This is a genomic window from Rhodococcus gordoniae (assembly GCF_001646655.1).
In the GTDB taxonomy this organism is placed as follows: domain Bacteria; phylum Actinomycetota; class Actinomycetes; order Mycobacteriales; family Mycobacteriaceae; genus Rhodococcus; species Rhodococcus gordoniae.
Genome location: NZ_LPZN01000013.1, coordinates 1 through 57,671, shown reverse-complemented (window position 1 = coordinate 57,671; position 57,671 = coordinate 1). Strand labels below are relative to the sequence as shown.

General features: G+C 68.3%; 46 protein-coding genes and 4 tRNA genes (1 of these 50 running past the window's edge). 20 read left to right on the top strand and 30 right to left on the bottom strand.

Annotated elements, in window-relative coordinates; translation table 11 throughout:
- From A8G18_RS07170 to A8G18_RS07160, 3 genes are all read right to left on the bottom strand, one after another.
- Positions 1-346 carry the 5' portion of an ATP-dependent Clp protease proteolytic subunit gene (locus A8G18_RS07170; RefSeq protein WP_016933881.1) on the bottom strand. Its footprint begins 281 nt before the window's first position, so only the first 346 of its 627 coding nucleotides appear in the window; the start codon lies at positions 344-346; the stop codon falls past the left edge of the window.
- Positions 347-488: 142 nt separating this feature from the next.
- Positions 489-1,871 (bottom strand): trigger factor, encoded by a 1,383-nt coding sequence (tig, locus tag A8G18_RS07165; RefSeq protein WP_347400867.1) that lies wholly within the window; start codon positions 1,869-1,871, stop codon positions 489-491.
- 72 nt (positions 1,872-1,943) lie between these two features.
- Positions 1,944-2,020, bottom strand: a tRNA-Pro gene (locus tag A8G18_RS07160).
- A 141-nt stretch (positions 2,021-2,161) separates the two neighbouring features.
- Between A8G18_RS07160 and A8G18_RS07155 the strand changes: the two genes are divergently transcribed.
- The 6 genes from A8G18_RS07155 to A8G18_RS07125 all read left to right on the top strand — a co-directional run bounded on the left by A8G18_RS07155 (position 2,162) and on the right by A8G18_RS07125 (position 8,044).
- Positions 2,162-2,235 (top strand) — tRNA-Gly (locus tag A8G18_RS07155).
- 653 nt (positions 2,236-2,888) lie between these two features.
- Entirely contained in the window at positions 2,889-4,115 is a 1,227-nt protein-coding gene (locus tag A8G18_RS07145) for a carboxylate-amine ligase (RefSeq protein ID WP_084421569.1), read from the top strand.
- 94 nt (positions 4,116-4,209) lie between these two features.
- Complete coding sequence (locus A8G18_RS07140) at positions 4,210-5,358, top strand: zinc-dependent alcohol dehydrogenase (RefSeq protein ID WP_026003493.1); 1,149 nt, start codon at positions 4,210-4,212, stop codon at positions 5,356-5,358.
- Between the two features lie 12 nt (positions 5,359-5,370).
- On the top strand, positions 5,371-5,946 hold the full coding sequence (locus A8G18_RS07135; protein ID WP_016935058.1) for a hypothetical protein: 576 nt from the start codon (positions 5,371-5,373) through the stop codon (positions 5,944-5,946).
- Between the two features lie 119 nt (positions 5,947-6,065).
- Entirely contained in the window at positions 6,066-7,205 is a 1,140-nt protein-coding gene (locus A8G18_RS07130; protein WP_064063319.1) for a wax ester/triacylglycerol synthase domain-containing protein, read from the top strand.
- A 56-nt stretch (positions 7,206-7,261) separates the two neighbouring features.
- Positions 7,262-8,044: a hypothetical protein gene (locus A8G18_RS07125; protein WP_064063318.1), complete on the top strand. Its 783-nt coding sequence runs from the start codon at positions 7,262-7,264 to the stop codon at positions 8,042-8,044.
- A gap of 40 nt (positions 8,045-8,084) precedes the next feature.
- On the opposite strand, the gene A8G18_RS07120 is transcribed toward A8G18_RS07125, so the two are convergent.
- The 4 genes from A8G18_RS07120 to A8G18_RS07105 form a co-directional block, all read right to left on the bottom strand.
- Entirely contained in the window at positions 8,085-8,882 is a 798-nt protein-coding gene (locus tag A8G18_RS07120; protein ID WP_064063317.1) for an Fpg/Nei family DNA glycosylase, read from the bottom strand.
- Between the two features lie 3 nt (positions 8,883-8,885).
- Positions 8,886-9,365: a ribose-5-phosphate isomerase gene (locus A8G18_RS07115; RefSeq protein WP_064063316.1), complete on the bottom strand. Its 480-nt coding sequence runs from the start codon at positions 9,363-9,365 to the stop codon at positions 8,886-8,888.
- A 203-nt stretch (positions 9,366-9,568) separates the two neighbouring features.
- The gene (locus A8G18_RS07110; RefSeq protein WP_064063315.1) at positions 9,569-10,156 is read right to left on the bottom strand and encodes a GNAT family N-acetyltransferase; all 588 of its coding nucleotides are present in this window, start codon (positions 10,154-10,156) and stop codon (positions 9,569-9,571) included.
- Between the two features lie 37 nt (positions 10,157-10,193).
- On the bottom strand, positions 10,194-10,826 hold the full coding sequence (locus A8G18_RS07105; RefSeq protein ID WP_016933429.1) for a mycothiol-dependent nitroreductase Rv2466c family protein: 633 nt from the start codon (positions 10,824-10,826) through the stop codon (positions 10,194-10,196).
- Positions 10,827-10,988: 162 nt separating this feature from the next.
- Here A8G18_RS07105 and A8G18_RS07100 point away from each other — a divergent pair, with 162 nt between their 5' ends.
- Together A8G18_RS07100 and pepN are read left to right on the top strand one after the other, a co-directional pair.
- A complete protein-coding gene (locus A8G18_RS07100) occupies positions 10,989-12,230 on the top strand; it encodes an NAD(P)/FAD-dependent oxidoreductase (protein WP_064063314.1) in 1,242 nt (413 codons plus the stop codon).
- Between the two features lie 63 nt (positions 12,231-12,293).
- Positions 12,294-14,876, top strand: coding sequence for an aminopeptidase N (gene pepN, locus A8G18_RS07095; protein ID WP_064063313.1), 2,583 nt, complete (start codon positions 12,294-12,296; stop codon positions 14,874-14,876).
- 84 nt (positions 14,877-14,960) lie between these two features.
- Here the strand turns inward: pepN and A8G18_RS07090 are convergent, their stop codons facing one another.
- The 3 genes from A8G18_RS07090 to A8G18_RS07080 are packed head-to-tail and all read right to left on the bottom strand — an operon-like array spanning position 14,961 to position 16,383.
- Positions 14,961-15,434, bottom strand: a complete 474-nt coding sequence (locus tag A8G18_RS07090; RefSeq protein ID WP_064063312.1) for a DUF5130 domain-containing protein — start codon at positions 15,432-15,434, stop codon at positions 14,961-14,963.
- Positions 15,421-15,693, bottom strand: coding sequence for an aa3-type cytochrome oxidase subunit CtaJ (gene ctaJ, locus A8G18_RS07085; RefSeq protein WP_064063311.1), 273 nt, complete (start codon positions 15,691-15,693; stop codon positions 15,421-15,423). The genes A8G18_RS07090 and ctaJ overlap by 14 nt, the downstream gene beginning before the upstream one ends.
- A 60-nt stretch (positions 15,694-15,753) precedes the next feature.
- Positions 15,754-16,383 (bottom strand): HNH endonuclease, encoded by a 630-nt coding sequence (locus tag A8G18_RS07080; protein ID WP_084421582.1) that lies wholly within the window; start codon positions 16,381-16,383, stop codon positions 15,754-15,756.
- Between the two features lie 186 nt (positions 16,384-16,569).
- Here A8G18_RS07080 and A8G18_RS07075 point away from each other — a divergent pair, with 186 nt between their 5' ends.
- Entirely contained in the window at positions 16,570-16,962 is a 393-nt protein-coding gene (locus A8G18_RS07075; RefSeq protein ID WP_064063309.1) for a globin, read from the top strand.
- A gap of 3 nt (positions 16,963-16,965) precedes the next feature.
- On the opposite strand, the gene A8G18_RS07070 is transcribed toward A8G18_RS07075, so the two are convergent.
- Complete coding sequence (locus A8G18_RS07070) at positions 16,966-17,385, bottom strand: cupin domain-containing protein (RefSeq protein WP_064063308.1); 420 nt, start codon at positions 17,383-17,385, stop codon at positions 16,966-16,968.
- Between the two features lie 85 nt (positions 17,386-17,470).
- Between A8G18_RS07070 and A8G18_RS07065 the strand changes: the two genes are divergently transcribed.
- Positions 17,471-19,084, top strand: a complete 1,614-nt coding sequence (locus tag A8G18_RS07065) for a glycoside hydrolase family 13 protein (protein ID WP_064063401.1) — start codon at positions 17,471-17,473, stop codon at positions 19,082-19,084.
- A 6-nt stretch (positions 19,085-19,090) separates the two neighbouring features.
- On the opposite strand, the gene A8G18_RS07060 is transcribed toward A8G18_RS07065, so the two are convergent.
- From A8G18_RS07060 to A8G18_RS07000, 13 genes are all read right to left on the bottom strand, one after another.
- A complete protein-coding gene (locus A8G18_RS07060; RefSeq protein WP_064063307.1) occupies positions 19,091-19,783 on the bottom strand; it encodes a DUF8185 domain-containing protein in 693 nt (230 codons plus the stop codon).
- Positions 19,776-20,210: an acyl-CoA thioesterase gene (locus A8G18_RS07055; protein ID WP_064063306.1), complete on the bottom strand. Its 435-nt coding sequence runs from the start codon at positions 20,208-20,210 to the stop codon at positions 19,776-19,778. Before A8G18_RS07055 ends, A8G18_RS07060 begins: the two co-directional genes overlap by 8 nt.
- 3 nt (positions 20,211-20,213) lie before the next feature.
- Positions 20,214-25,022, bottom strand: a complete 4,809-nt coding sequence (locus tag A8G18_RS07050; RefSeq protein ID WP_064063400.1) for an NAD-glutamate dehydrogenase — start codon at positions 25,020-25,022, stop codon at positions 20,214-20,216.
- A 128-nt stretch (positions 25,023-25,150) separates the two neighbouring features.
- Complete coding sequence (locus tag A8G18_RS07045; RefSeq protein WP_064063305.1) at positions 25,151-25,570, bottom strand: acyl-CoA thioesterase; 420 nt, start codon at positions 25,568-25,570, stop codon at positions 25,151-25,153.
- Positions 25,563-27,236, bottom strand: coding sequence for an energy-dependent translational throttle protein EttA (ettA, locus tag A8G18_RS07040; protein WP_026002935.1), 1,674 nt, complete (start codon positions 27,234-27,236; stop codon positions 25,563-25,565). The genes A8G18_RS07045 and ettA overlap by 8 nt, the downstream gene beginning before the upstream one ends.
- A gap of 72 nt (positions 27,237-27,308) precedes the next feature.
- Complete coding sequence (locus A8G18_RS07035; RefSeq protein WP_425337692.1) at positions 27,309-28,418, bottom strand: lipase family protein; 1,110 nt, start codon at positions 28,416-28,418, stop codon at positions 27,309-27,311.
- Between the two features lie 90 nt (positions 28,419-28,508).
- Positions 28,509-30,542 carry a bifunctional copper resistance protein CopD/cytochrome c oxidase assembly protein gene (locus A8G18_RS07030; protein ID WP_064063303.1) on the bottom strand — a complete coding sequence of 678 codons (2,034 nt, stop codon included), beginning with the start codon at positions 30,540-30,542 and terminating at the stop codon, positions 28,509-28,511.
- Between the two features lie 2 nt (positions 30,543-30,544).
- Entirely contained in the window at positions 30,545-31,795 is a 1,251-nt protein-coding gene (locus tag A8G18_RS07025; protein ID WP_064063302.1) for a vWA domain-containing protein, read from the bottom strand.
- Positions 31,795-32,691, bottom strand: a complete 897-nt coding sequence (locus A8G18_RS07020; RefSeq protein WP_064063301.1) for an AAA family ATPase — start codon at positions 32,689-32,691, stop codon at positions 31,795-31,797. Before A8G18_RS07020 ends, A8G18_RS07025 begins: the two co-directional genes overlap by 1 nt.
- Entirely contained in the window at positions 32,688-33,599 is a 912-nt protein-coding gene (locus tag A8G18_RS07015; protein ID WP_064063399.1) for an XdhC family protein, read from the bottom strand. The genes A8G18_RS07020 and A8G18_RS07015 overlap by 4 nt, the downstream gene beginning before the upstream one ends.
- Before the next feature lie 46 nt (positions 33,600-33,645).
- Positions 33,646-36,039: an aerobic carbon-monoxide dehydrogenase large subunit gene (locus tag A8G18_RS07010; RefSeq protein WP_064063300.1), complete on the bottom strand. Its 2,394-nt coding sequence runs from the start codon at positions 36,037-36,039 to the stop codon at positions 33,646-33,648.
- Positions 36,039-36,524 carry a (2Fe-2S)-binding protein gene (locus A8G18_RS07005; protein ID WP_064063299.1) on the bottom strand — a complete coding sequence of 162 codons (486 nt, stop codon included), beginning with the start codon at positions 36,522-36,524 and terminating at the stop codon, positions 36,039-36,041. Before A8G18_RS07005 ends, A8G18_RS07010 begins: the two co-directional genes overlap by 1 nt.
- 4 nt (positions 36,525-36,528) lie before the next feature.
- Positions 36,529-37,410 (bottom strand): FAD binding domain-containing protein, encoded by an 882-nt coding sequence (locus A8G18_RS07000; RefSeq protein ID WP_064063298.1) that lies wholly within the window; start codon positions 37,408-37,410, stop codon positions 36,529-36,531.
- Positions 37,411-37,660: 250 nt separating this feature from the next.
- Between A8G18_RS07000 and A8G18_RS06990 the strand changes: the two genes are divergently transcribed.
- The 3 genes from A8G18_RS06990 (at position 37,661) to gdhA (ending at position 39,998) form a co-directional block, all read left to right on the top strand.
- Positions 37,661-38,317 carry a DedA family protein gene (locus A8G18_RS06990; RefSeq protein WP_064063296.1) on the top strand — a complete coding sequence of 219 codons (657 nt, stop codon included), beginning with the start codon at positions 37,661-37,663 and terminating at the stop codon, positions 38,315-38,317.
- A 61-nt stretch (positions 38,318-38,378) separates the two neighbouring features.
- Positions 38,379-38,452, top strand: a tRNA-Arg gene (locus tag A8G18_RS06985).
- A gap of 202 nt (positions 38,453-38,654) precedes the next feature.
- Positions 38,655-39,998, top strand: a complete 1,344-nt coding sequence (gene gdhA / locus A8G18_RS06980; protein ID WP_024100550.1) for an NADP-specific glutamate dehydrogenase — start codon at positions 38,655-38,657, stop codon at positions 39,996-39,998.
- A 143-nt stretch (positions 39,999-40,141) separates the two neighbouring features.
- Here gdhA and A8G18_RS06975 read toward each other — a convergent pair whose 3' ends face one another.
- The 3 genes from A8G18_RS06975 to A8G18_RS06965 all read right to left on the bottom strand — a co-directional run bounded on the left by A8G18_RS06975 (position 40,142) and on the right by A8G18_RS06965 (position 43,316).
- Positions 40,142-41,884 carry a selenocysteine-specific translation elongation factor gene (locus A8G18_RS06975; RefSeq protein ID WP_064063295.1) on the bottom strand — a complete coding sequence of 581 codons (1,743 nt, stop codon included), beginning with the start codon at positions 41,882-41,884 and terminating at the stop codon, positions 40,142-40,144.
- Complete coding sequence (selA, locus tag A8G18_RS06970; RefSeq protein WP_064063294.1) at positions 41,884-43,188, bottom strand: L-seryl-tRNA(Sec) selenium transferase; 1,305 nt, start codon at positions 43,186-43,188, stop codon at positions 41,884-41,886. Before selA ends, A8G18_RS06975 begins: the two co-directional genes overlap by 1 nt.
- Before the next feature lie 33 nt (positions 43,189-43,221).
- Positions 43,222-43,316 (bottom strand) — tRNA-Sec (locus A8G18_RS06965).
- Between the two features lie 58 nt (positions 43,317-43,374).
- Between A8G18_RS06965 and selD the strand changes: the two genes are divergently transcribed.
- The 5 genes from selD (at position 43,375) to A8G18_RS06935 (ending at position 51,072) form a co-directional block, all read left to right on the top strand.
- Positions 43,375-44,397 (top strand): selenide, water dikinase SelD, encoded by a 1,023-nt coding sequence (selD, locus tag A8G18_RS06960; protein ID WP_064063398.1) that lies wholly within the window; start codon positions 43,375-43,377, stop codon positions 44,395-44,397.
- A gap of 110 nt (positions 44,398-44,507) precedes the next feature.
- On the top strand, positions 44,508-47,807 hold the full coding sequence (gene fdh, locus A8G18_RS06950) for a formate dehydrogenase (protein WP_245207794.1): 3,300 nt from the start codon (positions 44,508-44,510) through the stop codon (positions 47,805-47,807).
- A complete protein-coding gene (locus tag A8G18_RS06945; RefSeq protein WP_064063291.1) occupies positions 47,804-48,718 on the top strand; it encodes a 4Fe-4S dicluster domain-containing protein in 915 nt (304 codons plus the stop codon). The genes fdh and A8G18_RS06945 overlap by 4 nt, the downstream gene beginning before the upstream one ends.
- Positions 48,715-49,734, top strand: coding sequence for an NrfD/PsrC family molybdoenzyme membrane anchor subunit (gene nrfD / locus A8G18_RS06940; RefSeq protein WP_064063290.1), 1,020 nt, complete (start codon positions 48,715-48,717; stop codon positions 49,732-49,734). Before A8G18_RS06945 ends, nrfD begins: the two co-directional genes overlap by 4 nt.
- Before the next feature lie 33 nt (positions 49,735-49,767).
- Positions 49,768-51,072: an L-lactate MFS transporter gene (locus tag A8G18_RS06935; RefSeq protein WP_064063289.1), complete on the top strand. Its 1,305-nt coding sequence runs from the start codon at positions 49,768-49,770 to the stop codon at positions 51,070-51,072.
- A gap of 22 nt (positions 51,073-51,094) precedes the next feature.
- Here A8G18_RS06935 and A8G18_RS06930 read toward each other — a convergent pair whose 3' ends face one another.
- Entirely contained in the window at positions 51,095-53,395 is a 2,301-nt protein-coding gene (locus A8G18_RS06930) for a LuxR C-terminal-related transcriptional regulator (protein ID WP_064063288.1), read from the bottom strand.
- A 264-nt stretch (positions 53,396-53,659) separates the two neighbouring features.
- Between A8G18_RS06930 and A8G18_RS06925 the strand changes: the two genes are divergently transcribed.
- Together A8G18_RS06925 and A8G18_RS06920 are read left to right on the top strand one after the other, a co-directional pair.
- A complete protein-coding gene (locus tag A8G18_RS06925; RefSeq protein WP_064063397.1) occupies positions 53,660-55,303 on the top strand; it encodes a flavin-containing monooxygenase in 1,644 nt (547 codons plus the stop codon).
- 35 nt (positions 55,304-55,338) lie between these two features.
- A complete protein-coding gene (locus tag A8G18_RS06920) occupies positions 55,339-56,286 on the top strand; it encodes an alpha/beta hydrolase (RefSeq protein WP_064063287.1) in 948 nt (315 codons plus the stop codon).
- A gap of 13 nt (positions 56,287-56,299) precedes the next feature.
- Here the strand turns inward: A8G18_RS06920 and A8G18_RS06915 are convergent, their stop codons facing one another.
- Both A8G18_RS06915 and A8G18_RS06910 read right to left on the bottom strand, forming a co-directional pair.
- Entirely contained in the window at positions 56,300-56,545 is a 246-nt protein-coding gene (locus A8G18_RS06915) for a hypothetical protein (protein ID WP_026003588.1), read from the bottom strand.
- On the bottom strand, positions 56,523-57,671 hold a 1,149-nt coding region (locus A8G18_RS06910; RefSeq protein WP_064063286.1), incomplete at its 5' end, for a fatty acid desaturase family protein. The genes A8G18_RS06915 and A8G18_RS06910, both read right to left, overlap by 23 nt.

The following is a 57,671-nucleotide window of genomic DNA, read 5'->3' as shown; positions in this document are numbered from 1 at the left end:
TGGTGCCGGCGGAGAGCAGGAACTGCCCCATCGAGGCCGCCAGGCCCATCGCGAAGGTCGCGACATCGCACTCGACGAACTTCATCGTGTCGTAGATCGCCATGCCCGCGGTGACCGATCCGCCCGGCGAGTTGATGTACAGGGAGATGTCGCGGGTGGGATCCTCGGCCGACAGCAGAAGGATCTGCGCGCACAGCTTGTTCGCGATGTCGTCGTCGACCTGGGTGCCCAGGAAGATGATGCGCTCGCGGAGCAGGCGTTCGTACACCGAGTCGCTGAGGTTCAGCCCAGCGGTGGCCGAGGTCATCGTGGGACCGATGGATGTCGCCGGATTCTGAGGAGTCACGGGTACCTGCCTTCTCGTCGATCGTGGATTGCTGACACTGACACTAACGAAACGGGGCGGCACCGGATGCCCGGTGCCGCCCCTCTTCGCTCAAAGCGGAAATTCGTGTCCGTCGGATCTCGAATCTCCGCGGCTCGTCCGACTACTCGGAGGCCGAGTCCTCGGTGGTCTCCGCCTCGGCGTTCTCGTCCGCGGCGTCGTCGTTCTTCGTGCCGAACAGCTCACCGGTGTCGACGGTCGCACCCGTGGTGTCGGTCACGGTGGCGCGATCGACGACGGTACCGAGCGCCTTGCCGCGGCGGACGTCCGCGAAGACGGCACCGAGCTGGTTGGCCTGGCTGATCTGCTGGATGAACTGCTCCGGCGGGATGCCGTAGCGCTGCGCCTGGAAGAAGATGCGCTCGGTGAGCTCCTGCTGCTCGACCGTGGTGTTCTCCGCCTCGGCGATCGCGTCGAGGAGCAGCTGGGTCTTCACCGAACGCTCGGCGGACTCGCGTGCCTCCTTGTCGAACTCCTCACGGCTCGACCCCTGGCCCTCGAGCAGCTCGTTCAGCTTGGTCTCGTCGTGACCGAGCTCGTGGATCGCGTCGTGCAGCGCACTGTCGACCTCGGCCTGGACGGCGGCCTCGGGGACCGGGATCTCGACGGTCTCGAGGAGGGCCTCGAGGACCTTGTCGCGGATCTGTCCGGCCTGCTCGACCTGCTTGACGCGCTCGACGCGCTCGCGGAGGTCGGCCTCGAGTTCGCCGATGGTGTCGAACTCGCTCGCGAGCTGCGCGAACTCGTCGTCGGCCTCGGGCAGCTCGCGCTGCTTGACGGTGTTGACCTTGACGGTGACGACGGCTTCCTTACCGGCGTACTCGCCGGCGACCAGCGTGGAGGTGAACTCCTTCGACTCGCCTGCCGACAGGCCGATGATCGCCTCGTCGAGGCCGTCGATGAGCTGGCCGGAGCCGACCTCGTGCGACAGGCCCTCGGTGGCGGCCTCGGGAACCTCGTTGCCGTCGACCGTCGCGGACAGGTCGATGGAGACGAAGTCGCCGTCCTGCACCGGACGCTCCACACCCGTCAGGGTGCCGAAACGCTGACGCAGCGACAGCAGCTGCTCGGCGATGTCCTCGTCGGTGATCTCGACGGGATCGACGGTGACGGCGATCTCGGAGAAGTCGGGGAGGGTGATCTCGGGTCGGACGTCGACCTCGGCGGTGAACGCCAGCTCGACGTTGTCCTCGAGCTTGGTGACGTCGATCTCGGGCTGGCTGATGACCTTGACGTCGTTCGCGGTCACGGCCTCGCTGTAACGGCTCTGGATGGCCTCGTTGATGACCTGGTCCAGGACGGCGCCGCGGCCGACGCGGGCCTCGAGGATCTTGCGGGGAGCCTTACCGGGACGGAAACCCGGGATGCGAACCTGGCCTGCGAGGGCCTTGAAAGCGCGGTCGAAATCAGGCTGGAGCTCCTCGAAGGGCACCTCAACATTGATACGGACTCGCGTCGGGCTCAGCTGCTCGACGGTGCTCTTCACGGACATGCTCCTTCTGTCGTGCTCTCTTGTCGGTCGTTCGTTCACTACTGAGCGCGCTGACGCTGTTCGATCTGGTCGGGATGACAGGATTCGAACCTGCGACCCTCCGCTCCCAAAGCGGATGCGCTACCAAGCTGCGCCACATCCCGGTCGTGAAGGCACCCGCAATCGACCCGCGGGACCCATCGCAGAATCCTACGGCCCCCCGATTATGAAATCCAAAGCGAGGTCCGGTACAGTCTCATCTCGCAAGCCGCAGCACCGGTCGACCACCGGCGCCGCAGCCCTACGGGGATGTAGCTCAATGGTAGAGCCCCAGTCTTCCAAACTGGCTACGCGGGTTCGATTCCCGTCATCCCCTCCATGAGGGTCGTGGATCCTGTCCGGGACCACGACACCACGAACTCCCGCCGATTGCGCACCGCATCGGCGGGAGTTCGTCGTTTCCGGAGGTTCGGCCGATCGGCGGCCTCCGCACGTATCCCGTCGTTCCTGGACACAGTGCCGGATGAGTGTCATCATGCGGTCGAGGTTGAGAAGCAGCCCACCACGAGTCGTTCGAATGCGATCTCGGCTGCAGTCCGCTTCCGCTTCGACCCACGGCACCGTTGCCGCACCGACACCGTGCGAGTCGCCCCCTCGTGCACCCGCATTCCGACGACCTCGTGGGGCCACCGCGCCGCGATCCTGCGTCACCTCCACGAACGGACGTGACCACGAACGGGCGGGACGTCGTCGGGTGACACCGCAGGGGGGTGTCGACAGCCCGGCACCGTCCCGTCTCCGGCCGGCCGGAGTCGGGATCGGCTCCGGTCGGTCCCGACTCCGGAGGTTTCCACCGCGAACGTCCGGCATTTCGGTGATCGCGAAGGGGGAACACCGTTTCCGTGCAACCATGGTGCGAGATCCAGCAATTTCTCGTCTCACCCGTAGGCCGTGGTCGGTCGAGAAGGCGCCGGCGTCACCCCACGGCGCCCGCCCGCATCGAGGGCGCCTCGCGAAGTAAGGGAGGCGGCGATGACTCGGCGCCCGGCATCGACATCCTTCGACCTCGCGGCCGTCGCGAGCCCCGGGGCCGCGAGGACCGGGGCAACGGATCCCGGTCCGACCGTCGGGGTCGAGGAGGAGTTCTTCCTCGTCGACACGACCTCGGAGTGTCTCACCGAGAGCAACGAGGCTGTCGTGGCCGCCGGCCGGAGGCTCGGCGCCCGGATGGACTACGAACTCAAGCGGATCCAGATCGAGGTGAACACGCCGGTCTGCCGCAGCTCGACCGAGTTGCGGGCCCGCGTCCTCGAGGCCAGGGCCACGGCCGCCGCTGCGGCCGTGCAGTGCGGTGTGGGTCTGCTGGCGGCGGGGGCATCGCCGACGGTTCAGCCGCTCGCACCTGTGACGGACGTGCCCAGGTACCGGACGATGGCGGAGCGCTACGGACGGCTGGTCGAGGAGCAGGAGGTCTGCGGTTGCCACGTCCATGTCGGCGTGGCAGACCGGGAGATCGCGGTCCATGTGTGCAATCACGTCCGGTTGTGGTTGCCCGCCCTGCTGGCCTCGACGGCCAACTCACCGTTGTACCGGGGCCGGGACACCGGATACGCGAGCTGGCGCGCGATCGTCGCCGGCCGATGGCCGTGCTCGGGTCCCCCACCTCGTTTCACGTCGGTGGAACACTTCGATTCCGTCGTGGACATCATGATCGAGAGCGGCAACATCCTCGATCCGGGCATGGTCTATTGGGACGTGCGTCCGTCCGCGCATCTTCCCACCGTCGAGGTGCGGGTGAGCGATGTCCCGGCGACTGTCGACGAAACAGTGCTCATGGCGACCGTCGTGCGTGCGCTCGTCGCCACGGCCGAACGGGACGTACGGGCGGGCGTGGCCGCTCCCCCGGTCCCCGACGAAGTCCTCCGCGCCGCATATCTGTGCGCTGCGCGCGAGGGACCGGGAGGGCGCGCGATCGACGTGTCGACGGGACGGACGACGACCTCACGACAGTCGTTCGCCACTCTCCTCCGGCACATCCGGCCCCAACTGGAGGAGACGGGGGACTATCGCCGCACGGTGAAGATGTCGGAGAAGATCTTCTCGCGCGGCACCGGCGCGATGCTGCAGCGCCGCGCATTCGGACGCCGCCACGACCCCGCCGATGTCGTCGACGCCCTGACACGGCAGTTCGTGGCCGAACCGTGGGCGCACACCGTGTCCGGGGGCGCCCACCCGGCACCCGACGTGCCGGCGATGTGAGTCGCCCGGTCGCGGGCTGCCCGGCGCACACCGTCGTTTGACAGCTCCCGTGTCGGGTATCCGCGTCGACACGAACGACGACGAGGGAGCACAAGTGCGCGCGATGGTCTATCGCGGCCCGTACCGGGTTCGCGTCGAAGAGAAGGACATCCCCCGGATCGAACATCCGAACGACGCGATCGTCCGCGTCGAACTGGCGGCGATCTGCGGCTCCGACCTGCATCTCTATCACGGCATGATGCCCGATACCCGGGTCGGTACGACGTTCGGCCACGAGTTCGTCGGCGTCGTCCACGAGGTGGGCCCGTCGGTGCGGAATCTGAAACCCGGGGATCGGGTCATGGTCCCGTTCAACGTCTTCTGCGGGTCGTGCTTCTTCTGCGTGCGCGGGTTGTACTCGAACTGTCACAACGTCAACCCCAACGCGACCGCGGTCGGAGGCATCTACGGCTACTCGCACACCTGCGGGGGTTACGACGGCGGCCAGGCGGAGTTCGTGCGGGTGCCGTTCGCCGACGTCGGCCCCACCCTCGTCCCCGACTGGATGGACCGCGAGGACGCCCTGATGCTCACCGATGCTCTCGCGACCGGCTACTTCGGTGCCCAGCTCGGCGACATCGCCGAGGGCGACACGGTTGTGGTCTTCGGCGCCGGGCCGGTGGGCCTCTACGCCGCGAAGTCCGCCTGGTTCATGGGTGCCGGCCGGGTCATCGTGATCGACCACCTCGAATACCGGCTGGAGAAGGCCCGGACCTTCGCACACGCGGAGACCTACAACTTCGCGGAGTACGACGACATCGTCGTCCATCTGAAGAAGATCACCGGTCATCTCGGGGCGGACGTCGCCATCGACGCGGTCGGCGCGGAGGCCGACGGGAACTTCCTGCAGCACGTCACCGCTGCGAAGCTGAAGATGCAGGGCGGATCGCCGGTGGCGCTGAACTGGGCGATCGACGGTGTCCGCAAGGGCGGCACCGTCTCGGTGATGGGCGCCTACGGTCCGATCTTCAGTGCCGTGAAGTTCGGGGACGCGCTGAACAAGGGACTGACGCTGCGAATGAACCAGTGCCCCGTCAAACGTCAGTGGCCCCGCCTGTTCGAACACGTCCGCAACGGCTATCTGAAACCGAACGACATCGTCACGCACCGCGTTCCGCTCGAACACATCGCGGAGGCATATCACATGTTCTCGTCGAAACTCGACGGGTGTATCAAGCCGATCATCGTCACCGACGGGAGCTGAGGAGGATCCGCCATGGCCTACACCGCAGACAAGCCCGAACCCCCCGAGAGTCCCGATCGGTTGCGCGCTCGCATTCCCGGATGGGGAGTCGACCTGGATCCGCGCGACCGCCCGTCCGTCCCGAAGGAACGGTTCGCTCCCGAAGCCACCGGCGCGCACTGGGATTTCCCCGAACGCCAACCGGGCTACGAGAACCGCGAGCGCTCCATCGAGCACGCCTTCGTCACGCCGGTGTTCGGCACCACGGCACCGCTGAAAGGACTGTCCGGTGCCGTTCGCAGGCACGCCTACCGCCGGTACAGCGAAGGCCGGGCCGCGCACTGGCTGCTCCTGATCGGCGCCGACCGCATCGACGTCGCCGAGAGCCGCGTCCGCGCCCTGATGCAGGGCCGGCCCGACAATCCGGTGACCGAAAGCGGACTCCGGGCGGAGATCACCGCGCACGGCGGGGCGTCGAGGCGCCGCGGTTCGCGTGCCGACGTCAACCATCAGTGGCTCGACCCGCTCGTCTCGGGGGCACCGTGGATCGCCGCAGCCGGACTGGGGGCGGTGGCCGTGGGCCGGTGGAGAGGTCGTGCGCGGACGTGACGGCCTGCATGTGGGACGACTCCGAAGCCGGCAACGACGTGTCACCTTTTCGACTCGATAGTGCAAAGCGAGAGCAAAGCGCAGGTGTCCGACGATCACGATGTGAGACGGTCCCTCATGTGAAGGACACCCCCGACGACCGCGCGCGGGCCCACTCCCCGGGTTCCTCCGTCGTCGCCGCGGTCCTTCTCGATGCCACCCCCGACTGGGATCGGGTCGCCGCGGTGCTCGCGCCCGGCAATCACGAGTCGCCCGGCTTCCGGCACCGGGTGGTGGAACTTCCGTTCGGCCTCGACCCGCCGCGTCGCGCCGGACATCCCGACTCGGATCCGCCGTGGCATCTCGACCGGGTCGCGCTGTCCGCCCCGGCGAGTTTCGAGGAAGTGCTCGCCTACGCCCGCTCGGCGCCCGACCCTTCCGGTCTCCGGCACCCCCGCTGGGAACTGACCCTGCTCGACGGCCTGGACGGCGGCCAATCGGCACTCGTGATCCGCCTCCGGCACCTCGGCTCCACGCCGGCGTCCGGGCAGGCCGACTCGATGTTGTCATGGGCGAGGTCGGTCTCCGAGCAGGGTGCCGAATCGTTCCGCACCGCGGCGCACGTGTTCACCTCGCTGAGCACCGGATTGATCAACGCCCTGCTCGGACGTACCGGTGACCGCGCCGAGGAGCCCGCGCCCCGCCCTCCGCGGTTGCACGTACTCGACGCGGATCTCGCCGCATTGCGACGCGCCTGCGAACGTGCGGGCTGTCGTGTCCCGAGCGGTTTCACCGCGGCGATGCTCCTCGCATACAGCGAATACCGACGGCGGCACGGACGCACGATGGACGGCCTGCGCGTCGTCGTCCCGGGACCGGAGGGTGGAGCGATCTCCATGACCCCCGAGGACGCGGCAGACCTCCACGCACTGGATACGGTCGACCTCATGCGACGGATCGACGTCTCGTTCCCGCCCTCCGCCGGGAGTCCGGCGGCGTCCTCCGCCGGGGCCTCGACGGAATCCGGCATCGCCGTCGGCCCCGGGGACGTAGTGGTGTCCACCCTTCCCGGCTCCCACGCACCGCTCTACGTGGGTGGTGCGAAGATCGAACGGTACTACGGCTTCGGCGCGGCCGACGGCGCGATGCTCACCGTGTCGGCGATGTCCTATCGCGACACCTGCTGCATGGGCCTGGCCGTGGATCCCATCGCCGTCCCCGATCGTGATTCGTTCGACTCGTGCCTGCAGGACGGATTGCGCGCGGTCCTCGGGGAGTGAGTCTTCCCGTCGGTACGCTGGAGGACAGGACCATCCCCCGACCGGAAGGATCGGCCGTGGAACTTCTGCTCATCGTCGCCGCCGTCGGCGCCGTGGTCTACTTCGTCTCCCGCGCCCAGAAGGGCACCACTCGTCACCGGACCGACACCCTCGACGACGCCAGAGCCGACGCGCGGCAGGCCATCGAGCGCCTCGGCGGCCAGATCTACAATCTGACCGGCACCGACGACGCCTCGCGTCAGGCACTTGCGGACGCCTCCGAACGGTTCACCGCCGCCGGCTCCCAGATCGAGCAGGCGAACACACCGATGCAGGCACGCCTCGCGAAGCAGACCGCCCTCGAGGGTCTGTACTACATCCGGGCGGCACGCCTGGCGATGGGCATGGATCCGGGCCCGGAGATCCCGACGCTCGACGGTCAGAAATCCGCGGGTGAGGTCACCGAGAAGCGCACCGTCGACTTCGAGGGCCGCACGATCGCCGCATCGCCGTCGCCGTCCTCGGCGACGCCGAACTACTATCCGGGCGGTCGCGTCGCGGGGCGGCCCGTTCCCGCGGGCTGGTATTCGGAACCGTGGTGGAAGCCGGCCCTCGTCGCGGGTGCGTGGGGCGTCGGCTCCATGCTGCTCTTCTCCTCGATGTTCGCCGGGATGGCCGGTGTCCCCTACGACGCGCAGGCGTTCGAATCCGGTGCGGGCGACCCGTCGGCGGACACCGATTACAGCGGTGGTGACGAGTACGGAGGAGGCGACGACGTCGGCGGCGGTGAGGATCTCGGCGGGGGCGAGTTCGGCGGTGGAGACGGCGGCGGATTCGATTTCGGCGGGTTCGACTTCTGAGTGAGCCGGGCCCTGCCCGGCCACGAATCCCGATCCTGATTCAGCGCGGCTGACAGACCGGGCACCAGAACAGGTTCCGCGCCTGCATCACCGAATGCAGCACGGGCGTCCCGCAGATACGGCAGGGTTCACCGGCGCGCCGATAGACGTACGTCCGGGGCCTGTTCCTGGCGTAGGCCGGTGCCCCGTGGTCGTGTTCGGGTCGAACGACGTGCATGCGCCCGTGCTTCACGCCGACGTTCATCAACTCGACGAGATCCTCCCAGATCGCATCGAACTCGGTGCGGGACAACTCGTCTCCCGGACGTTCGGGATGAATGCCGTGGCGGAACAGCACTTCGGCCCGGTACACGTTGCCCACCCCGGCGATCACCGCCTGGTTCATGAGCAACGCCCCGATCGCGGTGCGCGACCTACCGATCCGGCGCCACGCCCGTTCGGGATCGGCGTCGGAACGCAGCGGGTCGGGGCCGAGTCTCGCCTCGATCGCCTCGGCCTCGCCCGGGGTGAGTATCTCGCACGCCGCCGGACCGCGCAGGTCGCTGCCGTGGCGTGCGCCGATCATCCGCATCCGCACCTGTCCGACCGGTTCGCCGAGCGGCAACTCCCGGTCGGTGAACTCCCCGTAGATGCCGAGATGCACGTGGACGGCGAGACCGCCCTCGTAGTGGTGGAAGAGATGCTTCCCCCACGCGTCCGCGTGGGTCAGCACGCGCCCGTCCACCGCTGCGGCGCCGTCGGCGAACCGCCCCTGTGGACTGGACACCCGCACCGGCGCACCCGAGTACCACTCGTGGTGCAGCCGGGCGAGCCGGTGCAGGATGTGTCCCTCGGGCACGGATCAGGCAGGCGCGCCGGGCACTGCCGGTGCTCGGCCGGTCTTCTCGTACTCGGCGAGGATGTCGATGCGGCGCTGGTGACGCTCCTCGTCCGACCACTCGGCCGACAGGAATGCGTCGACGATCGCGAGGGTCTCCTCGAGGGTGTGCATGCGGCCGCCGATGCCGATGAGCTGCGCGTTGTTGTGCTCGCGCGCGAGCTTGGCGGTGTCGACGCTCCAGGCCAGGGCGCAACGGGCGCCCGGCACCTTGTTGGCGGCGATCTGCTCACCGTTACCGCTGCCGCCGAGCACGATGCCGAGGCTTCCTTCGTCGGCGACGGTGCGCCGTGCGGCCTCGATGCAGAAGGCCGGGTAGTCGTCGAGAGCGTCGTACTCGAACGCACCGCAGTCGATCGGCTCGTGGCCGTTCTTCTTCAGGTGCTCGACGATCTCATTCTTCCGTTCGAAGCCCGCATGGTCGGCTCCCAGGTAAACGCGCATGGCCAGAAGTCTAACGAGAGCCCGACACATCCCTGCACACCCACTGCCGTCGCACCGGGTGTCACGCCGGTGGGCGCCACGGAGGCCGAAGCTCGTCGACTCGTGCTGGAACTCGGCGCCGTAACCGGCCTCGTACCGCACCCGACTCGGCGCGTACTCCAACCCGTTGTTCTCGGCGGGGCGTAGCGTCCCCCGCCCCCGGGTCAGCGGCGCATCGCCCAGACCCTCGGGCCGTCGTCCGGCAGCTCGACGACACCGGTGACGACGAAGCCGAGACGTTCGTAGAGGGCGACGTTCGCTTCCGACGAGGTCTCCAGGCAGGCCGCGGCCCCGTGTTCCTCGGCCGCGCGGAGTCCGGGTTCGAGGACGGCCCGTCCCAGGCCGCGTCCCTGCGAGGCGGGATCGACGCCTACCGTGGCCAGGAACCACACGGGTTCGCTCGGCTGCAGTCCTGCGGTGGCCTGCTCGGCGAGTTCGGCGGCGCGGGCACGATCGCCGCGCAGTTCGGTCACCCGATCGGCGACGGAGGCGAACGCCTCCTCGAGCCCGGTGGAACGGGGCGTCGTCCACACGGCCACCGCGTCGACGTCGTCGGAGACCCACACCCTGCCGCACCGCATGCCGATCTCGGTGAGGTAGAGCCCCTGCAGGTCGCGGACGCGGGCCTCGTGGTCGCGTCCGTCGACGGTGTAGCGGGTGAACGGATAGTCGCGGAACGCTCGTCCGAGCGTTGCCGTCGCCTGTTCGATATCGCGCACCGTCGCCGGCCGGACCACATGTTCGTTCGACACGCCGTGGCACTCTACCGAGCGCCACGGCCACACCCGGTCAGGAGAAGTCGGGCTCCTCGTCGCGGCTGCGCTTGAGTTCGAAGAAGTGCGGGTAGGACGCGAGGGCGACCACGCCGTCCCACACCTTCCCGGCCTCTTCGCCGCGCGGGATCTTCGACAGGACGGGACCGAAGAAGGCGATGCCGTTGACGTGGATCGTGGGGGTACCGACGTCCTGGCCCACCTTGTCCATGCCGGCGTGGTGGCTCGTGCGCAGGGCCTCGTCGTAGGCGTCACTGTCGGCGGCCTCGGCCAGCGAGGCATCGAGGTCGAGTTCGGCGAGCGACGCGGCGATCACGTCCGCGAAGTCCTTGTTGCCCTCGTTGTGGATGCGGGTGCCCATCGCGGTGTACAGCGGGGAGAGGATGTCGTCGCCGTACTTCTGCGCTGCGGCGATCGCCACGCGCACCGGGCCCCACGCCTTCGTCATCAACTCGGCGTAGTCGTCGGGCAGGTCGCGACCCTCGTTGAGCACGGCCAGGCTCATCACGTGGAAACGCGCCTCGATATCGCGCACCTTCGTGACCTCGAGGATCCAGCGCGAGGTGATCCAGCACCACGGGCACAGCGGATCGAACCAGAAGTCGGCGGTGTCCTTGCCGGTCGCGGACGCGACAGTCGGATCGCTCAAGAGATCTCCTCACAAGAGTTCGGTACGGAGCCGGGCAACTACCGAAGGTGTACAACACGGCTCCGTCGCCGATTCTTCCCGAACCGGGCCGGAAGGTGTGCCGTACCCGTAACGTCGGACCCGGGAAGCAGGTCCGGCACGCATCTCAGTGGAGGCACCACGATGTCGGGTGAGGAAACGTTTCTGATCGTCGGCGCGGGTCTGGCCGGCGCCAGGCTGGCGGAGGAACTGCGCGCCCGCGACTGTCCCGGGCGCATCCTGCTCATCGGCGCGGAGGAGCATCTGCCCTACGAGCGACCACCCTTGTCGAAGGACTACTTCGCCGGACGCAAGCAGCTTGCCGACTTCACGGTGCACGACGGCGACTGGTACCGCGATCACCGTGTCGAACTGTTGCTCGGCACGAAGGTCACCGCGATCGATCCGGCAGCCCACACCGTGACGCTGCCCGACGGGTCGACGCTGCGCTACGACAAGCTCGCTCTCGCAACGGGCTCGACGCCCCGCACGGTCCCGATTCCCGGCGCCGACGCCGAGCGCGTGTACGTCATGCGCACCGTCGAGGATTCCGATGCGTTGCTCGCCGCGATCCACGGTGAGACCGACCACGCGGGATGGCTGGCCGTCATCGGGGCCGGATGGATCGGCATGGAGATCGCCGCGAACGCCCGCGGCCGTGGTGCGGGCGTGGTGGTCGCGGAGTCCGCGAAGCAGCCGCTGCTCGGGGCACTCGGTGAGGAGATGGGAGCGGTCTTCGCCGACCTGCACCGCGCACACGGCGTCGATCTGCGCACGAGCACCTCGGTGCGCGAGATCGTCGCGTACGACGGGCGCGCGAGCGGAATCCGGTTCGGCGACGGCAGTGTGGTGCCCGCCGACGCCGTGCTCGTCGCCGTCGGGGCGCAACCGAACATCGACCTCGCCCGCGACGCCGGGCTCGCGGTCGACGACGGTGTGCTCGTCGACGCGTCGCTGCGCACGAGCGATCCGGACATCGTGGCGGTCGGCGACATCGCGTCGGTGGACCATCCGCTCCTTCGCAGCCGGGTGCGGGTCGAACACTGGGCGAACGCCCTGAACCAGCCGGCTGTCGCGGCCGCGACGATGCTCGGACGCGAGGCAGCCTACGACCGGCTCCCTTACTTCTTCACCGACCAGTACGACCTCGGCATGGAATATGTCGGGCTCGCTCCGCCCGATGCGCGAGTGGTCACCCGCGGCGACGTCACCGGTCTGCAATTCCTCGCGTTCTGGCTCGACGACGAGCATCGGGTGCGGGCGGGGATGAACGTGAACATCTGGGATGCCGGCGACGACATCCGCGCTCTCATCACCTCCGGCCGACCCGTCGACGCCGACCGTCTGGCGGATACCACGGTGCCGTTGTCCGACGTCGCTCCGTGAGGGTCCGCCGATCATGATGGGATGGACGCCGACCGACATTCCGTCGTGAGAAGGAGTTCTCCCGTGGCACCACCGAATCTGACCCGCGAGCAGGCCGCCGAACGGGCCGCGATCCTGTCCGTCGACAACTACAGCATCGAACTGGATCTCACCGACGGTGCCGGCGGGCCGGGCACCACGACGTTCCGGTCGGTGACCACCGTCCGCTTCGACGCCACCGAGGGTGCCTCGACGTTCATCGACCTCATCGCGAAGACGGTGCACTCGGCGACGCTCAACGGCGAACCCGTGGACGTGTCCGGATACTCCGAGGAGAGCGGCATCGCCCTCACCGGGCTCGCCGCCCACAACGAACTCGTCGTCGACGCCGACTGCCTGTACACGAACACCGGCGAAGGCCTGCACCGGTTCGTCGACCCCACCGACGACGCGGTGTACCTGTACTCGCAGTTCGAAACGGCCGACGCCAAGCGGATGTTCGCGTGCTTCGATCAGCCCGACCTCAAGGCCACCTTCGATCTGAGGGTCACCGCGGCGCAGGACTGGGCCGTGATCTCCAATGCCGACACCGTGCAGACGGCGGCCGCGCAGCCGGGTCTCCACATCTTCCGCACCACCCCGCGCATGAGCACCTACCTCGTCGCGTTGATCGCCGGTCCGTACGCGGTGTGGTCCGACGAGTACACCGACGAGCACGGCACCATCCCGCTGCGCATCTTCTGCCGCGCGTCGCTCGCGGAGCACATGGACGCCGACCGGTTGTTCACCGAGACCAAGCAGGGATTCGGCTTCTACCACGCCAACTTCGGGATCCCTTACGCCTTCGGCAAGTACGACCAGTTGTTCGTGCCCGAGTTCAACGCCGGAGCGATGGAGAACGCCGGTGCGGTGACCTTCCTGGAGGACTACGTCTTCCGGTCCAAGGTCACCCGCTACTCCTACGAGCGGCGCGCCGAGACCGTCCTGCACGAGATGGCACACATGTGGTTCGGCGACCTCGTCACCATGCGCTGGTGGGACGACCTGTGGCTCAACGAGTCGTTCGCGACGTTCGCGTCGGTGCTGTGCCAGGCCTCGGCCACCGAGTACACCAACGCGTGGACGACCTTCGCGAACGTGGAGAAATCGTGGGCGTACCGGCAGGACCAGCTGCCGTCCACCCACCCGATCGCCGCCGACATCCCCGACCTCGCCGCGGTGGAGGTCAATTTCGACGGCATCACCTACGCCAAGGGCGCGTCGGTGCTCAAGCAGCTCGTCGCCTATGTCGGGCAGGAGCCCTTCCTCGCGGGTCTGCGCGAGTACTTCCGCGATCACGCCTACGGCAACGCCACCTTCGACGACCTGCTCGCCGCGCTCGAGAAGTCCTCCGGCCGCGACCTGTCGGACTGGGGCGCCCAGTGGCTCAAGACCACCGGCCTGAACATCCTGCGACCGGACTTCGAGGTCGACGACCAGGGACGCTTCACGCGTTTCGCGGTGGTGCAGGAAGGTGCCCAGCCCGGCGCCGGTGAGTTCCGTGTGCACCGCCTCGCGATCGGTGTGTACGACGACGACGGCTCCGGCACGCTCGTCCGCACGCACCGCGTGGAGATCGACGTCGACGCCGCCGAGCGCACCGAGGTCCCCGATCTGGTGGGCGTGCCGCGCGGCGCGTTCGTCCTCGTCAACGACGACGACCTGACGTACTGCTCGGTGCGGCTCGACGAGGAGTCGCTCGCGACCGTCATCGACCGGGTCGGCGACATCGCCGAGTCGCTGCCGCGCACCCTGGTGTGGTCGGCGGCGTGGGAGATGACCCGTCAGGCCGAGATGAAGGCGCGCGATTTCGTCGCCCTCGTGCAGCGCGGTATCGCCGCCGAGACCGAGGTCGGTGTCGTCCAGCGTCTGCTCATGCAGGCGCACACCGCGCTGGAGAGCTACGCCGATCCGTCCTGGGCCGCGGAGCAGGGCCGGGCGGACTTCGCCAACCGTCTGCTCGAGCTGGCCCGCGAGTCCGACGCCGGCTCCGACCATCAGCTCGCGTTCGTCAACGCGCTGACCACCGCGTACCTGTCACCCTGGCACACCGAGGTGCTCGAGGAGCTGCTGGGCGCCGATCCGGCGACGGTCGGTCTGCCGGGGCTGACGGTCGACACCGATCTGCGCTGGCGGATCGTCCAGGCGCTCGCCGCGGCGGGTGAGGTGGACGCCGAGGGCGTCGAGTCGCCGTTCATCGACGCGGAGGCCGAACGCGACCCGACGGCCGCGGGTGCCCGTCAGGCGGCGGCTGCCCGCGCGGCACGTCCGCAGGAGGCGGTCAAGGAACAGGTGTGGCAGACGGTCGTGCACGACGACAGCGTCCCGAACATCACGGCACGCGCCGTGATCGGCGGTTTCGCTCCGGCCGGTCAAGGAGAACTCCTCGAGCCGTATGTAGCACGGTACTTCGCGGAGGTGCCGGGGGTGTGGGAGCGCCGCTCGAGCGAGGTTGCGCAGACCGTCGTGATCGGTCTCTACCCGTCGTGGTCGATCGGTGAGCAATCGGTGGCGGCGGCAGACGAGTTCCTCGCCGGCGACCATCCGCCGGCCCTGCGCCGGCTCGTCGTCGAGGGTCGTGCCGGGGTCGTGCGCTCGTTGAAGGCGCGCGCGTTCGACGCGTCCTGACGCACCGACCTCACCGAACGACTGTGGCCCGCTGCCTCTCCGTCACGGAGCGGCAGCGGGCCACAGATGGTCGTGGGCTCCGGATCAGGGAGCGACCATGGCGTTCGCGATGACGCGGACGGCGCTGGTGATGCCGTCGAGCAGATTCCCCTGACCGAAGGACGACACGGCCGCGGTGATGCCGAGCTGCAGCACACGATCGGTGGCGCGGTCGGCGGCGGTGCGGCCCGAGCGGACCTCGATGCTCCGCTGGTTCGGGAAGACGGCGATGAGCACCGAGTTGTCGGCATCCGGCGTCGTCGGCAGCAGGGCGTCGGTCGCCGCGGCCGGATTCACGTCGTCGCCGATGTACACGGTGAAGCGCACATGGGTGATCCGCACGGCGTGCGTGAGCGTGTCGTCGAGGATGATGAGGTCGCGGTCCTTGAACGGCGCACCCGTGAAGGCCTGCCCGAGACCGCGCACCGCGGAGATGCGTCCGCTCGCGGTGAGTGCCGCACCGTGCGGCAGGTTCTCCGGCGCGACGGCCGGACGCCGGATCACGTCACCACTTGCCACTTGCGGTACCTCCGATCAGCTCCGCCGAGGTCAGAGCGGCATGACCGTGACCATGATGCGGGTATTTCCAGGGATGGGTCGATTCGTCGGTCGCGGTCCACAGGAACGGCTCGTGCTCCCATTTCCGGTCGAGCGTGTACGGGTCGTCCGACGGCGTGGAGCCCGGGTACTTGCTCATGACGAAGGACAGCCCACCGAAGACCAAGACGATCAGCAGCGGGATGCCGACGAAGATCAGGGTTGTCTCGAGAATGCTCACAGCCAAACGTTAGCCCAGCCGAGCCCGAAAGGCCTCATACGCCCCGGAGAACGACCCCGATCAGGCCGCACCCTCCCCCAGATAGGGCAGCCAGGTGGGGTGCAACTCGGGCAGGGTGGCGAGCAGGCGCCAGTGCCGGCCCTTCGGCGGGTTCGGCACCACCCGCAGGTCCCATCCGAGTTCGGTGAGCAGCTTGTCGGCCTTGCGGTGGTTGCACGGCGCGCAGCATGCGACGCAGTTCTCCCAGGTGTGCTCGCCGCCGCGGCTGCGCGGCACGACGTGATCGATCGTCTCGGCCTTGCCCCCGCAGTAGGCACACCGGTTCCGGTCGCGGTGCATGAGCGCGGCCCGGGTGAGCGGCACCCGCGCGTGATACGGAACGCGCACGTAGCTGCGCAGACGGATCACGGACGGCAGTTGCACGGACCATTCGGCCGACCGCACGAGCGGGGCGAGCGGATCGTCGTGCACGGTATCGGCCTTGCCCCCGGCCATCAGGACCACGGCTCTGCGAGCGGGCAGGGCGGTGAGCGGCTCGTAGGTGGCGTTGAGCAGCAACACTCGACGTTTCAACCAGTCGGGTACCGTCGCGGTGCTGTCGTGCACCACGCGCAGTGTGGTGGCCCCCGGCACCCCTGCAGGGGCGTCCGCGGGCGGGAGTTGTCGATGCGAGCTGCTGCTGTGCTTCATACGACCTCCGAAAAGACTGGGAACAGTGGACCACGGATGCTCCCGAATCGCACCCGGAATCAGTGGACCGGTCCAGGTCGGGTCGGTGAACATCCGGTGTCGCTCCCGGCGGGCCCGGCTCGTCGGACGGGGTGGTGTCGGGAGCGGGCACAATGGACGGTCGAGAGGGACGGTGAACGAATACAGATGAGTGACGAGCAGACCTTCTACGACGCGGTCGGTGGCGCCGAGACGTTCCGTCGGATCACGGCGCGGTTCTACGAAGAGGTGGCACGGGACGAGATCGTCCGGCCCCTGTACCCCGAGGAGGATCTCGGTCCGGCCGAGCGGCGCATGCGGATGTTCCTGGAGCAGTACTGGGGCGGCCCGCGCACCTACTCCGAGGAACGAGGGCACCCGCGACTGCGCATGCGCCACCACCCGTTCCGGATCGGCCCGCTCGAGCGCGACGCCTGGTTGCGATGCATGCACACCGCGATCGCGTCGATAGAGGAGACGACACTCGACGACGAACATCGTCGACAGCTCGTCGACTACATGAACATGGCCGCCGACTCGATGATGAACTCACCTGTCTAGAGATCAGCGGCCCAGCATCCGGCGCAGGCGGTCCTCCACCTTCTGGGTGAACCGCGCCACGGGCGACAGGTGGCGACGCAGGACGGCGTGCTTGCGCACGTACTCGGGGACCTCCCACAGCGCGGTGGTCCCCGCACGGAAGAGCGCGGCGTCCCCGGCCCGCAGCGTGCGGGGTTCGGAGTCGGCGGACGAGACGATCACCGAGCCCTCCACGATGTGGACGATCTCGTCGACGCCGAAATGCCAGTCGAAGCGACCGGCCGTGCAGTCCCACACGTGTGTGGTGGTGGTGCGGTCGGCGCTGGTCGCCCACTGACCGCTGCGTGCCATGGGGGCGCCCTCGTGGATCCACGCAGGGTTGATCGGGTCGTCGCGCAACTCCACGTCGTCCAGCCGGACCGCGACGATCGATGTCGTATTCATGCCGTTCGTCCTATCATGCGGCCCGGTCCCGGCGGAACGGCCGCGGGCACTGTTCGCCCTGCCTTTCGCCCTGTCGTCTGACACGATGAGTCCCGTGGCCCACCCCGCAGCACCGACCTCCGGACGAGGCGACCCGACGGCGCCGTGGTGGCGTAACGCGGTCTTCTACCAGGTCTATCCCCGCTCGTTCGTCGATGCGAACGGTGACGGCATCGGCGATCTCGCGGGTGTACGCAGCCGCCTGGGTTATCTCGAACTCCTCGGAATCGACGCGATCTGGCTCAACCCCGTGATGCGTTCGCCGATGGCCGACCACGGCTACGACGTGTCCGACCCCCGCGACATCGACCCGCTGTTCGGGGATCTCGCCGATCTCGAGGCACTGGTCGCCGACGCCCATGCACGCGGGATCCGGGTGGTGATGGACCTCGTACCGAACCATGTCAGCGTCGAACATCGGTGGTTCCGGGCAGCACTCGAGGCAGGGCCGGGCAGCCGCGAACGACGACGGTTCCATTTCCGGGACGGCCGGGGTCCGGACGGCAACACACCACCGAACAACTGGCCGAGCGTCTTCGGTGGCCCTGCCTGGACCCGCATCACCGAACCCGACGGCACGCCGGGTCAGTGGTATCTGCACGTGTTCGCACCCGGGCAGCCCGATCTCGACTGGGACGACGAAGAGGTCGTCGAGGATCTCGGCACGACCCTGCGATTCTGGCTGGACCGGGGCGTGGACGGTTTCCGGATCGACGTCGCCCACGGCATGGCGAAGCCGGCAGATCTGCCCGATCACGACGGGTGGGAGACCAACGAACTGCTCGGGCACTCCCCCGCCGACCCGCGGTTCAACAATCCCGAGGTCCACGACATCCACCGCCGGCTCCGGCGGGTCTTCGACGAGTACCCGGGCGCGGTGGCGATCGGTGAGATCTGGGTCGACGACCACGAACGGTTCGCCGAGTACCTGCGACCGGACGAACTCCACCTCGCCTTCGACTTCCACCTGACGTTGTCGGACTGGGACGCCGACGCCATCCGCGGTGCCGTCGAGAAGGGCCTGGCCGCAGTGACGTCGGTGCAGGCCTCACCGACGTGGACCCTGTCGAACCACGACGTGGACCGTGAGGTCACCCGCTACGGAGACGGTGAGCTCGGGACGGCACGAGCACGCGCGATGATCCTCGTCGCCCTCGCTCTTCCTGGGGCGGTGTTCGTCTACAACGGCGCCGAACTGGGGCTGCCCAACGTCGACCTGCCCGACGAGGTGCTGCAGGATCCGGTGTGGGAACGATCCGGGCACACCGAACGCGGACGCGACGGGTGCCGCGTGCCGCTGCCGTGGGAGGGTGGGACGCCGCCGTTCGGATTCACCTCCGCGCAGTCCGCGTGGCTCCCGCAACCTCCGGAATGGTCGGCGCTGACCGTGGAGACGCAACTCGAGGACGTGGACTCGACGCTCTCGCTGTACCGCAGGGCGATCGAGATCCGCAAGGAGCGAACGGAATTCGACGGCAACGAGGTCGCCTGGTACGGAAGCCCGGCGGGGTGCCTGGCGTTCCGTCGCCCCGGCGGCCTGACGTGCGTACTCAACGCCGGCGACGTCGCGGTCGAACTGCCACCCGGAGAGGTGCTGCTCGCGAGCCGGACGCTCACCGGACGCGAACTGCCACCGGATACCGCCGTCTGGCTGGTGTGACGACCCTCAGAGGACGCTCAGACCGAGCCCGCCGCCGCGCCGCAGGTAGACCGAACCGTAGCGGGCGTCGAGGCGCATCCATGTGGCGGACGCACGGACCCGGACCACCTCGGCAGGGTCGATGCCGGCCGAGTCGACGGTGTCGCGACCGGCACCGGGCACGAAACCCATCGCACCGAGCGCGAACACCATGCGCATCGGCACGCCCACCGTCGTTCCGGCGCCGCTCACCTCGAGAACTTCCTGGGCCAGCAACGACGCCGGGGGTCCCTGCGCACCGTGCTCACGGGTGAGCGCGACACCGCGCTGCGCGAGTTCGACGAGGACTCGCGCCGGCACGTCGTCGACGTGGACGTAACCGTCGTCCGGCGGCAGTGCCCCGCGCCATGCGGAATCCATCGCCCAACCCGGGTCCACCTCGGTGCGGGGTTCGGAGCCGGCGAGGAGCGCGGCCCGCAGCGACTCGGCAGCGACGCAGGTGTCGGCCGGCGCCACGGTTCCGCGGACGACGCGGCCCGCGAGTACCTCGAACCCGGTGTGGGTCCACACGCCGAGCAGCCCGTCGCTGCGGCGGCGCAACCGCACCACGGCGGCCTCGTCGAGACGCGCGGCGCGCGCGAGGAATGCAGCGAGATCGACGCTGTCGTCGGGGCCGTCGAGCCTCAGGAGACGCTCGTCGTGCCGGGCCTCGTCAGTCACGTCGCCACTGTCGCAGGAACTCGCGCTCGGCGTCGGTGAGCCGGCGCAGGCGCTGGGTCTCGATGTCGAACGCCGCGATCTGGGTGGACGCGACCACGGCCGGCGCCGAGTCGACCGGGGCACCGCTCGGCCGCACCTCGTAACCGATCGTGAAGTCGACCGCGCGTACCTTCTCCGTCCACATCAACACGTCGAGCGGACCGTCGTCGTGACGCAACTGCCCTCGGTAGCGGACGTGGAGATCGGCGATGACAGCCCCCTCGCGCAGGTCCCGGGTGGGGCGGCCGTCGGCGAACAACCACGGGATCCGCGCTTCCTCGAGGAGGGTGACCATCCGCGCGTGGTTGATGTGCTGGAAGACGTCCATGTCGGACCACCGCACCATCACCTCGGTGTGGAAACCGAACTGTTCGCCCGCACCGCTCACTCGTTACCTCCGATCGGATGCGCCCGTGCGCACCATGCCCCTGATCTGTCGTGCCGCCACCGACAGGGTGGCGAGGTCCAGACTTCCAGACGCGAAGATCTCGTCGAGCGCCACCCTCGCACGCACGAGTTTGGATCCGTTGGACGACTCCCAGTCCTCGATCATCTCCTCGGTCGATTCGCCGGGTTCGGCGCCGGCCAGCACATCGAGAACGAGTGAACGCAGCGAGCCGTACAGGTCGTCGCGCAGCGCGAGTCGTGCCAGCGAATGCCAGCGGTCGCCCCGTTCGAGGCCGGAGACCGCCGTGAGCAGGCGGTCGACGCCGAGATGCGCGTCGAGGGCGTAGTAGAGGTCGGCGACCTCCGCCTCGTCTCGTTGTTCGATGTCGGCGATGTCGATGACATCGAGCAACGGGAACTGGTCGAGGAGCCGGAAGACGACGCCCGTCAGCTCCTGCGGAGCTCCCCGTTCGAGGAGGGGACGGGTGCGGCGCTCGAAGTCCTCGGCGTGGTGCCCGCGCATCCATTTCCCGACGCGCGGAGCGAGGCGAGCGAAGGCGTCGCGGTACCGGCTGATCTCGGCACCGACGGCGAGGGGTTGCGGCCGCGTGGCGAGCAGGCGACGCGACGCCCGGTCGAGCACGCGGCGGGATTCGAGCAGCAGATCGTCCTCGATGTCGACGGGCAGCCCGGCGGCGCGGATCTCGTCCCACAGCCCCGGCAACCCGAAGACGGCGGTGACGGCGGCGTAGGCGCGGATGGCGTCGGTCGCCGTCGCCCCGGCCTCCTCGGCGAGTCGGTAGACGTAGGTGGGGCCACCGTTGTCGACGGTGGTGTTCGCCAGCAGCGTCGCGACGATCTGCCGGCGCAGCGGATGCGCCCGGATCCCGGTGCGGAACCGCTCACGCAGAGCCGGCGGGAAGTAGTCGTGCAGGATCGCCGCGAAGGTCTCGCTGTCGGGCAGATCCGTGGCGAGCAGGTCGTCGACCAGGGCGAGTTTGACATGAGCGAGGAGCTGCGACAGCTCCGGCGAGGTCAATCCCTCCCCTGCGGCTGCGCGGCGGTCGAACTCGGCCTCGTCGGGCAGCGCCTCGAGGTCGCGGTCGAGTCCCCGATCCAGTTCGAGAGCCGCGAGCAACCTGCGATGCACCCCCAGCAGGGACGGTGCGGCGGCCCGTTCCAGTCCGAGCACGGCGTTCTGCGAGATATTATCGGCGAGAACGAGATCGGCGACGTCGTCGGTCATCGACGCGAGCAGCGGATTGCGGTCCTCCGCCGCGAGCTCACCGGTGGTGACCATGCCGTCGAGCAGGATCTTGATGTTGACCTCGTGGTCGGAACTGTCGACACCGGCCGAGTTGTCGATCGCATCGGTGTTGATCTTGCCGCCGGTGCGGGCGAACTCGATTCGGCCGCGTTGTGTGACACCGAGATTGCCCCCTTCGCCCACGGCCCGGGCGCGCAGGTCGCGGCCGTCGACACGCACGCCGTCGTTGCTCTTGTCTCCCACTTCAGCGTGGGTTTCCGTCGACGCCTTCACATAGGTGCCGACGCCGCCGTTCCACAGGAGGTCGACCGGCGCGCGCAGGATCGTGCGGATCAGTTCGGGCGGTGAGAGTTCGGTGATGTCGTCGGGAAGGTCGAGTACCGCGCGCGCCTCGGGGCCGACGGGCACGGACTTGGCCGTCCGATCCCACACCCCGCCTCCTGCCGAGATGAGCTCTTCCGAGTAGTCCCTCCACGACGACCGGGGCAGCGCGAACAGCCGGCGACGCTCGTCGAACGACCGCTGCGGGTCGGGATCGGGGTCGAGGAAGATGTGACGGTGGTCGAACGCCGCGACGAGCCTGATGTGCCGGCTGAGCAGCATGCCGTTGCCGAAGACGTCGCCGCTCATGTCACCGATGCCGACCACGGTGACATCGTCGGTCTGCGGGTCGGATCCGAGTTCGCGGAAGTGGCGCCGGACGCTCTCCCACGCACCGCGCGCGGTGATGCCCATCTCCTTGTGGTCGTAACCGGCGGAACCACCGGAGGCGAAGGCGTCGCCGAGCCAGTAACCGTATTCCGCCGCAACGGAATTGGCGATGTCGGAGAACGATGCCGTGCCCTTGTCTGCGGCCACCACGAGATACGGGTCGTCCTCGTCGTGGCGCACGACCCGCGGCGGCGGGACCGCTTCGTTGCGGGCCGCGTCGAGGTTGTCGGTGATGTCGAGCAGACCGGCGATGAAGCACCGATAGCACCGTTCGCCGCGCTCCCGGACCGCGCGACGGTCGGCCTCGGCGTCGCCGGTCGGACGCGGAGCGTGCTTGACGACGAACCCGCCCTTCGCTCCCACCGGCACGATCACCGCGTTCTTCACGGCCTGCGCCTTGACCAGACCGAGCACCTCGGTGCGGAAGTCCTCGCGGCGGTCGGACCAGCGCAGACCACCACGGGCAACGGGACCGAACCGCATATGGACACCCTCGACGTCCGGGGCGTAGACGAACACCTCGAAAGCCGGTCGTGGTTGGGGTAGTTCGGCGATGCGCCGCGGATCGAACTTGAGCGACAACGCGCGACCGTCCGGGTGTTCGTTCCCGATTCCGCCGGCCACATGGAAGTTGGTGCGGAGCGTGGCACGGATCAGGGAGAACAATCCCCGGAGGATCCGGTCGGTGGCCAGCGCGGTGACCTCGGCGATCGTCGCGGTGAGTTCGTCGACGATCTCACGTTCGCGTTCGGCGGATGCGCTGTCCGGATCGAAGCGGGCCTCGAACAGTCCGGCGAGCAGGGTCGCGGTGTGCGGGGCACCGAGCAGGACGCCTTCGATATTGTACTGGCTGTACGGGAATTCGGTCTGGCGCAGGTATTTCGCGTACGCCCGTAGCAACACGACCTGTTTCCAGGTGAGCCCGGCGCGCAGCACGAGCTGGTTGAAGCGGTCGGTCTCGACCGCACCCCGCCATGCCACGGTGAAGGTCTCGGTCAGGCGCCCCGCCAGAGTCGGGTCGGCCTCGACGACCTCGGGCTCGATGTCCTCGGGCAGGCAGAGTCCGAAATCGTAGATCCAGCAGTCGATCCCGTCCGAGCGTGGCAAACGGTACGGCCGCTCGTCGACGACCTCGACGCCGAGACTCTGCAACACCGGCAGGATCCGGCCGAGGGTGACGGTCTCGTCCGCCACATACAGGGTGAAGCGCAACGACAGCGGATCGCCGGATCCGGGCCGGTACAGATGCGTGTCGAGATCACCGGAGTCGAGCGCTTCGAGACGCATCAGATCGAACAGAGCGCGTTCGGAGTCGAAGTCCTCCTTGTACGCCTCGGGCACGACCTCGGCATACCGCTGCACCAGCACCGGATCGAGATCACCCGTGACCGCGGCTGCTTCCCCGAGACGGTCAGCCCAGTTGCGGGTCACCTCCGCGAGCATCGCCTGGATGCGCAGACGGTTGTCCTCCGAAGTGTCCACCTCGCGTCGCGCGCGGCCGGAGAACCGGATCGTCACGTGCAGCAACGCCAGGTCACGTTCGGAGACACGGGCGGTGTAGTCGAGCACGCCACCCCCGAACTCGCGCAGCAGGATGTCCTGGATCGCGACGCGCACCTTCGTCGTGTAGCGGTCGCGCGGCAGGTAGACCAGGCACGAGATGTATCGTCCGTAGGTGTCGACGCGGACGAACAACCGCACCTGCCGGCGGATGTCGACCACGGCGCTGACGGTCTCGTAGAGGGTGTCGGTATCCATGGAGAACAGTTCCGCGCGCGGCACGGTCTGCATGATCTCGAGCATCGCCTGACCGCTGTAGGACGACAGGTCGACCCGCGCCCGCGCGACGACCTCACGCACCCGGCGTGACACGACGGGGATGTCGAGGATGTTCTCGTGCAGGGCCGTCACCGTGAGGACGCCGAGGAAACGATCCTCCCCGACCAGCGCGCCGTCGGCGTCGAGCCGGGCGACGCCGACGAAGTACGGATAGACGGACCGGTGCACGGTGGCGGGAAGTGCCCCCTGGGTGAGGACGAGCAGCGGGCGCCGGCCCGTGCCGACCTCACCGGGCAGGTCGAGCGGGTCCCCCACCGCCGCATCGGTGCGCAGCACTCCCCTACCGCTGCCGGACACGGGTGCGGCGCGGACCTTCCCCCCGCCGCCGTCGGGGACGAAGTCGTAGCGCCGGTAGCCGAGGATGGTGAAATTTCCGCCGCTCAACCATCGCAGCAGTGCGGCGGTCTCGGCGAGTTCGTCGGCCGTGTACTGCGTGGGCGGATGGGCGGCCAGGACGTCGAACGCGTCCGCGATGTCGCGCTGCAGGGCGTGCATCGCGTCCGAGTCCGAGGCCACCTGGCGTACGTCGGACAACACACGCCGCAGTCCGTGCTCGATCTCGTCGACCGCCTCGTCGTCGACGGGTCCGCGCAGCTGGATGTGCATCCACGATTCGGGGGATCCGCCGGAGGCACCGCCCCCTTCGTCGGCCAGGCGCTCGAGCTCACCCTCCGCGTTTCGTCGCGCCGCCAGGACGGGGTGGATGACGGCCCCCACCGAGACACCGAGCCGTGAGAGCAGCGCCAGCACCGACTCGACGAGCAGCGGCATGTCGTCGGTGACGATCTGCACGGCGACACCGAGGGTGTCGGTGCGGCGCACGCCGACGACCGCAGTGTCCTCCTCACGGTGACGACCGAGGTGTACGTGCTCGAGCGCGGCTGCGCCGGGGTCGGTCGCGAACTCTCCGGAGCGCTCGTAGATCCGCTCGAGGACGACTTCGGGAGAGACGTCGCCACCCGTCGAACTTTTCTGCGCCACAGCCGGATCGGCCATCGACACCCCTCCTGCTCTGTCGGGCGGATACACCGCGCGCCGCGGACGGACTCGTGATCGAGCCTATCCGCGGCGCGCAGTCGGGGTGCCGGAACCGGCGGGCCGGACAGCAGCGGAGGACCGCTGGGTCAGACGGTAGCGACGATACGGTGCCGGTCGAGCACCGCCCGGACCTCGTCGCTCAACGGCCGGGACGTGTCGGTCGCGGGATCGAAGCCGACGAGCACGGTGTCGGCGACGGCGCACACCACGCCCTCCCTGTCGAGGATCGTCTGGCGCACCGTGAACGAACTGGTGCCGAGACGCAGCACCGCGGTCTCGACCTCGATCGGCGCCGACGAGTCCTTGAGCGGTCGCAGGAACTCGACGTCCATCTTCCGGACGACAACCGCGTCGCGCGACGGCAGCTCGCTCAGGAAGAACTTGATGCGTCCCTCCTGCAGGTACTCGACGACCTTGGCGTTGTTGACGTGCCCCAGCCGGTCGGAGTCGCCCCAGCGCACCTCGATCGGGCACCGGTAGGGCCGGTGACCGTTCGACTCAGTCACGCGTGAGCTTCCGGTGCGTGACACGGTGCGGACGTGCGGCGTCCGCACCGAGGCGCTCGACCTTGTTCGCCTCGTAGGCCTCGAAGTTGCCCTCGAACCAGAACCACTGGCCCTCTGCGACGTTGCCCTCCCACGCCAGGATGTGGGTACAGGTGCGGTCGAGGAACCAGCGGTCGTGGGAGATCACGACGGCGCAGCCCGGGAACTGCTGCAGCGCGTTCTCGAGCGACGACAGGGTCTCGACGTCGAGATCGTTGGTCGGCTCGTCGAGGAGGATCAGGTTGCCGCCCTCCTTGAGCGTGAGCGCCAGGTTGAGGCGGTTGCGCTCACCACCGGAGAGCACACCGGCCGGCTTCTGCTGGTCGGGACCCTTGAAACCGAACGCGCTCACATAGGCGCGCGAGGGCATCTCGTTCTGCCCGACCTCGATGAAGTCGAGACCGTCGGAGACCACCTCGAAGACCGTCTTCTTCGGATCGATGTTCGCGCGGTTCTGGTCGACGTAGCTGAGCTTGACCGTGTCGCCCACCTTGACGGTGCCGCTGTCCGGCTCCTCGAGCCCGACGATCGTCTTGAACAGCGTGGTCTTACCGACACCGTTGGGGCCGATGACACCGACGATGCCGTTGCGCGGCAGCGTGAACGACAGGTCCTTGATCAGGACGCGGCCGTCGAAGCCCTTGTCGAGGTGCTCGACCTCGACAACGACGTTGCCCAGACGCGGCGGCGTCGGGATCTGGATCTCCTCGAAGTCGAGCTTGCGGTGCTTCTCGGCCTCCGCGGCCATCTCCTCGTAGCGGGCCAGACGCGCCTTGTTCTTCGTCTGCCGGGCCTTGGCACCGGAGCGGACCCACTCGAGCTCTTCGCGGAGCCGCTTCTGCAGCTTCTGATCCTTCTTGCCCTGCACCTCGAGGCGCTCGGCCTTCTTCTCCAGGTAGGTGGAGTAGTTGCCCTCGTAGGGGTGCAGCTTGCCGCGGTCGACCTCGCAGATCCACTGCGCGACGTGATCGAGGAAGTACCGGTCGTGGGTGACGGCCAGCACGGCGCCCGGGTAGGACGCGAGGAACTGCTCGAGCCACAGCACCGACTCGGCGTCGAGGTGGTTGGTGGGCTCGTCGAGGAGCAGCAGGTCGGGCTTGCTCAGCAGCAGCTTGCACAGCGCGACACGGCGACGCTCACCACCGGAGAGATGGGTGACGGGCTCGTCCGGCGGAGGGCAGCGCAGCGCATCCATGGCCTGCTCGAGCTGCGAGTCGAGATCCCATGCGTTGGCATGATCGAGCTCCTCCTGGAGCTTGCCCATCTCCTCCATCAGCTCGTCGGAGTAATCGGTGGCCATGAGCTCGGCGATCTCGTTGAACCGATCGAGCTTGACCTTGATCTCGCCGAGACCCTCCTCGACGTTCTCCTTGACCGTCTTCTCCTCGTTGAGGGGCGGCTCCTGCAGGAGGATGCCGACGGTGGCCTCCGGATCGAGGAAGGACTCACCGTTGCTGGGCTGATCGAGCCCGGCCATGATCTTGAGAATCGACGACTTGCCCGCGCCGTTGGGTCCGACGACGCCGATCTTCGCGCCGTGGTAGAAGCTCATGGTGACGTCATCGAGGATGACCTTGTCACCGTGCGCCTTGCGCACCTTCTTCATCGTGTAAATGAACTCCGCCATGACCACCAGCGTATCGGGCGACGGTCGATTACCCACATCGTGCGACCACGGGATGCCCGGGCCGCGCCGGCGTCAGCGCCGCAGCAGGTCGGCGACGAACCCGGTGGTGTCGGGCAGCGACGCGAACATCGTCTCGGAATGCCCTGTCGGATACGTCCGGAACTGCGCGTTCGCGCCCCCGGCCCACAGGTCCCCGATCAGTTCGAACGCGAGCGGCGCGGGCACCGTCGTATCGCGCAGACCCTGCGCGAGGAACAGTGGCCGGTCGTAACCACGGGTCGGCACCGCGACATAGTCGGTGAAGGCGGCGCGGAACCGGTCGTCGCTCAGCGGACGGGCGAGGACCTCACCGATGCCGACCTCGCCGTAGCGGTCCATCAGCTCGTCGTAACAGAGTCGCTCGGCGGCGTCGACCACCTCGCGACCGAGGGGAGTGAGGTATCCGTCGACGTCCAGGGAAGGATCGGCGTCGCGCAGACCCGCGAAGATGTAGGCGGCGAACGCCGTGAGCCCGTCGAGACCGAGATCGGGGAAGCCCGGGAATCCGAGCGGGAACACGTACTCGAGGTTGGACGGCGCGCCCGTCGTGAGCGTCCCGCGGAAGTCCAGTTCGGGCGCGGGGTGCAGACCCGCGTGCCCACCCTGCGACTGCCCGATCACGACCCAACGGTCGGACAACGCCGGCTCGACGGCGCGTCCCGCCCGCACGATGTCGATCACGCTGTTCGCGGCACTCTGCCCGTCCAGATAGCGGTGCAGTCCGTCCGAGCCCAGGCCCGGATAGTCGGCTGCCACCACGGCGTAGCCCTGCCCGAGCCAGTGGTCGAGATAGGCGGTGTCGCGCGGGGTACGCGGCAACCGCGACGGCGCGCACGAATCGTCGAGACCGACCGTGCCGTGGGCCCATGCGACCACGGGCCACCCGCCCTCGGGCGGCGTGCCGGGAGGGACGAACAGTGCCCCGGTCGCTGTGGTCGGGGTGCCGTCGCGCCACTGCGTGGTGTAGGCGAGGACGCGAGCCGAGGACGCCCCGGGCAGGGACGATTCCGGGTCGAGCGGGGCGACCTCGACAACCTTTCCCGGCGCCGGGTTCGCGCCCACCGCGGGAGGTGACACGACGGTCGTCAGCAGTGCCAGAGCACCGGCGAGCAGCAGGGCGGGGACGTGCGTGGTACGGGTCACGCCGAGGACGATACGGACCGTCCGGCCGCGGCGTCCGTATTCGTCCGCTTCGCCGCGGCGCGACAGGATGTGCGTGTCGGATCGGCGCGGCTAGCGGCCTTCGCGGTCGCGGCGCGCCAGCTCGGCGAACATCGCGTTGTGTGCCGCGAGGTCGGCGTCGTCGTCGCGCTCCGCAGCCCGGTCGACGCGACGGGCCGTGCGCCGGTCGGTGCGCGACCACTGGACGAGCAGCGCGAGCATCACGAGTACGAGCGGAATCTCGCCGGCCGACCACGCGATGCTGCCGCCGACCTTCTGATCGGAGAACAGGTCGTAGTTCCACGGCAGGGCCAGGCCACGGTAGTAGCTCTCGGCCATCACCGTGCCCATGCTCATGAGCGTCACACCGAAGAAGGCGTGGAACGGGAGCGAGCCGAAGACCATCGCCAGCTTCGTCACGGGCTGCAGGTCGCGTGGCGACGGGTCGACACCGATCACCACCCAGTAGAACAGGTAGCCGCTCAGCAGGAAGTGCAGGTTCATCAGGACGTGGGCGGTGTGACTGTCGATGAACGCGGTGAAGATCCCTCCGAGATACAACGCGTAGAAACCGCCGACGAACATCACCGATGCCACGATCGGGTGCGTGAAGAAGCGCGACAGCGGGCTGTGGAGGAACTCGAGGATCCATTCGCGCGGGCCGGGAGGGGCGTTGCGTCCGGCCGGCTTGAACGCACGCAGGGCGAGGGTCATCGCCCCGCCGAGCGCCAGAAGTACGGGAGCGAGCATCGACAGGGCCATGTGCGCGCCCATGTGCACGCTGAACATCGCCGGGGAGTACATGCCGACGCCGGAACTGGTGGCGACGAACAGCACGAAGCAGCCCGAGAACCAGGCGATCGACCGGCCGAGCGGCCACGAGTCGCCACGCTTGCGCAGGGTCCACAGACCGACGGCGTAGGCGGCGGCGAGTACGAGTGCGGCAGTGCCGAAGATGAGGTCGAATCGCCATTGCCCGAAGAACAGGCTCACGAAGGACGGGGGTACGTCGAGCTGGTATCCGAGCTCGACCTCCTGGATCGTCGGCACCGAGGGCGGGGGCGGCGGAGGTGTGCGACCGAGTCCGACGGCCAGGCCGATCGTGGCGGCGAGGACGAACGCCTCGGCGACGGTGAACCGGACGAGAGCGGACCGGCTGGTGGGGTCGGCCTCGAGGGCCGGCAGCGCCCGGCGTCGCTGGGCCCAGCCGAAGATGCCGAGCAGGACCAGCGCGACGGTCTTCGCGAGCAGCAACCTGCCGTAGGTGGTGGTCGTCAGGTCGTCGAACGACATGCGGACCGCGGCGTTGATCACGCCGCTGACAGCCATCACGACGAACGCGAGTCCGGCGACGAAGGAGAACCGCCGGGCGGCGACATCGGTGTGCTCCCCTCCCCTCATCGAATGGGCGAGCAGCGCGAACAACCCGCCGGCCCAGACGGACGCCGCGCCGAGGTGCAGCACGAGGCTGTTGGTCGCCATGTCGTGCGAACCGCCCGACGAGGAGTGCCCGGTCAGGGCGATCGGCATGAGGGCGACGAACGACAGCAGCAACAGATACGGCGTCCACGACCAGCGCACTGCGAGTCGGGCCAGCAGCGCGGTGATCAGCGCGAGCACGGTCGTCCAGGCCCAGGCCAGCGCGACCTCCACCTGTCCGAGTGCCGAGAACAGGTTCTCCGGACGGATGGCCTCGCTCAGCGGACTGCCGGAAGTGTCGGACAGGGTCAGCGGCACCATCAGCGCGGCGGTGACCGCCCATACCGTTGCGGCGACACCCGCCGTCCGCACGGCGCGATAGCCGCCGACGTCGAGTACCCCGCTCCGCTGCGGGGGTACGAGGAAGGCGGCGAAGAACAGCGAGCCGATCGTGATGACCGTCGCGATCTCGGAAATCGCGCGCACTGCGGGAAGCCCGTAGGTCGTGAGCGGACCGGGGTCGGGGATACCGAGCAACACCAGAGCCTGGGCAGCGGACAGTCCGACCGCGAACGCCGCGACGATCGCTGCGAGGAGGCCGAAGAGAATCAGCAGTGCCGGCGGGTTTCCCCTCATGGGGGCGGGCGCCGGAAGCTGCGCGGGAGACGCGAGCTCGGATGTTGCCATGACTACCAGGGTAGGACGTCCACGCCATGACCTACGACACGCCGTCGGAGTCCCCCGTCCCCCGTATCCGTGGACGTGACGACGTCGACGGCGTGCTGCAGGGCCACGAGTGTGTCGGCCGCCACCATCGCGTCGCAGTGTGGAAGCGCGGCGGACATCGACCCGGTCGAGGGCATGAAACCGGACTGCCCGGCCCGGGGGTTGAGCCACACCAGCCGGTGCGCGCGACGCCGGATCCTGGCCAGGACGTGGGCGAGTTCGGTGGGATCGTCGCTGTCCCAACCGTCGGACGCGACGACGACGATCGCTCCGCGCATCAGGTGTCCGTGACGCGAGGCGACCACCTCGGCGAGCGAACCGGCGATGCGGGTGCCTCCGAACCGCGTCCGTACCCGCTCGTTGGCGACGTCGATCGCCTGGTCGACCGACCGGTGCCGGAGCACGGGTGTCAGACGCGCAGCTGTGGTGGAGAACACGAAGACCTCGGCCGTTCCGGTGTGCGCGAGCGCACGCACGAGATGCAGATACACCCCGATGTGGGGACGCATGGAACGGCTGACATCGCAGAACACGACGATCTGCCGCCGGCGTCGACCCGGTCGCGTGCGGATCAGGCGGAGCGGCTCGAACCCCGTGCCGCGGGAGGCGGCGATGCTCGCGCGGATGTCGACGCGTCCGGTACGGCCTTCGACCCGACGGCGGGTGCGGCGGATCGCCCAGCGCGCTCCGGCCGCCTCGATCCATGTCTCGAGGAGTGCGAGTTGCGCCGGGTCGAGGTCGTCGAACCGCTGATCGGCGATCTCGGCCAGTGCGCTCGCCACCTCGCGCCCCGGGCGGCCGGGTGCCCGCTCCCCCTCTGTGGATTCGACGATCGTCCTGGTGACCCATGGAACGTCGTGTCCGGAAGTGGGAACCCCGCTGGGCCGGCGGGGTCCGTCCGGTGTCGACGCCCCCGGCGCGCCTTCGTCCTCGGGTCCCGTGCGACGGGCGTGCGGGTCGAGCGGAACTGGCGCCTCGCCGAACACCCGGTCGAAGACCGTATCGAAGGTGGACAGGCTCTCGTACCGGTCGACGAGGGTGAGCCGCGCGGTCCAGTACAACCGAGTCCGGGTGGTCGGCGGACACGCACGCAGGCCGCGCGTGAAGGTCGCCGCTCCGTCCGCCGGGACCACGATCCCGGCGGACCTGAGCCGGTCGACCAACGCGACTGTGAAGGCGGCGTGATCGACCCCGGGGAGCAGCCCGGCGCTCATTACACTTCGGTGGAGACGAAGCGGGTCAGCGCCTCCCCCAGCGCGTCGCCGTCGTCGGGGGTCTTCGCCAGTGCCGCGAGCGACATTGCCGCTTCGGGCCGGACGAGGTCGGTGACACCGAGTGCGGCGAGGGCCGATACCCAGTCGATGGTCTCCGCGATTCCGGGTGCCTTGTCGAGATCGAGTCCGCGGGCCACCGCGACGAAATCCGTGGCACGTTCGACGAGCGCGATGTTCGCCGATGGCACCGTGCGACGCAGGATCGCCACCGCCCGGGCGCGGTCGGGGTAGTCGATCCAGTGGTACAGGCAACGTCGCCGCAGTGCGTCGTGCAGGTCGCGGCTCCGATTCGAGGTCAGCACGACAACGGGTGGGCGGGTCGCGGTGAGGGTGCCGAGCTCGGGAACGGTGACAGCGAACTCTCCCAGGAATTCGAGCAGCAACGCCTCGAATTCGTCGTCGGCACGGTCGATCTCGTCGACGAGCAGAACGGCGGGTGTGTCGCCGCGGTGGCGGACGCAGCGCAGGATGGGGCGTTCGAGGAGGTATTCCTCGGAGTACAGGTCGGCTTCGGCGGGAACGTCGCCGCGCGCTTCGGCGAGCCGGATCGCGAGCAACTGGCGTTGGTAGTTCCAGTCGTAGAGGGCCTCGGCGACCGACAGTCCCTCGTAGCACTGCAACCGGATCAGCGGGCTGCCGAGGATCTGCGCGAGCACCTTGGCGGCAGTGGTCTTGCCGACCCCCGGTTCGCCCTCGAGCAACAGCGGTCGCCCCAATGCGACGGCGAGGTGGATCGCGGCGGCGGTGCCCTGATCGAGCAGGTGATCGTGGCTGTCGAATCTGGCCACCACGTCGTCGACGCCGGTGAAGATGCCCGGAGAGGACGGGTCGGTCACGCGACGTCGTCCTTCTCGAAGCGGCTGCGGCAACCCGGGCAGCAGAACCACATCGTCCGGCCCGCAACGACGAGGTGCGGGGTGGACTCGGTGATCGTGACGGTCATCCCGCACACCGGGTCGACGGCCGTCTGCGGCTTCGACTCCGCCTCCCTCGGCACCTCGACGCGTCGACAACTCTCCTCGGAGGGGCGGGTGAGGCCGCCGCTGCGCGCGACTCGCACGATGTCGGCCACGATCGACAGTCCGATCTCCGCGGGGGTGCGGGCACCGATATCGAGCCCGACCGGGGTGTGCACGTGGGCACGCTCGTCGTCGGTCGGATCCACCTCGTCGAGCACCGCGGCGCCACGGGTGTGACTGGCGACCAGACCGATATAGCGGCTTCCGGCGTCGAGCGCCGCGCGGATCACACTCCCCTCGTCGCCTCCGTGACTCGCGACGATCACCACCGAAGCCTCGGCGGGCACGCGCGTCCCGCGGATCCGTTCCACCGAGTAGTCGACGCGCCGCGCGAAGTCGCTCACGGCGTCGGCCACGGGCGAGTCCCCGAAGACGGCCACCACGAGCGCAGGCATCCGCGGCTCGAGAAAGATCTCGGTGGCCCCACCGGACATGCACGGGTTGACCGCGATCGTCGCCCCCGGAGTGTCGGGGAACTCGGCGGCTCCGGCCGGCAGCACCCGTAGGAGCATGCTCTCCCCTCGCTCGAGCACCGTGCGGGACATTTCGCGCACCGAGTTCTCGGTGCACTGTCCGCCCACGAACCCCTCGATCGTGCCGTCGGCGTGGACGAGCGCCCGGTCGCCCGAGTGCGCGGACGTCGGCGGTTGTGCCCGTACAACGGTCGCTTCCACGAACGGGCGGCGTTCGCTGCGCAACTGTGCTGCCCGCACCGCAAGGTCCATGTCCTCGTACTCCGCTCGTTCCACTCGAATCCTTCTGTCGCGTCGCTCAGATCGGCGGGGTCGCGCGACCCTGCATGGCTTCCCACACCCGCGACGGTGTCAACGGCATGTCGGCGTGCCGGACGCCGAGGGGTTTCAACGCATCGACCACGGCGTTGACGATCGCGGGTGGGGAACCGACCGTGGCGGATTCGCCGATGCCCTTCGCGCCGATCGGGTGATGCGGTGACGGGGTGACGGTGAACGCCGTCTCGAGCGTGGGTACCTCGAGGGCGGTGGGGATCAGGTAGTCCATGAACGACCCGCCCAGGCACGTTCCGTTCTCGTCGAACGCGATCATCTCCATCAGGGCCATGCCGATCCCGTCGACGATGCCACCGTGCACCTGCCCTTCGATGATCATCGGGTTGATGCGGGTGCCGCAGTCGTCCACGGCCAGGAACCGGCGGATCTTCACCTCCGCGGTGCCGGGATCGACGTCGACGACACAGAAATAGGCGCCGTAGGGATAGGTCAGGTTCTCGGGGTTATAGCAGATCTGCGCCTCGAGACCGCCTTCGAGACCTTCGGGCAGATCGCCGGCGCCGTGGGCCCGCATCGCGATGTCCTGGATCGTGACCGCCGCCGCCGGGTCGCCCTTGACCCGGAAGGTGCCCTTCTCCCATTCGAGATCGGCGACGGAGACCTCGAGCATGCCCGATGCGATGATCTTCGCCTTGTCGCGCACCTTGCGGGCGACCAGCGCGGCGGCCGCGCCGGACACCGGTGTCGAGCGGCTTCCGTAGGTGCCGAGTCCGAAGGGGGTGTTGTCGGTGTCGCCGTGGACGACGTCGATGTCGTCGGGCGGGATGCCGATCTCCTCCGCGACGATCTGCGCGAAGGTCGTCTCGTGTCCTTGCCCCTGGGACTGCACCGACAGCCTCACCACGGCCTTACCGGTGGGATGGACGCGCAGTTCGCAGCCGTCGGCCATGCCGAGACCGAGGATGTCCATGTCCTTGCGCGGCCCCGCGCCGACGGCCTCGGTGAAGAACGACATGCCGATGCCCATCAGTTCGCCCCGTGCGCGGCGTTCGGCCTGTTCGCGCCGCAGATCCTCGTATCCGACGAGGTTCATGGCCTTGCGCATGGTGGTCTCGTAGTCGCCGGAGTCGTACTTCCAGCCGGTCTTGCTCGTGTACGGGAACTGTTCGGGGCGCAGAAGGTTCTTCAGTCGTAGTTCGGCCGGGTCCATATCGAGGTCGTAGGCCAGACAATCGACGAGCCGTTCGACGAAGTACACGGCTTCGGTGATGCGGAACGAGCACGCGTAGGCGACACCGCCGGGTGCCTTGTTGGTGTAGACCGCGGTCATGTGGGAGTACGCGGCCTCGATGTCGTAACTGCCGGTGAACACCCCGAAGAAGCCGGCCGGATATTTCACCGGGGCCGCGGTGGCGTTGAACGCGCCGTGGTCGGCGAGGACACGGGACCGGATGGCGAGGATGCGGCCTTCCTTCGTCGCCGCGATCTCCCCGATCATGATGTAGTCGCGCGCGAAGCCGGTACTCATGAGGTTCTCGCTGCGGTCCTCCATCCACTTGACGGGCCGTCCGGTGACCAGCGACGCGACGATCGCCCCGACGTAACCGGGGTAGATGGGCACCTTGTTGCCGAATCCACCGCCGATGTCGGGCGAGATGACGCGGATCTTGTGTTCGGGCAGACCCGCGACCAGTGCGTACAGCGTGCGATGGGCGTGCGGGGCCTGTGTGGTGGACCAGAGCGTCAGCTTTCCGGAGATCCGGTCGTAATCGGCGACCGCACCGCACGTTTCCATGGGCGCCGGGTGCACCCGCGGATAGACGATCTCCTGCCGGGTGACGACGTCGGCCTTCGCGAAGACCGCGTCGGTGGCCGCCGCATCGCCGGTTTCCCAGTCGAAGCAATGGTTGTCGGTCTTCCCGTCGAGATCGGTCCGGATCACCGGTGCCTCGGGCGACAGGGCCGTGCGCACATCGACGACCGGGTCGAGCATCTCGTAGTCGACGTCGATCAGTTCGAGGGCGTCGCGCGCCGAATAGTGGTCGTCGGCGACGACGAACGCGACCTCCTGGCCGTGGAAGCGCACCTTGTCGGTGGCGAGCACGGCCTGCACGTCGTTCGACAGTGTCGGCATCCACGCCAGGCCCTTCTCGGCCAGGTCGGCGCCCGTGATCACCGCCCGCACCTTCGAGTGTGCGAGGGCGGCGGACGTATCGATGCTGTTGATCCGCGCATGCGCGACCGGCGATCGGAGCACTGCGAGATGCAGCATGCCGGGCAGCCTGACATCGTCGACGTAGGTGCCGCGGCCGCGCACGAAGCGCGGGTCCTCCTTGCGCAGCATGCGGCCGTGTCCACACGGCGTGCGATCGTTGTCCTGTTCCTCCGGGCGCATGTCCGGTTCGACCGCGGTCATCACGACACCTCCGTGGGCTGTGAGGTCGAGGAGTGTTCGGCGGCCCACCGGACCGACCGGACGATGGTGGTGTAGCCGGTGCAGCGGCAGATCTGCCCGGAGATCGCCTCGCGGATCGTCGCGTCGTCGGGGTCGGGATCGCGATCGAGCAGCGCCCGGGCGGTGATCATCATTCCCGGGGTGCAGAAGCCGCACTGCAGCCCGTGGCAGCGCACGAATCCTTCCTGCACCGGGTCGAGGACGCCGTCGCGTTCGAGTCCTTCGACGGTGAGCACCTCGTGGCCGGCGACCATGACCGCCAGGGTGGTGCACGACTTCACCGGTTCGCCGTCCACGGAGACGACGCACGTTCCGCAATTGCTCGTGTCGCATCCCCAGTGGGTTCCGGTCAGACCGAGGTGGTCTCGCAGGAAATGCACGAGCAGAGTTCGAGGTTCGACGTCGGCGGTGACGTTCTCGCCGTTGACTGTCATCGAGATCTGCATCGGATCACACCCTTTCGGTGGCGCCGAGACGTTCGGCGGCTCGGCGCAGGGCACGCACCGTCAACTCGGACGCGAGGTGACGTTTGTAGGCGGCGGTGCCACGCTGGTCGGTCTCGGGATCGCAGGCCCGCGCGGCTGCGGCGCCGGCCTCTCGGAACAGGTCGTCGGACGGTGGCGCACCCCGCAGCAGGTCGGTGATCGCCGACAACGCCTCGTCGTCGCCGCGCACGGCCGTCAGCCCGACCCGTGCGTCGGTGATCCGTCCTCCCGACGTCCACAGCGCGACACCCGCGGCGGCCACCGCCCAGTCGCCGGTGCGACGCTCGACCTTCTCGTACGCACTGGCCCCGGTGCCCTTCCTCGGCAGCCGCACCTCGACGAGCAGTTCGTTCGGGGCGACCGCCGTCTCGTAGGGGCCGAGATGGAAGTCGTGGAAATCGAGCTCGCGCACCCCGCCCGGTCCGCGTACGACACAGGTCGCGCCGAGCACTGCACACACGGTGGACAGATCCTCGGCAGGATCTGCCTGACACAACGACCCACCGAGCGTTCCACGATTGCGGACGACGGGATCGGCGATCACTCGCTCGGCATCGCGGAAGATCGGGAAGATCTCGGCGAGTTCGTCGGATTCGAGAAGCCGGCGGTGCCGGACCAGGGCACCGAGGCGCACGGACCCGGGTTCGAACACGATGTGATCGAGTTCGTCCGCGAGATCGTTGATGTCGATCAAGTACTCCGGATTCGCGAGTCGAAGTTTCATCATCGGCAGCAGACTGTGTCCGCCGGCGACGACCCGGGCCCCCTCTCCGTGCCGGTCGAGCAACTCGACGGCGTGATCCACTCCGGTGGCACGCTCGTACTCGAATGGGCCAGGAACCTGCATGAAGAACTCCCGCCATCAGGTGGCGCGGACCGGCTTTCCCCCACCGGCCGCCCACGATTCCCCCTTGGTGCGCCCATAGTAGACCCGAGTCGAGATCGATGCGACGAAACGGGCGAATCGGAATCGAATCGTTCTCTTGCGGTCGACGGTGTGTGCCGTAACGCCGCCCTCGTCCGGAGTCCTCGGCGGCGCGAGCGGATAGCGTGGAAGGAGCCGACCGGCGGACCCGACGGGAGCACCACGCATATCCATGGACGTGATCAACGAATTCATCATCGGCCAGGCCGCGGCCCTCTGGGTCTATCCGTTGGTCTTCGCCGTGTGCATCCTCGACGGCTTCTTCCCTCCGGTGCCCAGCGAGACCGTCCTGGTGACCCTGGCGTCCCTCTCGGGCTCGACCGGACTTCCCCACCTGTGGATCGTCGTCGTGCTCGCGGCGCTCGGCGCGATCATCGGCGACAACATCGCCTACACGATCGGACGGAAGGTCGGCACGGACCGGTTCCGGTGGATGCGCCGCCCGAAGGCACGAGCCGCTTTCGCGTGGGCGCGGCACGGACTCGACAAGCGCGGCGCGGCAGTGATCCTCACGGCCCGCTACATCCCGATCGGCCGGATCGCTGTGAACATGACGGCCGGAGCGACCCGCTACCCACGGCAGAAGTTCGTGCCCCTCACGATCCTGGGCGGTACGACCTGGGCGCTGTACTCGGCGCTGGTGGGCCGTCTCGTCGGGGGCTGGTTCGAATCGCAACCGTTGTTGGGTGCGGCCGTGTCCATCTGCGTCGCGGTGGTCCTGGGGGTCGGAATCGATCACCTCGTCCAGCGGTTCAAGACCGGGGATGTGGACGTCCCCGGGGGCGAATCGAGCACCGGCGACGACCGCGGCACAGCACTCGAGCGATGACCCGCCGACGGTGAGGGTGCGTGCACCCGCTGCCGACGGCACCCGCTAAGATTCTGGCCGCGCCTCCGTAGCTCAGCTGGATAGAGCAAGAGCCTTCTAATCTCTAGGTCGCAGGTTCGAGTCCTGCCGGGGGCACCTCCCACCGCCGGCGGATCATTCGCGGCGGGGTCGCGCATCCTACTTCCGAAACGGGCAATTCGCTCTTTTCACACGCCGCTCCGGCCGTGTGTTTCTCATCCCACCTCGGTGCTGGGTTAACACATGCTAAGGACCACGTCCTATAGTTCTCGTCGTAAATCGCGTGTTACAGAATCCTCACAGAGTCAGGTAGGTGGGCGTGTCGACATCGGACCGCATCGAAGAGATCTACGAGCAGGTCAAGGCCCGCAACGCAGGTGAACCCGAATTCCACCAGGCTGCAGCCGAAGTGTTCGAGTCTCTGCATGTCGTGCTCGAGCGGCACCCCGGATACTTCGAATCCGGCCTGATCGAGCGCCTGTGCGAGCCCGAACGGCAGATCATCTTCCGTGTGCCGTGGATCGACGACCAGGGCAACGTCCACGTCAACCGTGGCTTCCGCGTGCAGTACAACAGCGTTCTCGGCCCCTACAAGGGCGGCCTGCGCTTCCATCCGAGCGTGAACCTCGGCATCGTCAAGTTTCTCGGCTTCGAGCAGATCTTCAAGAACGCTCTCACCGGCCTGCCCATCGGCGGCGGCAAGGGTGGCTCGGACTTCGATCCCAAGGGTCGCTCCGAGCAGGAGATCATGCGCTTCTGCCAGTCGTTCATGACCGAGCTGCACCGCCACATCGGCGAGTACACCGACGTCCCGGCCGGTGACATCGGTGTCGGTGGCCGCGAGATCGGCTACCTGTTCGGCCAGTACAAGCGCCTCACCAACTCCTACGAGTCCGGCGTGCTCACCGGCAAGGGCCTCACCTGGGGCGGTTCGCAGGTGCGCAAGGAGGCCACCGGTTACGGCGCGGCCTACTTCGTCAACGAGATGGCCAAGACCGCGGGAACCTCGCTCGAAGGTCGCACCGCCGTCGTCTCGGGTTCCGGCAACGTCGCGATCTATGCCATCGAGAAGATCCACCAGCTCGGTGGCACCGCGATCGCCTGCTCCGACTCCTCCGGTTACATCGTCGACCGCAAGGGCCTCGACGTCGCTCTCCTCAAGGAGATCAAGGAAGTCCGGCGCGGACGCATCTCCGAGTACGTCGACGAGCGCGGCGACGCCGAGTTCTTCCCCGGTGGCAACATCTGGAACGTGCCGTGCGACGTCGCACTGCCGTGCGCCACGCAGAACGAACTCGACGAGGACTCGGCGAAGACTCTCGTCAACAACGGCGTGAAGATCGTCGCCGAGGGCGCCAACATGCCCACCACTCCGGGTGGCATCAGCGTCTTCCGCGACGCCGGAGTCGCCTTCGCGCCCGGCAAGGCCGCCAACGCCGGTGGTGTGGCGACCTCGGCACTGGAGATGCAGCAGAACGCCTCGCGCGATTCGTGGCACTTCGACTACACCGACGAGCGTCTCGCCGGCATCATGGCCGACATCCACGGCCGCTGCGTCGAGACCGCCGCCGAGTACGGCAAGCCGGGCGACTACATCCACGGCGCCAACATCGCCGGCTTCGTGAAGGTCGCCGACGCGATGTTCGCACTGGGCGTCATCTGACGACCCACTTCTCACACCCGAGTGCGGGTACCGACGAGGTCGGTACCCGCACTTCGTGTTTCGACACACTTCGTGGTCGGGTGCACGTCACCTCGCGCATCCGCGCAGAACGGGACCCGACCGCCCCGACAGTCGGTGCCGCCCTAGTGGACGATCTCGCGACGGTCGTCGGGGAGCCGTCGCGTACGGCCCGCCTTGTCGAGCCGGTCGAGCAGCGGCAGGACCACCCGCCGTGTCGTTCCCAGCCGCTCGCGTGCCGCACTGGTCGTGAAGGGCTGTTCCAGCTCTCCCAGCAACTCGACGGCAGCATCGGCGGCGTCGGGTAGCAGGACGATGCCCGGACCGACCCGCCACAGTCGTCCGCTGCGCTCGGCCGCGCCCAGTGCACGGTCGTCGAGGCCGAGTTCGCGGAGTCGATCGGCGGTCGGAGCCGCGAACGGGGCGGCCGACAGGTCGCGGCGCACCTGCTCGACGGCCTTGCGGATCTTCGTCGGCAGACCGTCGGCTCCCGGAGCGATCACCCGTCCCCCTACGACTTCGAGAGGCGGCCGTACCAGCGCACGCACGAGGTCGGGAGTGGGAAGCCGCAACTGCGATGCCAGCACGGCCAACGGTGCCGCCGGGTCCAGGGGATGAGCGCGAGCGTGTGCCTGCACGAGGGCGGGCAGCCGATCGGTGACCGCTCGCGCGAGGCCGGGTGCGACGAGCCACGGACCCACCACCAGGTGATCTCCCTCCTCGAGAGGGATGCCCAACTGACGCAACCGCTGACGGTGCAGGATTCCGCGGCGGGCGAGTTCGTCGGCCAAGTTCGGCGTACCGTCGGCACCCGCGAGTTGCCGGGCACGGCGTGCCGCGGCACCACGCCGCCGGAAGCGGGGCGGGTCCGGATCGAGAACGTCGGCCCGCCAGATCGTGCGGCGACCCGGATCGCGCAGCAGCGCGCGGTCGCCGATCCGCAGGGGCAGCGGGCGATCGAGAGTGAGCCGGACGAGATCGCCCGCCAGCGGACGACAGTGGACGCCGACGTCGGCAGCACCGATGTGGAGAACTGGGGCGACGGGAGGCCGGTCCTCGCCGCTGATCCGCACGTCGACGACGGACGTGTGGTGCCACGCACCGGGCGTCACGAGCACACTGCCCCGCCCCAGGTCGTCGATCCGGCCGGTGAGATTGAGGGCCACCCGGGCCACGCCGCTCACCGCGGTCCGGTCGCGCCCGAGTGCCTGCACGCCACGGACCCGCAGCGGTGCGCTGCCGAGTGCGAGGGTGTCGCCGACCCGGACCGTGCCGGCGGGAAGCGTTCCGGTGACGACGGTTCCGGACCCGCGCACGGTGAACCGGCGGTCCACCCAGAGCCGGACATCGCCGTGCGGATCCGGATCCGGGAGCGCGGCGACCATCGTCGTCAACGCGGCCCTGAGATCGTCGAGGCCCATCCCGGTGCGTCCGCTCACAGCGACGACGGGCGCCCCCGCCAGGCTCGTGCGGGCGACCTCCGCCGCGGCCCGCGCGGCTGCGGGACCCGGGTCGGCGAGATCGGCGCGGGTCACCGCGACGACCGCGTGGCGCACGCCGAGCGCGTCGAGCGCCGCGAGATGTTCGGCTGCTTGGGGCATCCACGGATCGTCGGCGGCCACCACGAACAGCGCGGCCGGGACCGATCCCACCCCGGAGAGCATCGTCGTCAGGAAACGCTCGTGTCCGGGGACGTCGACGAAGGCGACCTCCCCCACTCCGGGCCAGGACGTCCAGCAGTAGCCGAGCTCGATGGTCAGTCCTCGCCGCCGTTCCTCGGCGAGCCGATCCGGATTCGCGCCGGTGAGCGCTTCGACCAGCGTCGACTTGCCGTGGTCGACATGACCGGCGGTCGCGACGACGTGCATCAGCGTCCTTCGCGGCGGGCCACACGCGTCACGGCGCCGATCAGATCGCGGTCCTCACCGGGGTCGACGGCGAGCAGGTCGAGCAGCAACCTGCCCCGTTCCACACGGCCGACGACCGGGTGTTCGCCGAGACGCAACGGCACGGCGAAGTGTTCGGGCAGCGCGATCGCCACGCTCGGCAGGGTCACATCCGGGGCGCCGCCACCACCGACGACGCCGTCGGAGTCGACCACCTCGGGCTCGCACTCGGCAGGCAGCGCAGCGCAGATCGCCCGGGCACGGGCGCGAAGGTCCTCCGGCCGCGTGGCCAGTGCTGCCGCGACGGGAGGCGCCGGTCCCGTCAGGGTCGCTTCCAGCGCGGCGAGGGTGAGCTTGTCGACGCGTAATGCCCGTGCGAACGGATCGCGGCGCAGGCGTTCCACCAGCTCGGCCCGTCCGAGCAGCAGCCCCGCCTGCGGACCACCCAGCAGCTTGTCGCCCGAAGCCGTGACCAGGTCGGCGCCGGCGCGCAGGGCACTGGTGGCGTCGGGCTCGTTCGGCAGGCGTGGATGCGGTGCGAGCAGTCCCGACCCGATGTCGACCACGACGGGCGGACCGAGCCCCGTGAGTTCGCGGACCGAGACGGACGACGTGAAGCCGGTGACCGTGAAGTTCGACGGATGCACCTTGAGGACGAAGGCGGTGTCGTCGTCGACGGCCGCGGCGTAGTCGCTCAGGCGGACACGGTTGGTGGTACCGACCTCCCGCAGTGCGGCACCGACCGATTCCAGCAGTTCCGGGATCCGGAAGCCGTCGCCGATCTCGACCAGTTCGCCCCGCGCGATCACGATCGAGCGGCCCCCGCGCGCAAGCACCCGCGTGGCCAGAGCGAGAGCGGCGGCACCGTTGTTGACCACGTGGACGCCTCCGGCATCCGGTACCTGCTCGGCGAGCGCCTCGAGAGCGCCGCGGCCGCGCCGCCCGCGCCTGCCGGTGGCCAGATCGAGCTCGACATCGGTCGCGCCCGCCGCGGTCGTCACGGCTTCGACCGCCGCGCGGGAGAGGGGGGCGCGGCCGAGATTGGTGTGCACCACCACGCCGGTCGCGTTGAGGACGCGACGCAGGGTGGCCGCCTGTTGCGGCAACGATTCGGCTGCGACGTCGGCGACGGCCCCCGGCTCGATCTCTCCGTCGCGGCACCGCTGCTGGGCCGCGACCACGGTCTGCTTGACCAGACGGGAGCCGAGCCGGTCGACGGCTTCGCGCAGGCGCGGATCGGCCAGGACCTGGTCGGTGCGGGGAACATCCCGTCGCGGATCCGGCACGCGCCTCCTCATCCCACACTCGACGACAAAATTTGGCGGAGGCGGACGGGAATCGAACCCGCCCAGCCCAGATACTGGGCCACAACGGTTTTGAAGACCGCGACCGTCACCAGACGAGAACCACCTCCGCGCTCACCCTAACCGAAGTCGAGCCCTCGGTTACGGCACGCCCGTATGTTCGGTCGTATGACCGCACACGTCGACCTTCCCGAGGGCGCCATCCGACTCACCCAGTACGCGGCCGGCGGCGGCTGCGCGTGCAAGGTTCCGCCGGGCGAACTCGAACGGGTACTCGGTGGCCTGCAGGGTGGACGAGCGACCGGCGAACTGCTGGTCGGTGTGGAGAACGGCGACGACGGCGCCGCGGTCCGGATCGACCCCGCACCCGACGGGAGCGGACGGGCCGTCATCGTGACGGCCGACTTCTTCACCCCGGTCGTCGACGATGCCTACGACTGGGGCCGCATCGCCGCCACCAATGCCATGTCCGACGTCTACGCGATGGGCGGCACGCCGATCGTCGCGGTCAACCTCCTGGGCTGGCCGCGCGAACTCATCCCGTTCGAACTCGCAGCCGAGGTGATGCGGGGCGGTGCCGACGCGTGCGCCGAGGCGGGTGCTCATCTCGCCGGAGGGCACAGCATCGACGACCGCGAACCGAAGTACGGACTGGCGGTGACCGGGCTCGGCGATCCGGATCGCCTGCTGCGCAACGACGCTGCGACACCCGGCCTGCCGCTCACCCTCACCAAGCCACTCGGCCTCGGCATCCTCAACAACCGTCACAAGGCCACCGGCGAGCGGTTCGAGGAGGCGGTAGCGGTGATGACGACCCTCAACCGCGAGGCCGCGCAACTCGCCCACGCCGCAGGTGTCCGCGCCGCCACCGACGTCACGGGTTTCGGTCTGCTCGGCCATCTGATGAAGATGATGCGGGCCAGTGGCACGACCGCCGTGCTCGATGCCGCGGCCGTGCCGTACGTCGCGGGAGCGCGCGAGTCACTCGCGGAGGGTTTCGTGCCCGGCGGGAGCCGTCGCAATCTCGACTGGGTGCGCGACGAGGTCGACTCCGAGGTGGACGACGACGAACTGCTGCTGCTCGCGGATGCTCAGACATCCGGCGGTCTCCTGGTCGTCGGGGAGATCCCCGGTCATCCGGTGATCGGCGAGGTGATCCCCGCGAGCGAGCACGCGATTCGGGTGCGCTGACCCCGACGACCGTCGGACATGCCGACACACCTGCACGGGATCCGGATTACCCGGCACGAAGCGCGGGTAGACGGTAGCTTCGGAAACGACAGCGCAGGAAAGGAGCACCGATGACGGAGAAGGACACGTCCCTGCCCTGGCCCGTCCTGCGCCAGTTCCTCGGTAAAGACCTGCTCGGGCGCGGCAGAGCCGCGCGTTCCCGTCGTACCGACGAGATCGAACCGCGCACCTCCACCGCCGATCGTGTCGCGCGCAGCGTGTGTCCCTACTGCGCTGTCGGATGCGGACAGAAGATCTTCGTCAAGGACGAACGGATCGTCCAGATCGAAGGTGACTCCGACAGTCCCGTGAACCGCGGACGGCTGTGTCCCAAGGGTTCGGCGAGCAAGAATCTTGTCACCAGCGAGCTGCGCGAGACCAAGATCCGCTATCGCCGGCCCTACGGCACCGAATGGGAAGATCTCGACCTCGACACGGCCATGGAGATGGTCGTCGATCGCGTGCTGAAGACCCGTCGCGAGACGTGGCAGGAGTTCGACGACAAGGGCCGCCGTGTCCGGCGCACGATGGGCATCGCCAGTCTCGGCGGTGCGACGCTGGACAACGAGGAGAACTACCTCATCAAGAAGCTGTTCACAGCGATGGGGGCGGTCCAGATCGAGAACCAGGCCCGTATATGACACTCCGCCACCGTCCCCGGTCTGGGGACCAGCTTCGGGCGCGGCGGCGCCACCGGCTATACAGCCGACCTGGCCAACGCTGACTGCATCATCATCCAGGGTTCCAACATGGCCGAAGCCCACCCGGTGGGCTTCCAGTGGGTCGTGGAGGCCCAGAAACGCGGTGCCAGCGTCATCCACATCGACCCGCGCTTCACCCGTACGAGCGCGGTGGCGGACAAGCACGTCCCGATCCGGGTCGGCAGCGACATCGCCTTCCTCGGCGGCATCGTGAACTACGTCCTGAGCAACGAGCTGGACTTCCGCGAGTACGTCGTCGATTACACGAACGCCGCGGTGCTCGTCAGCGACAAGTTCGAGGACACCGACGACCTCGACGGGCTCTTCTCGGGCTTCGACCCCGAGAAGCGGACCTACGATCCGACGAGTTGGCAGTACGACGTGGAGGACGAATCCGGCGACCTGCACACGTCGCAGGCCGACAATGCCGAGGAACACGCCGAGCATCGGGACACGGCCGCGGGCCTGCAGAACGAGTCGCACGGCATGCAGACGGCGAGCCACCCGAGGCGCGACGAGACCCTGCAGCACCCGCGGTGCGTCTACCAGGTGCTCAAGCGGCACTTCGCCCGCTACACCCCCGAGGTGGTCGAGCAGGTGTGCGGCGTCTCGCAGGAGGACTTCCTCGACGTCTGCCGCGCGTGGACCGAGAACTCCGGTCGGGAGCGGACGACGGCGCTCGTCTACAGCGTGGGCTGGACCCAGCACAGTGTCGGTGTGCAGTACATCCGCACCGGTGCGATCCTGCAGTTGTTGCTCGGCAACATGGGCCGCCCCGGCGGAGGCATCATGGCGCTGCGCGGTCACGCCAGCATCCAGGGATCGACCGACATCCCGACGCTGTTCAACCTGTTGCCCGGCTACCTGCCGATGCCCGATGCGAACAAGCACCACTCGTTCACCGATTGGGTCGACAGCGTCCGCAACCCGGGCAGCAAGGGCTTCTGGTCGAAGGCCGACGCCTACGCCGTGAACCTGCTCAAGGCGTACTGGGGCGACGCGGCGACCGCCGACAACGACTACTGCTTCGACCACATGCCGAAGATCACCGGCGACCACGGCACCTACCGCTCGGTGCTCGACATGATCGACGGAAAGGTCAAGGGCTACTTCCTTCTCGGTCAGAACCCGGCCGTCGGCTCCGCTCACGGGCGCGCCCAGCGGCTCGGGATGGCGAACCTCGACTGGCTCGTGGTGCGCGATCTGTTCGAGATCGAGAGCGCGAGCTTCTGGAAGGACTCCCCGGAGGTCGAGACCGGCGAGATCGTGACCGAGGAGTGCGCCACCGAGGTGTTCCTGTTCCCGGCGGCTTCCTACGCCGAGAAGGAAGGAACTTTCACCCAGACCCAGCGGATGCTGCAGTGGCGGGAGAAGGCCGTCGAGCCGCCCGAGGACTGCCGCTCGGAACTGTGGTTCTTCTACCACCTCGGCCGCATGATGCGGGAGCGTCTGGCCGCGTCCACCGACGAGCGCGACCGTCCGCTGCTCGACCTGGCATGGGACTATCCCGTACACGGGGAGCACGACGAGCCGAGTGCCGAAGCGGTGCTCATGGAGATCAACGGCTACGACGTCGCGACCCGGCGGCCGCTGTCGTCGTTCACCGAGATGAAGAACGACGGCTCCACGCTAGGTGGCTGCTGGATCTACACCGGGGTCTATGCCGACGGCGTCAATCAGGCCAACCGTCGCAAGTCCCGTCACGAGCAGTCGTTCGTGGCTCCCGAGTGGGGCTGGGCGTGGCCGATGAACCGCCGCATCCTCTACAACCGGGCATCCGCCGACCCCGAGGGCAGGCCGTGGAGCGAACGCAAGGCCTACGTGTGGTGGGACGAGGACGCACAGCAGTGGACCGGCGCGGACGTGCCGGACTTCGAGAAGACGAAGCCGCCGAGCTACCGCTCCCCCGACGGCGCCGACGGTGTCGAGGCGATCGAAGGGATCGATCCGTTCATCATGCAGGGCGACGGCAAGGGTGCCCTCTACGCCCCCCAGGGACTCGTCGACGGTCCGATGCCGACGCACTACGAACCGGTGGAGTCGCCGTTCCGCAATCCGCTCTACGCGCAGCAGGCCAACCCGACGCGCATGGAGTACCGGCGCGACGACAATCCGATGAACCCCTCACCGCCGGAGGAACACAGCGACGTCTTCCCCTTCGTGTTCACGACGAGTCGTCTCACCGAGCACCACACCGCCGGCGGGATGAGCCGCTATCTCGAACATCTCGCCGAACTGCAACCGGAGATGTTCGTGGAGGTCTCCCCCGCCCTGGCGGCCGAGCGCGGACTCGAGCACATGGGCTGGTGCCACGTGATCACCGCCCGCTCGGCGGTCGAGGGCCGGGTACTGGTGACCGAGCGGTTGCGTCCGCTGAAGGTCGAAGGCCGCACCGTGCACCAGATCTGGATGCCCTACCACTGGGGTGGCGGCGGCATGGTGACCGGCGACTCGACCAACGATCTGATCGGGATCACGCTGGACCCCAACGTGCTCATCCAGGAGAGCAAGGTCGGTACGTGCGACGTGCGGGCCGGACGCCGACCGAGCGGACCGGCGCTGCGGGAGTACGTCGAGGGATATGCGCGGCGGGCCGGGGTAACCGACGGTGTGTACCCACCCGTCGTCACGATCTCGGATGACGGACGCACTCCGGAGGAGGACGAGTGACCGGCCCCAACAGCTTCTTCGGACCGATCGACCCGGCACCCGATGCCGGGTACGAGAATCCACCGGCTCGCAAGGGCTTCTTCACCGACACCAGTGTGTGCATCGGGTGCAAGGCCTGTGAGGTCGCCTGCAAGGAGTGGAACGACGTTCCCGAGAACGCGTTCGCGATGCTCGGCACCTCGTACGACAACAGTCATTCGCTCAACGCGAACCAGTGGCGGCACGTCGCCTTCATCGAGCGCCCGGCCGAGAAGAAGCCGGCGGTGTCGCTGGGGATGCCGACCGTCGGTGCGGCACCGAGCGAGCGGCCGGACGAGGAGAAGCCGGACTTCCGGTGGTTGATGTCCTCGGACGTGTGCAAGCACTGCACCCACGCGGCCTGCCTCGACGTGTGCCCGACCGGGTCGCTGTTCCGCAGCGAGTTCGGCACGGTGGTCGTGCAGGACGACATCTGCAACGGCTGCGGATACTGCGTGGCCGCGTGCCCGTACGGTGTCATCGACCGCCGCAAGGGCCCGGAGGGCGACCCGAAGGTCGGTATCGCCCAGAAGTGCACGCTCTGCTACGACCGGCTCACCGACGGCCAGACACCGTCCTGCGCGCAGGCGTGCCCCACGGAGTCGATCCAGTTCGGCGACGTCGAGGAACTGCGTGCCCGCGCCGACGAGCGCCTGGCGGCCCTGCACGAGCGCGGTGTGAGCGAGGCACGGCTGTACGGCAACGATCCCGAGGACGGGGTCGGCGGGACCGGCGCCTTCTTCCTGCTCCTCGACGAACCGGAGGTCTACGGCCTGCCCCCGGACCCGGTGGTGACGACCAAGGATCTGCCGGAGATGTGGAACCGTGCTGCCGTCGCAGCCGTCGCGATGCTGGCGGGCGCCGCCCTGTCGTTCCTGAGGAGGCGCGGATGACCCAGGTGCAGCACGGCGGCAGCCCGGGCGATTCCCGCCGGGCCGGAGGCGGTCGCGGCGGAGACCGCGTGATGGTGCCGGAGGCCGATTTCGAGTCCTATTACGGGCGCCCGATCGTGAAACCGGCGCCGTGGGAACACGACATCGCCGTCTACCTGTTCACAGGCGGCGTGGCCGCGGGCAGCTCGCTGCTCGCCGCAGGCGCCGATCTGACGGGCCGCGCCGCACTGCGCCGGGTGGCCCGATTCGGTTCGCTCGCATCGCTGCTCGTGAGTGTCGGTGCCCTCGTCCACGATCTCGGCAAACCGAGCCGCTTCCTCAACATGCTGCGGGTCGCCAAGCCGACCTCCCCGATGTCGGTCGGTACGTGGATCCTGTCGCTGCACGGTCCGTTCGCGGGTGTCGCGGCGGTCGCGGAGATCGCCGAGATGCTGCCCTCCCGGTGGAAGCGGGGGCCGGTGCGACTCCTGCTCGCGCTCGGCCGACCGGCCGGGATCGTAGGGGCGCTGACGGCGCCGCCGGTCGCCGCCTACACCGGTGTTCTGCTGTCCGACACCGCAACTCCGGCCTGGCACTCCGCCTACAAGGAGATTCCCTTCGTGTTCTGCGGGTCCGCGGCGGCCGCCTCGGGTGGTCTCGGGCTGCTGGGCGCACCGCTTGCCGAGGCCGGACCGGCGCGTACCTTCGCCGTCGGCGGTGCGCTCGCCGAACTCGTGCTCGAGCAGCGGATGGAGGAGTCCATGGGCCTGTCGGCCGAGACGCTCCACCAAGGGCGGGCCGGGCGATTCATGAAGGCCAGCAAGGCATTGACGGTGGCCGGTGCGCTCGGGGCGCTCGTCGGCCGTCGCCATCGGGCGGTGTCGGCGGTGTCCGGTGCCGCACTCATGGTCGGTTCGCTGTGCACGCGACTCGGCGTCTACGAGGCCGGCATCGCATCGGCGAAGGATCCCAAATACACCGTCGTTCCCCAGCGTGAACGAGTCGATCGCGGGGAACCCGTTCGCTACCGCGGCTGAGATCCGGCTCGCGGGCAGAACGAAGGAGCACGCATGGACTCCGCCAAGCCCACGCGCGAACCACAGGGCGACACCGCGACGGCACAGCCTCCGGGCAGCTTCCGGTGGTTGCTCGTCGCCGGAGGTCTGTTGCTGCAGTTCTCGATCGGCGCGGTCTACGCATGGTCGGTCTTCGGTGGGGCCCTCGAGAGCGCCGACTCCTGGCAGCTCAGCACGGTCAAGGCGTCACTGCCGTTCACCGTCACCATCGGCATGATCTTCGTCGGCACCTATCTCGGTGGCCGCCTGCAGGATCTGAAGGGACCGCGCGTCGTCGCGCTCATCGGCGGGGTCATCTACGCCCTCGGCATTCTCCTCGCGTCGTTCACCAACGGTGCCGACGATTACTGGCTGCTCATCCTCGGATACGGTGTCATCAGCGGCTTCGGTCTGGGCTTCGCGTACATCGTCCCGATCGCCATGCTGCAGAAGTGGTTTCCCGACAAGACCGGTCTCATCACCGGGCTCGCGGTGGGCGGCTTCGGGTTCGGTGCGGTGCTCACCTCGCCAGTCGCGCAGTGGCTCATCGACCGGAACCCCGACGATCCCACGAGCGCCTTCCTGCCGCTGGGCATCGCCTACCTCGTGATGTCCCTCGCCGGCGCAGCGCTCTTCCGCAATCCGCCCGAGGGGTACACCGTGCCCGGTTACGAACCTGCTTCGAAGACCGGTGCCGGAGCGACGGGCGGCAAGGAGTACACCCAGGGAGAGGCACTGCGCACGCCCCAGTGGTATCTCCTGACCGCCATCCTCACCCTGTGTGTCACCGCAGGCATCTCACTGATCTCCCAGGCCAAGCCGAGTGCTTCCGACATCGCCGGCTTCAGCGCGAGCGGCGCGGCGGCACTCGTGGGCGCGCTCGCGATCTTCAACGGTGCCGGCCGGATCGTGTGGGCAGCGATCTCCGACCGCATCGGGCGGATGAGGACGTTCACCGCACTGCTCGTCCTGCAGGGCGTGTGCCTGATCGTGTTGCCGCACGCCGGCGGTGTCGTGCTGTTCTCGATCCTGGCCGCGATCATTTACCTCTGCTACGGCGGCGCTTTCGGCACCATGCCCGCCACTGCCGGCGATTTCTTCGGGGTCCGCAATGCCGGTGCCATCTACGGACTCATGCTCATCGGTTGGAGCATCGGCGGCATCATCGGCCCGATCATTGCGTCCACGCTGATCGGCGAGGACAAGGCCTATACCCTTGCCTACACCACGATCGGCATCATCGCTCTGGTGTCGGTGGTACTCACGTTGATCACCAAGGTGCCTGCGGCACGCCGAGAGTCCGTCCCGACACACTCCTGAACCCGGCTACCGCCCCGCCGGCTCACGCTCCGCGCTCTTCGTGGGCGTGCAACCACGACACGACCTGCGTGCGGGAGTGCACGCCGAGTTTGTCGAGGATCCGCTCGACGTGACCGTCGACGGTCCGGCGGGAGATGACGAGGCGGTCGGCGATCGCACGGTTGCTCAACCCTCCGGCGACGAGTGCCGCGATCTCCTGTTCCCGCTTCGTCAACGGTGATTTCTGTGAGACCGCGGCAGCTCGAGCACGCGGTGTCCGGGATTCGGGAGTCCCACCCGGTTCCAGTGCGCTGCACACGAGATCGCCGATGGTCGCGCCGACCTGCGAACCGAGCAGCCCGGAGAGTGTCGCTTCGTCCACGGCGTCCCGGAGGCGTCGTTCCGCGGCGAGCGAATCCTGCTCGATGTGCGGTCCGAACGCGGCGATCGTCGTACCGAGACGCTGCCATACCGTCCGTGCGGCCCCGAGCAGTCCCGCCGATTTCTCCGGGTCGCCTTCGGCGCCCGCCGACCACGCCAGCAGTTCGATCGACAACGCCGTGCAGATCTTGTCCTCGAAATCGCGCTGGATGATCAGGGCCTCGTTCGCCGCTTCGACCGCAGAGCCCAGGCGCCCGAGATGGAAGTGGGCGAGCCCGGAGACCCACAGCGCATAGGCCTTGTTCCACCGCTCGCCGTGCTGGTCCGCCATGTCGACGACATGAGCGCACGTCGCCAGGGCGTCGTCGAGTCGTCCTTCGTAGGTCTGCGCCATCGCCAGCTGGAACAGGCAGGTCAGGTGGGCGGCGTGATCGCCGTGCGCACGATGCACCCGGGCCGCACGGAGGTAGAGGTCGATCGCCTCGGCCGTCGCGCCGCAGAACAGGGCGTGCAGAGCACTCCAGTGATCGCAATGTGCCCGCAACCGGACGTCGCCGGATTCGTCCGCGATCGAACGACACTCGGCGAGGTGGACCGCCGCCCCGTCGCGATCACCCTGGATGAGCGCCGTCCACGCGGTCACCCACAGCACGTTGCCGCGCTCGCTGCTCGAACGCGGAAGTCGTTGCAGGATCCGCTCGAGCCGGGCCCGCCCGGTGGACAGGTACCCGCCCGCGATCCAGTGGTACCGCAGCGCGACGGCGAGCGCCGCCCCTGCGGCGAGTTCGTCGTCGTCCCGGATCGACCGGTCGAGCGCTGCCATGAAATCCGTGTGGTCGGCGCGCATCGACGACAACAGGGCGGATTGTCTCGGCCCGTACCAACTCTCGGCACAGCGACGGGCACGATCGAGATAGTGCTCGCAATGCCGCCGGTACAACCGCTCCCGCTCCTCGCGGACGTCGAGCAGTTCGTGACCGTACTCGCGCACGGTCACCAATTGCGAGTACCTCAACACCGACGACGAACGGTCGACACCCACGAGCGACTTCGCGATCAACCTGTCGAGCAGGTCGATGACCTGCTCGCTCGGCAGATCCTCGTCGGCGCAGACGGTCTCCGCGCCCTCGAGGTCGAAGCTGCCGGTGAACACCGACAACCGCGCCCACAACGTCCGCTCGGCATCGGAGCACAGTTCGTAGCTCCAGTCGATCAGGGCACGCAACGTCTGCTGGCGCGGCACCGCCACACGACTGCCTCCGGTGAGCAACGCGAAACGCCGGTCGAGTCGTTCGACGAGTTGCGCCGGAGACAACGAACGCAGGCGGGTCGCGGCGAGTTCGAGAGCGAGCGGAACGCCGTCGAGTGCAATGCACAGTTGCGCAACGGCATCGGCGTGGTCGTCGGTCACCTCGAAACCCGGGACCACCTGCCGGGCCCGGTCCACGAGCAGACCGACCGCTTCGAATCGTTCGAGATCCGCCGCCCTGTTTCCCGTCGACCGGCTCGGCGTGGTCAGAGGCGGAAGCACGTACTCCGCCTCCCCCGGCACACTCAGAGGCTCACGACTGGTGGCGAGGATCCGCACTTCCGGCGCATCACCGAGGACGGCAGCAACGAAGTCGGCCACGGTCCCGATCACGTGCTCACAGTTGTCGACCACGATCAGCATGTGCTTGTCGCGGAGATGGTCGACGATCTTGTCCATCACGGGCCTGGTGGACTGGTCGGTCACCCCCAGTGCGGCCGCCGCGGTCGAGGGAACGGATTCCGGGTCGCGCACGACCGCCAGGTCGAGCCAGCGGAACGAGTCGCGGAAAGCTCGCGATGTCCGCATCGCCAACTCCTCGGCCAACCGTGTCTTTCCCACACCCCCCGGGCCGAGGATCGTCAGCACACGGGTCCGCTGGAGGCACGACCGCGCCTCGTCGATCTCGCGACGGCGACCGACGAAGGTCGTCACCGAACGGGTGGGTCCCGATATGCGGGGCAGCGCAGATTCCGGGAGGGCAGATTCCGGGAGGGCAGATTTCGACAGGGCAGATTCCATCGTCACGCTTCTCAGTGATAGTGGGCCCAACATACCCGGGCGGTGGTGTGACGGCCAACACAGGTAGTGAATAGGGTAATTCACCCCGCGTCCTCGAGTGTGATCCGCGTCATCGTCGATGCAGACCTTCGGTTCACCCGCCGGAGCGACATCCCCGAGAGCGAGGAGCCAGGACAGATGACCACTTCGTCCAACACCCCCGACACCGACGTCGTCGTCGTAGGAGCCGGATTCGCCGGGTTGTACGCGCTGCACAAGCTCCGCGACACCATGAACATGTCGGTGCGCGTCTTCGAAGCCGGCGACGACGTGGGTGGAACCTGGTACTGGAACCGTTATCCCGGCGCCCGCTGCGACATCGAGTCGATCCACTACTCCTACTCGTTCGACGACGACCTGCAGCAGGAGTGGCAGTGGAGCGAGAAGTTCGCCGGGCAGCCGGAGATCCTCCGCTACCTGAACCACGTGGCCGACCGCTTCGACCTGCGGAGGGGAATCACATTCGGCACGCGGGTGATCGGCGTGCACTGGGACGACGAGAACTCGTGGTGGTCGGTCCGCACCGACACCGGCGAAACCGTGACGGCCCGGTGGTTCATCTCCGGTGCCGGTAACCTCTCGGTCCCCAAGAAGCCCGAGTTCGGGGGGATCGAGAACTTCCGCGGCGAAGTCCTGCTCACCGGCAACTGGCCGCACGAACCCGTCGACTTCACCGGCAGGCGCGTCGCGGTCATCGGCACCGGTGCCAGTGGAATCCAGGCGATCCCTGTGATCGCGCAACAGGCCGCGGAACTGGTGGTCTTCCAGCGCACACCGCAGTTCGCCACCCCGCTCGGGAACGGCCCGCTCGACCCGCAGGTGCTCGACGAGGCCAAGAAGGTCTACCCCGAACTGAGAGAGGCCGCGCGCAACCACTTCCTGGGTGTTCCGTTCGACCAGGTCCGGCCGTCGGCACTGGCCGTCGACGCCGAGGAGCGTCGGCGGGTGTTCGACGAACGCTGGAATGCGGGCGGGTTCCGCCTGTTCATCGACAGCTTCCAGGACATCCTCGTCGACAGGAAGGCCAACGACACCGCCGCCGAGTACATCCGCGAACGGATCCGGGAGCGGGTGCAGGACCCTGACAAGGCCGACAAGCTCGCACCCAGGGGATACGCCTACGCCACGAAACGTCCCCCGCTCGAGACGAACTACTACGAGGCCTACAACCGTGACAACGTGCAGCTCGTCGATGTGAAGAGCACCCCGATCAGCGAGATCACCGAAACCGGCGTGCGCGTCGGCGACCGTACCTACGAGGTGGACACCATCGTGCTCGCGACCGGCTTCGACGCGATGACCGGCCCGCTCATGGCCATGGACATCCGTGGACGCGGCGGACTGCGCCTGGCCGACAAGTGGGCGCACGGGCCACGCACCTGTCTCGGCATCATGATCGACGAGTTCCCCAACCTCTTCACGATCACCGGGCCCCAGTCGCCCTCGGTGCTCTACAACATGCCGCTGGCCATCGAAGATCATGTCGACTTCGCGACCGACGCGATCGCGTATCTGCGCGCACACGATCTCGACGTCATCGAACCCACCGCCGAAGCCGAAGCCGACTGGGTGCGCACCACCACCGAGATCGCCGAACAGACGCTGCTGCCGCAGACCGACTCGTGGTACATGGGCGCGAACATCCCCGGTAAACCGCGTGCCTGCATGGTCTATCTGGGCGGTGCCCCGACCTATCGGCAGACCTGTGCGGACATCGTCGAGGGCGGCTACGTCGGCTTCGACCTGGCCCCGGCACGAGCCACCGTCCCGGCCGCCTCGTAGCGCGCGCTTCTCCCCATCTCGGAAGGAAGATACCCATGGCACTCGACGAGCACGCCGCCGGCCTCATCACAGGACTCGAGCAGCAGGGATTCACGTCGTTCTCGCAGATGACGGTCGAGCAGGTCCGCGCCACGATCGCGACCTTCACCGACCTCCAACTCCCACCGCAGGACGTCGACCGCGTGGACGAGACCCACTACGAGAGCGACGGCATCCCTCTCCCCCTACAGATCTACACCCCCGGGGCCGACTCCGGTCCCCGGCCGGTGGTGCTCTACTTCCACGGCGGCGGGTTCGTCGCCGGCGACCTCACCGTGGTGGACGAACCGGCGCGGGCGATCTCCCGCGCCACCGGGGCCACCGTCGTGACCGCGGGATACCGCCTCGCGCCGGAACATCGGTTCCCCGCGGCGACCGACGATGCCTGGGCTGCGTTGCAGTGGGTCACCGCCCACATCGCCGAGTACGGCGGTGACCCGGACGACGTGGTGGTCATGGGCGACAGTGCCGGTGGCAATCTCGCGGCCGGTGTCACCTTGCGGGCCCGCGACGAGGGAGCGCCCGCGTTGCGGGGGCAGGTCCTGATCTATCCGGCTGTGGACCGGGCTGTGGACGTGCCCTCGCGCCGCGAGTTCGCCGAGGGATACATCATCACCGCCGCCGACATGGACTGGTTCCTCGAGCAGTACTTCGCGTCGGCCGAGGACGCAGAGAAGCCGTACGCACTTCCGGCTCGTGCCGAGCGTTTCGACGGCCTGCCACCGACCCTGGTGCTCACCACCGAGAACGAAGTGCTCCGCGACGAAGGTGAGCTCTACGGACAACGTCTACGGGAGGCCGGTGTGGACGTGACGATCCGCCGTTTCGACGGACTCGTACACGGCGCCTTCTGGATGTCGGGCGCGGTGCCGCGCAGCGGCGAGATGCGCGACGAGGTGGCCGGGTTCGTCACCCGTGTCACGACGGGCGTGCCCGCACGGTAGAGACCGCGTCTCGCTACTCCTCGGGAGGGGCCGAGCGATGCCGATCCGGCGTCGCCGGCCCTTCCTCGCGTTCGTCGTCGTCCCGCGCCGCGCGGGCGGCCTCCCGCATCTCGATCGCGTCGGTGATCCATTCACCGATCTCGCGGGTGACGTCCCGGACCGCTCCGGTGATGATCCCGGCGATCGCGCCGACGTGGGTGGCGGCCGACTCGGTGACCTCCTGGACCGTGTCCTTGTTACGCTCGAATCTTCCCACCATGTTCGACCCCCTCGATCGTGTCGTCCGCGAGGGTACCCGCATCGTCGAGCCGGCGATCGGTGGAGCGGTGACGTTGGATGATCACCTGCGACTCGGGTTCGGGCGCGAGCCAACCGGGTGGGAGGGCGAACTTGAAGATCTTCTTCCACACCGATGTCACCTGGGCGGTGAAGCCACCGGTGTTGTACGGAAGTCCGTGCTTCTCGCACAGCTCCCGCACCTTCGGGGCGAGCTCCGGATAACGGTGCGCCGGCAGGTCGGGGAACAGGTGGTGCTCGATCTGGTGCGACAGGTTTCCGGACATGATGTGGAACAGCGGGGAGCCGGTGATGTTCGCGCTGCCCAGCATCTGCCGGACGTACCACTCACCACGGGTCTCGTCGGCGGTCTCCTCCTCGGTGAAGGACTGCACACCGGACGGGAAATGGCCGCAGAAGATGATCGAGTACGCCCACACGTTGCGCACCACATTGGCGGTGACGTTGCCGAGCAGCGTCGGCACGAACATCGGGCCGCTCAGCAGCGGGAAGGCGACGTAGTCCTTGATCACCTGGCGACGGGCCTTGCGCCACCATCCCTTCGCGATCGGGATCACATGGCGCCACGACCGCGTGCCGGCGACGATCCGATCGACCTCGGCATCGTGCATCATCACGCCCCACTCGAACATGAACATGAGCACGGTCGCGTAGACCGGGTTGCCGAGATAGTAGAGATGCCACTTCTGCGCGGGGTCCATGCGCAGGATCCCGTATCCGATGTCGCGATCCTGACCGAGGATGTTGGTGTAGGTGTGGTGCAGGTAGTTGTGCGAGTGCCGCCACTGGTCCGACGGGCACACCGTGTCCCATTCGAATACACGCGAATTCAGCGACGGTTCGCGCATCCAGTCGTACTGGCCGTGCATCACGTTGTGCCCGATCTCCATGTTGTCGAGGATCTTCGACACGCTCAGCGCCGCCACGCCGGCGACCCAAGCGGGAGGGAGGAATCCGACGAACAACAGGCCGCGACCGGCGATCTCGAATCCACGTTGCGCCTTGATGATCCGGTAGAGATACTCGCGGTCCTCGTCGCCGAGGGAGGCGAGGGTCTGCTCACGCAGGGCGTCGAGTTCGCGGCCGAT

What these genes read in the sequence shown, in the direction of transcription:
- A8G18_RS07145 (WP_084421569.1), top strand. Translation starts at nt 2,889, where the DNA reads ATGACTCGGCGCCCGGCATCGACATCCTTCGACCTCGCGGCCGTCGCG.
- A8G18_RS07135 (WP_016935058.1), top strand. Translation starts at nt 5,371, where the DNA reads ATGGCCTACACCGCAGACAAGCCCGAACCCCCCGAGAGTCCCGATCGG.
- A8G18_RS07115 (WP_064063316.1), bottom strand. Translation starts at nt 9,365, where the DNA reads ATGCGCGTTTACCTGGGAGCCGACCATGCGGGCTTCGAACGGAAGAAT.
- A8G18_RS07100 (WP_064063314.1), top strand. Translation starts at nt 10,989, where the DNA reads ATGTCGGGTGAGGAAACGTTTCTGATCGTCGGCGCGGGTCTGGCCGGC.
- A8G18_RS07080 (WP_084421582.1), bottom strand. Translation starts at nt 16,383, where the DNA reads ATGAAGCACAGCAGCAGCTCGCATCGACAACTCCCGCCCGCGGACGCC.
- A8G18_RS07075 (WP_064063309.1), top strand. Translation starts at nt 16,570, where the DNA reads ATGAGTGACGAGCAGACCTTCTACGACGCGGTCGGTGGCGCCGAGACG.
- A8G18_RS07070 (WP_064063308.1), bottom strand. Translation starts at nt 17,385, where the DNA reads ATGAATACGACATCGATCGTCGCGGTCCGGCTGGACGACGTGGAGTTG.
- A8G18_RS07065 (WP_064063401.1), top strand. Translation starts at nt 17,471, where the DNA reads ATGAGTCCCGTGGCCCACCCCGCAGCACCGACCTCCGGACGAGGCGAC.
- A8G18_RS07050 (WP_064063400.1), bottom strand. Translation starts at nt 25,022, where the DNA reads ATGGCCGATCCGGCTGTGGCGCAGAAAAGTTCGACGGGTGGCGACGTC.
- ettA (WP_026002935.1), bottom strand. Translation starts at nt 27,236, where the DNA reads ATGGCGGAGTTCATTTACACGATGAAGAAGGTGCGCAAGGCGCACGGT.
- A8G18_RS07030 (WP_064063303.1), bottom strand. Translation starts at nt 30,542, where the DNA reads ATGGCAACATCCGAGCTCGCGTCTCCCGCGCAGCTTCCGGCGCCCGCC.
- A8G18_RS07025 (WP_064063302.1), bottom strand. Translation starts at nt 31,795, where the DNA reads ATGAGCGCCGGGCTGCTCCCCGGGGTCGATCACGCCGCCTTCACAGTC.
- A8G18_RS07015 (WP_064063399.1), bottom strand. Translation starts at nt 33,599, where the DNA reads ATGGACCTTGCGGTGCGGGCAGCACAGTTGCGCAGCGAACGCCGCCCG.
- A8G18_RS07010 (WP_064063300.1), bottom strand. Translation starts at nt 36,039, where the DNA reads ATGACCGCGGTCGAACCGGACATGCGCCCGGAGGAACAGGACAACGAT.
- A8G18_RS07005 (WP_064063299.1), bottom strand. Translation starts at nt 36,524, where the DNA reads ATGCAGATCTCGATGACAGTCAACGGCGAGAACGTCACCGCCGACGTC.
- A8G18_RS07000 (WP_064063298.1), bottom strand. Translation starts at nt 37,410, where the DNA reads ATGCAGGTTCCTGGCCCATTCGAGTACGAGCGTGCCACCGGAGTGGAT.
- A8G18_RS06990 (WP_064063296.1), top strand. Translation starts at nt 37,661, where the DNA reads ATGGACGTGATCAACGAATTCATCATCGGCCAGGCCGCGGCCCTCTGG.
- A8G18_RS06975 (WP_064063295.1), bottom strand. Translation starts at nt 41,884, where the DNA reads ATGCACGTCGTCGCGACCGCCGGTCATGTCGACCACGGCAAGTCGACG.
- selD (WP_064063398.1), top strand. Translation starts at nt 43,375, where the DNA reads ATGACCGCACACGTCGACCTTCCCGAGGGCGCCATCCGACTCACCCAG.
- nrfD (WP_064063290.1), top strand. Translation starts at nt 48,715, where the DNA reads ATGACCCAGGTGCAGCACGGCGGCAGCCCGGGCGATTCCCGCCGGGCC.
- A8G18_RS06935 (WP_064063289.1), top strand. Translation starts at nt 49,768, where the DNA reads ATGGACTCCGCCAAGCCCACGCGCGAACCACAGGGCGACACCGCGACG.
- A8G18_RS06925 (WP_064063397.1), top strand. Translation starts at nt 53,660, where the DNA reads ATGACCACTTCGTCCAACACCCCCGACACCGACGTCGTCGTCGTAGGA.
- A8G18_RS06920 (WP_064063287.1), top strand. Translation starts at nt 55,339, where the DNA reads ATGGCACTCGACGAGCACGCCGCCGGCCTCATCACAGGACTCGAGCAG.
- A8G18_RS06915 (WP_026003588.1), bottom strand. Translation starts at nt 56,545, where the DNA reads ATGGTGGGAAGATTCGAGCGTAACAAGGACACGGTCCAGGAGGTCACC.